Origin of the sequence: Sphingobacterium sp. E70 (assembly GCF_019285695.1) — a bacterium.
In the GTDB taxonomy this organism is placed as follows: Bacteria; Bacteroidota; Bacteroidia; order Sphingobacteriales; family Sphingobacteriaceae; genus Sphingobacterium; species Sphingobacterium detergens.
In genome coordinates this window covers 6,172,162-6,228,039 of the sequence record NZ_CP079104.1, presented here as the reverse complement: position 1 = coordinate 6,228,039, position 55,878 = coordinate 6,172,162, and the positions used below count along the sequence as shown (strand labels likewise).

Genomic DNA, 55,878 nt, shown 5'->3' with positions numbered 1-55,878 from the left:
GCGCCGATAAAGGTCGCTATGGGGGAACATGTCCCTAATCGGATTTTATTCAAAAACTACCTCCAGTTGGGAGCCGCAGGTTTTGTACAGGTAGATGCAGTCCGTGTCGGCGGGGTGAGCGAATTTATTACGGTCAGTTTACTCTGTCGCAAATATGGCATCCCTGTGGTACCGCATGTAGGCGATATGGGACAACTGCACCAGCACCTGGTGTTGTTTAATCACATTAGTCTTGGGCATGAAGCCCTGTTTCTTGAACATATTCCACATCTCAAATCTCGCTTCGTACATCCCGTAGTCATCGAAAATGGTGTTTATCGGACGCCGATGGAAGCTGGAAGTAGTTGTGACTTAATCTAAAATTAACTTATGTTAGGAAATATAGATTTGGGTATCGCAGTAGCCTATATTGCATTGATTCTGATTGTCGGTATCCGCGCCGGTATCGGCAGTAAGAGAAATACAGGGACGGCCGAAGGTTATTTTCTCGCCGGCAAAAGCTTGCGGTGGCCAGCAATCGGATTAGCACTCTTTGCGACAAATATATCCACTGTACACTTGGTAAGTCTTGCGCAAAGTGGATTTGATACGGGTTTGCTTAATGGAAACTTTGAATGGATGGCCGCATTTACTTTGGTCCTATTGGCTTTGTTTTTGTACCGTTCTACCTCAAGTCCGGTGTGGCAACGCTCCCGGATTTCCTGGAAAGAAGGTATGACCGTTCCAGTAGAGATTGGCTGACATTTATTTCCATAATATCTGCCATAGTGATCCATATCGCCTTTTCGATGTTGGCAGGAGGTATCGTGCTGAAGACACTTTTTGGGATTAATATGTATTTGAGTATTACAGTAATTTGTGTTATTACCGGAATCTATACTATCCTTGGTGGGCTGCGTGCGGTAGTTGTCACGGAATCCATTCAGACCATTGTATTATTAGCCGGCGCATTTATCATCAGTTTTGCAGCATTCGATCGCATGGGTGGGTGGATACCGATGAAAGATGTACTGATCGCTGAAGGTGGACTCGACCGGTTGTCCATGCTCCGTGGCGCTGATGACAGCAGTGGCATGCCCTGGTATGCAGTGTTCTTTGGTTATCCCATTCTGGGGATCTGGTATTGGTGCGCAGATCAGACGATTGTCCAACGTGTACTGGGGGCGAAGGATGAGAATCATGGTCGTGTGGGCGCGCTGTTCTGTGGTATTCTGAAAATTTTGCCCGTATTTATTTTTGTATTGCCCGGATTATTCGCCTACACCCTCTTTAAGAGTGGGCATCTTGATCTAAGTAGCCTGGGCTTGGACGCGGCAGGCCATGTGAATTCCAAAGGAATATACACGCTGATGATCACGCAGCTGTTGCCTTCTGGCCTGATCGGGATCCTTGTGGCGGCTTTGTTGTCCGGGTTGATGAGTCAGATTTCTGGCGCCCTTAATTCGATTTCCACGATGGTTAGTTACGACATTTTTAAGCAACGGAAGCCACAGGCCACGGATAAGCAGCTTATCCGTATCGGGAAAATATCCGCTGTGATCGCGATGGCTTTTTCGCTGGCTCTACTGCCATTACTGGACAGATATGAGAGTATTTTTAATGGGATCAACGACGTGATCGCCCATATTGCGCCTCCCATAACCTGTGTATTCCTCTTAGGCGTCTTCTGGCGGAAAGCTTCGGCGGTATCGGCTAAATTGACCCTCTGGATTGGATCTTTTTTGGGTATGGGGGTCTTTATTCTGAATAAGGTTCTGCCAGATTCCTGGATCGGACAAACTCCATTTATGATGATGGCATTCTACCTTTTCTTGACCTGTATGATCATTCAGATTATCTTATCATATTGGTATCCGGTACAACACAACGCGGAAAGCGAACAGCTCTATTGGAAGAGTCCATTGAGCCACTTCGTGGGGCCGCATGGAAAGGAATCGGGAATTACCGCGTTTTATCGGGACTATTGTTGGCTATTGTCACAATTTTATACATAATTTTCAGGTAAGAAGTTACTTGTCGTATTTTAGATCTTAGAATTAATTGAATAAGCTTTTATAGATTTATCGTGAATAGATTGAAGGATAAAGTGATATTAATCAGTGGTGGTACTGCTGGAATCGGTCTGGCATGTGCGCAGGCCTATGCAAAGGCTGGGGCCCAAGTTGTTTTTATCGGCCTTGATCAGGCCTCCGTTGCTGCTACAGGCGAATTATTGGGTGCTCCACATCTGGGTATCTGTGCTGATTTTTCCCAGGAGGAGGATGTGAAGGCAGCGATAGACCAAACCGTTGCAACCTTTGGGCGATTAGATGCCATTCACAATAACGCTGGTCTTGCGAGTCCATCAAAGCCATTGCATGACACCACGGAGCAGGAATGGACCAGATTGTTCGATGTCAATGTAAAAAGTATTTTGTTGACAACACGATATGGTTTTCCTCACTTGAAAGCCTCAAGAGGATGTATATTAAATACAAGTAGCCTAGTGGCGGAAATTGGCCAGGAAAACCATGCTGCTTATGCCGCAACAAAAGGGGCTGTCAATGCCCTGACCAAATCAATGGCAATAGATTACGCAGCATTGGGGATCAGGGTGAATTCTGTCATGCCCGCAGCGGTGATGACGCCTATGCTTCAGCAATGGGCTTCGGAGCAGGCGGAGCCGGAACAGGTATTTGGTTTTCTAAAAGATATCCACCTCTTGGGTTATTGCCCGGAAGGGGATGTAATCGCAGATACCTGCCTGTTTTTATTGTCAGACAGTGCCCGGTTTATTACCGGGGTAAACCTGCCTGTGAGTGGTGGTGCCGAGCTTGGCTACCGTCGGAATAGCTAGGAGATTATTGATAAATAGCGAACTAATTTCAAATTATATAGTATATTTGGCGCGCAGATAAATCACTGCCAATATTTAATACATCAATCATGAGCCAAAAGTTTACATACAATACCCGATTTCCTGCTGTTGAAGACTTGAGAAAACAGGCAAAGAAAAGAATTCCAAAATTTGCGTTTGACTATTTAATAGGCGGTTGCAATGAAGAGCTGAATCTTGCCAGAAATGAAAATGATTTTGACAATATCTTATTAAAGCCGCAATATCTTCAGACGAGTGGGGAAATTGATATGTCTGTAGAACTTTTTGGTCGCCATTACAGTGCGCCATTTGGTGTTTCGCCAATTGGTTTACAGGGCTTAATGTGGCCCAATGCTCCAGAAATTCTAGCAAAAGCCGCTGCAGAAAATGATATCCCTTATATATTGAGTACCGTATCGACAAGTAGTATTGAACGTATTGCTGAGGTATCACAAGGTAAAGCTTGGTTTCAGCTTTATCATCCTACAGAAAATAAGCTGCGTGATGATATCCTGCGACGTCTGAAAGAGGTAGAATGTCCTGTGCTTGTTGTTCTGGTCGATGTTCCTGCTTTTGGACTTCGGTACAAAGAGATTAAAAGTGGATTGTCTATGCCACCAAAGATGAACATCGCTAATATCTTACAGACGTTTGCTTGTCCTACCTGGGGAATTGAAACACTTAGACATGGTATTCCATCTTTTGCAACCTTAAAGCCTTATATGGAGAAAGGACTGGATCTAGCGCAGCTGGGACAATTTATGAACAGAACGTTTACCGGTAAAGTAGATGTTGAAAAGATCAAAGCCATTCGGGATTTATGGAAGGGACCTTTGGTGTTAAAAGGAATTGCGACAGATGAGGATATGCAGGCTGCTATTGCATTGGGCGTGGATGGTGTTATCGTCTCTAATCATGGTGGAAGACAGCTTGACGCCAGTGAATCATCCATTAATTCATTGACTCATCTGGCAGCCAACCCAGATTATAAAAGCAAAATCAAGATTATGTTGGATGGTGGTATTCGTTCTGGAGTAGACCTTGCCCGTGCACATGCTGTGGGATCTGAATTTAACTTCATGGGGCGACCATTTATGTACGGCGTAGGTGCCCTAGGAAATGCAGGCGGTGAACATACCATCAATATGTTCAAAGCACATTTATTTCAGGTGATGAAACAGCTGAGCATTTCGAAGATAGACGAGTTTCCAAAACGTTTACAGAAGATATTATCTTAATATATTCCTATAGGAGTAATAAAGCCGTATTAAACAGTATTTTTGCGTTGTTTAATACGGCTTTATACATATTGATTCTATGGGTTTGTTACCAATCTATTGTTCGGTTGTCAGTGTCGCTAACCTCCCATTGTTCACTGACTTGTCCTTTGGAGTTTTCGGGTCTAGCGGTTGCTGAAGCGGCCGCGATACCTTGCTCGAGTTCGATCAGGAGCGTCTTAACTTTGGGTGCGATATAGGCCAATTTCTTTTTCATAGTCTTTTATTTATTGTATTCTATTCGATTTTTGCTAAATTTATTCTTGTTCCGTCCCTAGCTACAAGATATTTTCTTCTTTCCTGCACCCACACCTTTAATGATCGTACGACCATCAACAAGCTGAGTTACTTTAACTGTGTTGCTCTGTGTACTTCCCCAAGGAAAAGTATTGAAGGAGTTACCATTGTACAATACAAGTTCATATAAAGGTCCACCATTGACCTTGCTACCAAACATGGTTACTTTACCGGTTCTGCTGATCACAACTTTGATCAACGGATTGGCTGCAGTTCCTTGCATATTATAGATTTGAGCAATTCTACCATTTGTTTCTACATTAGTTCCTGCATATTTACTTCCGTCAAGAAACTGGATATTTTGTGCTGAGGAAGCACCAACTTCAAACTGGATTTCATTTTTGCCAGTTTTACACCATTAATTTCCATATTGAAAGCATTGTCCAGTTCGGTGATATCAAACACAAATCCGTAATCAGCAGCTGGCGCAGTGAAATTTCTGGAGATAGTGGTTCCACTTGGATAAAATACACCATCAATACGGATTCCAGTTTTACCATTAACGACAACAGCGGGGTAGCTCCAGTTTAGACCATCACTGGTCACATCTTGGGTACAAGTTTTAAAATTAAGTTTCAGATCATACTTTTGTCCTGGATTGATCTTTACATTTGGAATGTTAAGATTTGATTTGGTTTCACCATCGATCATCAATGTTCCTAAGTTAAGTGCTCCTATACTAGTCCCTGGGTGGATTAATAGGGAAGGGGTGCTGACAACTGTACGTAGTCCAATGCCCAATGCAGGAAATTGTGCTTGCACACCTGCATCATTCAATCCATTGTATGTAAGCGCTCCATCCGAAAGTTTCAGATTGGCTGATGTATGACTTGGTTTAAACACAGAGTTTTCAAGCTTAGTGATTGACCCGGTCATATTGGCATCCATTGTCAAGGTTGTGGTAATTTGACTGAAACGGTGTTTCAATACAACGTTTAGGTTATTAACACCCGGGGTTAATTTCAGCGTGTTTGTAAAATACATTAAGTCACCATTGATATTATTGAGACTTGCTGAGGACAACGTACTTTGATTGTTAATATTAGGTACTGTACTTGTGCTATTTGTTGAATAAGCTACAAACGTATAGGATTTTCCGGCATCAAGTACAATTCCGGCCGCTACAGCTTCTCCACCATAGCTATAGGTCTTTTCTGTAACGTAATTCCCTTGACTATTGTAAACAACTACTTTATATTTAACATCTTTCTCCAGCTGTTTCTCCGTTACCTGAGGAGTAGTTGCTGCTTTGCTGCCCGATGAGGCCATCAATCCTTTATTGGAAGTTGTAGCTGAGCTATTTGTCAATACAACGTCAATGGAAGAACTACTGCCAAAAGGAACAGTCATCTCTTGTACTTCAGAAGCATTGTTTACGGAAGTAGCGGCTTTTGTGGATCCCTGCTTTTGACCAACGGCGTTGCTTTCCTCCTCGCTATAAGCCTCAACTCCCTGAAGATTGATTTTGACCACAGTTTCCCCTGCTAGGGCTGTGGTTTCACCACTCTTTTACAAGAGAAGATACTTGAAGCAACCAGTATAATGCATCCCAACATTAGTACGTTTTTAAGGTTGCGATAATTTTTCGTTTTCATGTAAGTAGACATTTAATTTTACTTCGTTTCTTAGTGTTTTTGATTGATTTGTACTTGTGTGATTTTTTACTTTTTATTTATAGGCTTAATAGCTAAGCCTATTTTCATGTTTGTTTTTTTGATAGATGTCGAAATTTATTGATGCAATTATAGATATAGCTTTCTGTTTAATCATTATGATTTTCAATAAGTAATTTTTCCTGTAGCGAGAGTTCTACAAACGACCATTGATGTTTAGACGTTGATTTTAAGTGTTTTGGAAAGTGTTGCTTGTTGTTTTATTTATAGTTCTAATGGATTAATATTTTCGTGTAGATTAATTTTAGGTTTTTAGGAGATAATCCGACGGAATGGACTATAATGATAGAAAGTCTGCTATTATGGCACAGTTTTCGTGTAGACTATTTATATGACTGAGTAAATACAGTATTTTAAGGAACGCGGCCTGTGTAAGTCAATTTGGGCAAAGCTTAGAGCTTCTCGCTAAGGAGATAGCATAGTTTGAAATTGAAAAGTTTTAAGTTGTGAATAATAAGTACCTATACAGGAAATTGTTTGTGATTGGCCGTGGGAGATAGGAATTGGAGGTTGCTGCAATCACAACTAATTTAGCGCGTTAACTAGGCGATGTTATTATAAAAGAATAAATTTTTGAAATATTTTTCTAAATTTGTATAATAATGAGAGTAATTGTTTTCATATTGATCACCTATATCTTGGGGCTTTCCTTTGTCCCATGCAGCGATGCGAACATTCGCAGCGAGGTGGCAGCCGTGGAAACACAATTCAATGAACCTCATAATCATAGTGAAGATTCCACCGATGCCTGTTCTATTTTCTGTTATTGCAACTGTTGTAGCGGAAATATTACAGTCTTCGAATATCAGTTACCAAAAATTGAAGGTATTCCGATTTCAATTTATTTTGATAATCGTATGCCGGTTCTAGACACACCTATTCTATCTAACTACTTCGGAACTATCTGGCAGCCGCCTAAGGTAGATGCTTAATTATCACTTTTTATAGCCGTACGCAAACATTATTGAGGAATTTTGCTTTTCTAATGAATGTTGGCCATCGGTGTGTAGCTGTAACTTTCGAGGTTACAGGGAAATAAGATATTCTATATATCTATTATTTAAGCATTAATCAAGCATATTGTGTTAGATAGTATAATTAAATTTAGCATCAAGAATAAGATCATTATTGGTTTAATGACCTTGTTACTTATTATTTGGGGCGGTTGGAGTGCCACAAAGCTGCCCATAGACGCCGTTCCCGATATTACCAATAATCAAGTACAGATTTTTACGTCCTGTCCGACCCTGGCGGGGCAGGAAGTGGAGCAACTGGTTACTTTCCCGATCGAACAGAGTATCGCTACGGTACCGAAGATCGAAGAAATCAGAAGTATTTCCCGTTTTGGACTCTCGGTGATTACCGTCGTTTTTGACGATGATGTCGATATCTACTTTGCGCGTCAGCTCATCAGCGAGCGTCTAAAAGAAGCTGTGGACCAAATTCCACAAGGTATCGGTAAACCCGAACTAGCTCCCGTTAGTACGGGTTTGGGAGAGGTCTATCAATATATCATTCACCCCAAAAAGGCAGCGAAAGCAAGTATAACGCGAAGGATCTACGGACCATGCAGGACTGGATCGTTGCGCGCCAGCTTTACGGTACACCCGGTATTGCTGAGGTCAATAGCTTTGGTGGTGAATTGAAACAATATGAGGTCGCTGTTGACCCTAATCGCCTTAAGGCGATGAATATTACTATTCCGGAAATTTTCACCGCACTGGAGAAAATAATCAGAATACGGGTGGTGCTTATATTGACAAAAAACCGAACGCGTACTTCATTCGTGGCATTGGACTGGCTACGTCGCTGGAGGATGTGAAAAATATTGCGATTAAAAAAACTGGTGCTGTACCTATTTACGTCAAAGATGTGGCCGATGTGCGTTTTGGACATGCGGTCAGGTACGGTGCCCTGACATATAATGGGAAGTGGATGCCGTGGGCGGTGTAGTGATGATGCTGAAGGGTGAGAATAGCAATGAAGTGGTCAAGCGTGTAAAGAGAAGCTGCCTACGATCCAAAAATCTCTGCCCAATGATGTGGTGATCGAGCCCTATCTGGACCGTACGGATCTTGTTGGTCGTGCAATAGGCACTGTTGAGAAGAACTTAATCGAGGGTGCACTGATTGTTATATTTGTTTTGGTGCTGTTTTTGGGAAATCTTCGTGCTGGTCTTATCGTTGCTTCAGCCATCCCATTATCCCTGCTCTTTGCTTTGGGATTGATGAATGTTTTTGGTGTGAGCGCAAATTTAATGAGTCTAGGTGCCATAGACTTTGGTCTTATTGTCGATGGTGCGGTAATTATTGTGGAAGCAACACTCCACCATCTTGGCCTGCGCAAGTCTACTGAAAAGCTGTCACAATCGGAAATGGATCATGAGGTATTCGAATCTGCTTCAAAAATCCGGACCAGTGCGGCATTTGGAGAGATCATCATTCTGATTGTCTATATTCCTATTTTGACATTGGTCGGGGTGGAAGGCAAGATGTTCCGCCCGATGGCACAGACCGTAGGTTTTGCGATCTTTGGCGCATTGATCCTTTCGCTGACATACATTCCAATGATGTGTGCCCTGTTTTTACCTAAAAACATCATGACAAGAAAACCTTCAGTGACCGTTTTATCGAAAAACTTCAGCGTATCTATGCGCCTTTATTGCAGAAAGCTATCCGTTTCAAATATATTATCGTCAGCTTGACAGTGGCTTTCTTTGCCATAGCTGTTTTCTTCTTTAAAAGTATGGGTGGTGAGTTTATCCCGCAGTTGCAGGAAGGGGATTATGCCTTTCACTGTATATTACCACAAGGAAGCTCTCTCGCAAAGTATAGAAACTTCTATGCAGGCTTCCCGTATCATTAAAGAGTTTGAGGAGGTAAAAATGGTTGTTGGGAAAACCGGAGCGGCGGAAGTACCGACGGATCCTATGCCACCCGAAGCGACCGATTTGATGGTTGTACTGAAACCCCAGAAGGAATGGAAGTCCGGCCGAAGTTATAATGAACTCGGCGCAGCCATCCTTGAAAAACTAGAAGTTATCCCAGGCGTTTTCTTTGAAAAGAACCAGCCAATACAGATGCGATTCAATGAGTTAATGACAGGAATTCGTCAGGATGTTGCCGTGAAGATTTTTGGCGAAAATATCGACTCTCTGGCATCTTATGCGAATATCGTGGCGGCACAGATTCAGTCCGTTAAAGGTGCTACTTCCCGCAGGTGGAGCGAGTATCGGGGCTGCCACAGATCAATATTGTATATGATCGTACACGCATTGCCAATTACGGTCTTACGATTCAAGATGTCAATGATGTTGTAAGTACGGCTTTCGCTGGTCGCAGTACGGGACAGATCTATGAAAATGAACGTCGTTTTGATTTAGTTGTTCGTTTGGATACGACACACCGTAATAGTATAGACGATGTGCGCAATCTGATGATTCCAACTGATACAGGTATTCAGATTCCACTGTCGCAGGTAGCGGCCATTGATTATAAACTTGGCCCCGCACAGATCAGTAGAGAAGCCGGAAAGCGTCGGATCGTCATTGGCTTCAACGTCTCGGGAAGAGATGTGGAGAGTGTGGTCAAGGATATCCAACAACAGCTGTCGGCAAAAGTAAAATTGCCTGCTGGTTATTATTTCACGTATGGAGGGCAGTTTGAAAACTTACAGAAAGCAAGTGCTCGTCTGATGATTGCAGTGCCTGTTTCCCTCTTGCTGATCTTTATGCTATTGTATTTCACATTCCATTCCTTTAAGCAAGCAGCCCTGATCTTTACGGCCATTCCAATGAGTGCAATTGGGGTGTTTTTGCCCTGATGCTCCGCGGTATGCCTTTCAGCATCAGTGCCGGAATCGGTTTTATTGCTTTGTTTGGTGTTGCTGTACTAAATGGTATTGTACTGATCGGAACTTTCAACCAACTGAAGAAGGAAGGTATGGATGATATTTTTCAGCGCGTGAAGGAGGGAACATTGACAAGGTTGCGCCCTGTATTGATGACCGCTACCGTAGCTTCGCTGGGCTTTTTGCCTATGGCAATTAGTACGAGTGCTGGAGCGGAAGTTCAGAAACCGCTGGCGACTGTTGTTATCGGCGGATTGGTGACAGCAACCTTCTTAACGTTGTTTGTACTGCCTTTGCTGTATATTATTTTTAACTCAAAACTGAATATGAAAAAGGAAATGCGGGTAAGACCATTGCGACGGTATTGGTTTTCCTATTTTCTACCATTGGATTTAAGGCTTTTTCACAGGAACGGATCGGGATTGACAACGCAATCGGTATGGCATTGAAGAGCAATCGCCAATTTCAGGTCAATGAGGCCGAAATAACCGGAGCAACTTATAATGTCAAAACCGCCAATGAAATTCCAAAGACGGGTGTTTTTGTGGAGAATGAAGATTACCGACCCAGCGATAAGACAGGGATCATGAAAATCGGTATCACGCAAAGCATTGCTTGGCCGGGACTCTACGCGGCACGAAAGGAATATTTTAAGCAACAGCTAAAATATGCCAATCTGAATACCGAAGTACTCAATGCTAATATTAAGAAAGATGTGCGCACAGCATATTATCAGCTCTGGTATCTTCAAGATAGACAGAAGCTCTATGTGGAGTTGGACAGTATCTACTCGGCGATGTTTAAGGCGACTGAATTACGTTTCAAAACCGGAGATGTCGCAGCATTGGATAAAATTGCCGCGGAGGCGAAATTAAGGGAATTGCAGGCTCAATTGGTTCAAAATAAGCAGAATATGTTGGTTCAGCAGCAGCAATTGATGATGCTTCTCAACCGCAATGAATGGATATTACCTGTAGAGCAATCGCTGGAAAAGATAAAAATGGACGTGGATGTCCAAAACCCGTCAGTTGATGCCTCACATCCTGTTTTAGCTTTGCAGCAACAGAATGTCAATATTGCATCCTCCAATATTGCGGTACAGAAAAATACAAATAAGCCTGAATTTTCGGGCAGATTCTTTTCGCAGCGCCTTTGGGGGCAAAAGATCCGTTTACGGATTCTCGGTATCAGCATCATTTCCTGTATTTGGCCTTGGCGCTTATAAAAGCAAGGTGAAAGCTGCAAACGCAGAAATGGAGGCACAACAAAGACAACTGGAATATGATACACAAGTTTTTCAGACGAAGAAGGTGAATGCATTGGCTGATATTGAGAAAAATGCTGCGCTGTTGCAGTTCTATGAATCCGCAGGCCTCAAGCAAGCTGACGCCATCATCAAAGCCGCGAGCCTCGGTTACAGAACCGGTGAAATAAGTTTTGCGGAGATGAGCCAGTTCTTAAGTCAGGCGATAGGGATCAGACAGAACTATTTAGACGTGCTCAATCAATATAATCAATCAGCAATCCAATACAATTACTTCAATAATAAATAAGTCAACAATGAGAGTTATCATAAAAATATTTTTTGCACTAGCGATTACAACAGTTTTATATAGCTGCGGATCAGATTCAAAAGGTGCTGGCGATGCCAAGAAGGAGGAAGGAAAGGTGCTGCCGAAGAAAGCCATGAGGAAGGGCCTGTGACGGTAGCGGCATTGAGTGAACAACAGATAAAGGCTGTAGGTATTGCTTTTGGAACTATAGAGGAAAAGGAGCTGACAGCGACAATCAAAGCCAATGGTCTTCTCAGTGTTCCCAATAACAACAAAGCCAATGCGACAACCTTGTATGGTGGCGTAATTAAGACTTTAAATGTGCAACTAGGTGACATCGTGCGCAAAGGCCAGGTAATTGCAACCATTACGAATCCGCAATTTATTCAGCTTCAGGAAGAATATGTTGCTCTGGCGAGCAAAATTACGCTTGCAGAACAGGAGATGGCAAGGCAGCAAGAGCTCAATGAGGGCAACGCAGGAGCAAGAAAAAATCTGCAGTCTGCGACGGCAGATTTCAATAGCCTTCGCGCCAGAAAGGCGTCGCTGCAGCAGCAGATTCAACTCATGGGCATCAATCCCAACACTGTGAGCCTTTCCAATTTGCGGGCGTCGCTCGTGGTGACAAGTCCGATTAACGGTACTGTGAGTAATGTCTTTGCCAAGATAGGTAGTTATGTGGATGTTTCATCACCGGTTATTGAGATTATAGATAATAGTCTATTGCACCTTGATCTTCAGGTTTTTGAAAAGACCTTCCTATGATCAAAATTGGGCAGATTATTAATTTTCAGTTGACAAACAACCCTGATAAAACGTATTCGGCTAAAGTATTTACGATAGGATCGTCTTTTGAAAATGATAGTAAAACAATTGCTGTTCATAGTACTGTGATCGGTAGCAAGGTTGGTCTGATAGACGGGATGAATATTACAGGGATGATCGGCGTCAATAATGTGACCACTCCGGCGGTTCCGAATGATGCGATTGTGGAAGCGGATGGTAAGTTCTACATTTTCGTAGAAACAAGCAAGCAGGCCGAGGAGCATGAAGAGGGACACGATGATCATGGACATGCGCATGATGAGGGTGAGGCTAAGCACGAACATAAAAATGAATCAGAAGCTGCTAAACATGCAACTGAACAGGGTAAGAATGTGAATTTTGAAAATTGAAATTCAAAAAGGTGTCTCAGCATTGGGATATACAGCAATTACACCAGTACAGGAAATTCCTGCGCAAACAAGAATCGTTGTGAAAGGAGCATTTTTTATCAATGCTAAGATGAGCAATACAGGTGGGCATGAACATTAAGTAGTAGCATTTGTTAACGAAGTAATCATGATAAGGTATGGAACACAAACATATTTATGATGCACAAGGTAAACAACTTTGTTGTACACAGACGGAAAAAATATATAATCAGGCAGGCGCCCAACGTTTAATACAGGGCGCGCCTGCCCAGGATCAGGGACATAGTCACAGTGATGATGACGGTCATGATCATTCGGTGGCGGAAGGCAGTACATTGAAGCTCTTTCTGCCAGCAATAATTTCATTTGTCCTGCTGATTGTGGCCATTGCAATGGACAATTGGGTACCACAGGAATGGTTCAAGGGCTGGATCCGGATCATTTGGTATGTACTGGCTTACATTCCGGTTGGATTTCCAGTGATTAAAGATGCATTGAAGAGTATCGGAAAAGGAGAGATTTTCTCTGAATTCTTACTGATGAGCATCGCCACCATTGGTGCTTTTGCAATCAAAGAATATCCAGAGGGTGTTGCTGTCATGCTTTTTTATGCGGTAGGGGAAGTGTTTCAGACATTGGCTGTCAGCCGTGCTAAGAGCAATATTAAGGCGCTTCTGGATCAGCGCCCGGATGAGGTGACCATTGTTGAAGCAAACAGTAGCCGGGTGATCAAAGCTGAGGCTGCAGCAATAGGTGATTTGATCCAACTGAAGCCCGGGGAGAAGTTGGGCTTGGACGGGGAACTTATCTCCGATACGGCCTCCTTCAATACGGCGGCGTTGACGGGAGAAAGTAAACCTGACACAAAGACAAAAGGTGAAGTAGTGCTGGCCGGAATGATCAACATGAATACCGTGAGTCTGGTAAAGGTTACAACAGCATATCAAGACAGTAAATTAAGCAAAATCCTTGAGCTTGTACAAAATGCGACCTCGCAGAAGGCACCTACGGAGCTCTTTATCCGGAAATTTGCGAAAATCTATACGCCGATTGTGGTGCTATTGGCGATAGCGATCTGTCTGCTGCCTTACTTTTTTGTCGGACAATACGTATTTAGCGATTGGCTTTATCGAGCGCTCGTATTTCTCGTGATTTCCTGCCCATGTGCCTTGGTGATCTCGATTCCATTGGGCTATTTTGGTGGTATCGGTGCTGCTAGTAGAAACGGTATCCTGTTCAAGGAAGTAACTTTTTGGATGCGATGGCAGCGATACAGAATGTTGTTATGGATAAAACCGGTACGATGACTGAAGGCGTTTTCAAAGTGCAGGAAGTTCGTTTAGAACCAGATTTTGATGAAGCGACAATTCTCAAATTGGTCAATAAAATTGAAAGTCATAGCAGTCATCCGGTAGCGACAGCAATCAGGGAATATGCGGGTGAAGTCGATGAATCTGTAAATTTGAGTGATGTCGAAGAAATACCGGGGCATGGACTGAAGGGTAGTGTGGATGATAAGGTGTTTTTGGTTGGTAACTTTAAGCTTTTGGACAAGTTTAATATCCGCTATACCATCGATCCCAATACGATCGTTTATACCACAATAGCCATTGCATTGGATAATCGCTTCGTTGGATATATTACCATTGCAGATAGTATCAAAGAAGATTCCGCACAGACCATACAACTTTTGCACAAACTTGGAGTGAAAGCGACCATGCTAAGTGGCGATAAGAGTACGGTCGTCACTTATGTAGCGAAGGAATTGGGGATTGATAAAGCCTATGGAGATCTTCTTCCGGAAGATAAGGTAAATAAAGTCAAGGAGATAAAGGCTATTGGTGAAAGTGTGGCTTTCGTTGGTGATGGCGTCAATGATGCCCCCGTAGTGGCCTTGAGTGATGTTGGTATAGCTATGGGGGACTGGGCAGTGATGCAACCATTGAAACGGCCGATGTAGTCATACAAGATGACAAACCATCTAAGATACCAATGGCAATTAATATTGGTAAACAGACCAAAAAAGTGGTTTACCAAAATATAGGATTGGCATTTGTGGTCAAGGGGTGGTTTTGATCCTTGGCGCTGGCGGATTGGCAACGATGTGGGAAGCGGTCTTTGCGGATGTGGGTGTATCTCTAATCGCTATACTGAACGCCATCCGTATCCAGAAGATGAAGTTCTAAATCAATTTTCATTTATGATGTGCTTACCCTTCAAGTTGAAATATTGGAAGGGTAGGTCTTCTATTGTGCAATTTTTAATTCTCCATTACATGAATATAGTCCAATTTATATCGACCCTATTTGTCCTATGGTTTGTATTTCTAATGTTCCCTATATTGTTGAGCGCTCAGGATAGTCTTACACTTAAAACAAGTAGGGGAATGCAATTTTCCGCTGTTGATAACCACGATTTCCAGTTGCGGAAGTTTGTCGTTCCAACAGCGCTTATAGCCTATGGTGCGAGTAGCTTTGCCATCCCGAAAATGAAGAAATGGGACTTACAGACCCGGAATGAAGTGCTGCATAAGAATCCGGCAAGGACAACAATAGACAATTATACCCAATATTTCCCTGCGGTGATGGTGTACGGTCTCAATGCATTTAATGTTGAAGGACTTCACGATTTTAAGCACCGCACGCTTATTTATCTTACTTCGCAGCTGATTTCAGGGGCGATTGTGTTTCCTGCCAAACAGTTTATAGCTGAAGAGCGTCCCGATGGAACCAATAAGAAATCCTTTCCTTCAGGCCATGCGGCGACCGCATTTGCGACAGCCCATTTTATGTATAAAGAATATCGTGATAAAAATATATGGCTCGGTCTTGCAGGATATCCTTTTGCGGTATTTACTGGTATATATCGAGTGATCAATAATAGACACTGGGTGAGCGATATCGTTGCAGGCGCGGGAATAGGTATCGCCTCCACTGAGCTCGCCTATTGGTTGTACCCAAAGATGACAGGTTTATTTAAAGGGGAGAACAGCGACCAGGGCAATCAGCATTTATACCCTATATAGGACATAATAGGTTTGGAATAAATGCTGTAAGATCGTTTTAATAAACTTTTTAAACACTAATTTCTTGTAAAATAGCAAGCCCTTATAGGATTTTTGGTCGAACCTGCGTATAGCTTTCGTCTTACCTGCTTCGTATTGCGTCCACTATGCATCCGACATGAGTCCATGGTGAGTCCGAGTTAAACACGGTATAACAGTGGTATGAAGATGTACTCATTATGGTCTTATGTCGATTGAGGGGCGAAGAAGGGCATATTCTGTCCCAAATCAGGTCCGAACTTAAATCGAATAAAGGATAAGACACGGATATCGTTCCGGAAAGCTAAACGTATAGTGTGTTAATCAAGTAAAATGTGTAATGTATAAATACAATCGTATAAATATTAAATACGTTAAAATTGAAATATTTAAATTTATCCATATATAAGTATAGATTTTATATATTTTTCAAAGGTTGCTGAATTGAAAGAGCTGACATTTATTTTGCCACGAGTTTTTCATAGAGTGGCCAAAGTTCCGCAAGGTCATCATCTGATTGTGCTTCTGGATAGTGTTCATCATGGAGATTGCGGATTTCGACACCCTGTCCCTGGTCATTTACCACAACAGCGGCCCGAAGTTCGTCGGTTCCATCATAATAAATGCCCACACCAACAAGCTCGCCATTGAGAATAATTTCACTGACAATATACTTTCTTGCAGCCTTACCTTTGTGGGTGCTATGACCACTAGAAATTGTGTTTCCTTTGTTATAATGTCTTTCCATAAGCATAGAACACTGGAAATATCAATTTGTTGTTTTTTTAGCTATTTTCTGCCTTCATGCGATCGAAAATAATTTAAAATAGTTCGGAATATTCCATAGAAAAGGGGGCTTACCTTATATTTGTAATACAATGGAAAAGAAAACATATCTTATTTTTGGCATTAGTAAAGGATTGGGAAGGGCAATCACACTGCATCTTCCAGATCCGTCTGATGTTGTATTTGGAGTGTCCAGAAGTAAACCCGATTATTTGGAGGACAACGCTAATGTGTGTTGGGTGCCGGCTGATCTATCCAACCCTGTGGAGGCTGTTAACGCAATCAAAGACAGGATAAAAAATACGAAAATTGACTATTTTATCTATAATGTCGGTATTTGGGAGAATAACGCTTTTAGTGACGACTATGATTTTGCGTCTTCTCCGGTAGCGGAGATTAGCGGCCTGATCAATACCAATGTCACTTCATGTATTTTAAATATTCAATCAGCATTGGAAAATTTGAAGCAGGCCGAAAATGCCAAAATTATTTTGATCGGTTCTACATGGGGCTTGACAACCACAATGGAAGGGAGGTTGCGTTTTCAGCAACAAAATTTGCGCTTCGGGGTGTGGTTCATGCATTGAGAGAACAACTCCGACCTGATCAGATTGCAGTATCTATATTGAACCTTGGTTATCTCGCAACAGCGCCTGATGAGGAGAATAATCTGGAAACCACCACTCAAGAAACAAATGGCGATCTTATTCCATTATCGGATGTCATTCAGGCGTTAAGATTTATTAGCTCGACATCAAAAGCAAGTTGTGTAAAAGAGATTCATATGCCGGCAATGAATGACAGGAATGTATAATGATCCGAATGCAGGAGATGTAGATCCCTATTGTTCTAATGGCCAGTTACAAACTTTAATCCAAGAATAGAGGCGATTAGCGTACCGATAAAGAATAGACGCCAGAAGCTTACGGGATCTTTAAATACAAGAATTCCTATAATGACTGTGCCGACAGCTCCGATACCCGTCCATATTGCATAAGCGGTTCCTAAGGGAAGTCCTTGTACGGATTTGATCAATAACACCATACTGACGATGAGACATAATACGAAGATACCGTACCAGGTATAGATGGCATTGCCTGATACCTCTTTTGTTTTTCCCAAACTGTAAGTGTATCCAACCTCAAAGAGTCCGGCGATGATTAAAATTACCCAATTCATATTGTATTATTTTATACAAAGATCAGTAATGATATCTTTTTAACATTTTACAAATGTTAAAAAACAAGGGGCTAATCATCGCGGAATTTTTTGGGGACAGGCCTGCGTTTCGCTTAAAATAGCGACAAAATAAACTAGTATTGCCGAGCATGCACCACAAAAAAATATTATTTCATTGCAGATTTGTTGTATTTGTTGCGATAGGCCAAAGGAGAGAGGCCGGTAACTTTACGAAATATTTCCCTAAAGGCTTTTGAATCGGAATAGCCTACTTCATACATGACTTCGTTCACTGTTTTTCCAGAGATTTCCAGTTCTTTTTTGCAGATTCGATTTTGACACGTTGTAGATATTCAATGGGGTATTACCGGTCGCTTTTATAAATCGCCGGTCGAAATTCCGTCGGCCTACAGTAAAGCGTTCTGAAAGTTGTTGAATGGAAATCTTCTCAGCGAAGTTATGCTCAATATACTCCTGCGCTTTGATGATCATTTCATCTCCATGCCTTTTTGCCCATTAAAGATGACGAAATCAGATTGTTGTTGTCGGTCAAGATCAATCTGGAATATCTTGGAACAATAGATTGCTGTCGGCCGATCATAATACTTTTCAACCAGATAAATGAGCAAGTGTAAAAATGAATATCCACCACCATTGGTACAAATGCCTTCTTCATCTGTTATAATGCTGTCAGTCTTCATGATGATATTGGGAAATAACTGCTTAAAATTTGTTTCAGCACTCCAATGGATCGAACAGTTTTCTTTTCCAACAGACCTGTAGAGGCGAGTATATAGGCTCCGGTACACATGCTGGCCACATTGGCACCATGGGTATATTGATTGCGTATCCAGTCAAGAAACGGGGTGTTTTGAGCATCCAATGCTGTAAAGTTCGGGGCGACGGCAGGAATTACGATTAGATCGGTCTTGATGATGTCGGTAATTTCTTTCTGCGGCATCACCGCAAGTAAGCCGTTCAAGAAAACGGACTGCTTTGAAAGACCGACCAGTTCAATTTTAAACATCGTCTTATCATGATTCTGATGGTAGTACCTATTGGCTTCGGTAAAGATATGATAGGTACCCACAATGCATGACAGTGTATTGGGGCCAGTCTGAACTTCGGGACCAAAATTGTTAGGTGTTTCATCTTTCTTGGTTTAACATTGCTTAATCTAATTGCTGATCTATTACTCAAATATAAGAAAATGTGTTGTCCAAATCAACCGTTCACAATGTCTATTTGGCACCCTGTTTTAGATTTAAAATGTCGATATCTTTGATTTATATATGGTAGAGTTGATGATTAAGTGATTGAAAAATAAATACTAACAAAAAAAAATAGATGATGAAAAAACTGGATTTTACAACCGATATAATCGTTGAAGCGAAACCGCAGCAGGTATTTGATGCGATTATCAATGTTCGTGGCTGGTGGTCGGAGAACATTGAGGGAGCTACAGAGGCACTAGATGATGTATTTTCTTATCACTACCAGGATATACACCAGTGTAAGGTAAAGGTCGTTGAAATACAGCACGACGTCAAAGTTGTATGGCAGGTGTTGGAGAACGATTTCAAATTTACGACCGATAAACAGGAATGGGTGGAGAGCTATGTAATCTTTGATATTATTGATCTTGGCGGTAAGACGCAATTAAAATTTACGCATCAGGGGCTGGTACCTGATATGGAATGTTATGATGTCTGTCAGGCTGCCTGGACATATTATATCCATGAAAGTCTGAAACAATTGATTCTAACAGGGCAGGGACTTGCTACGCCCAAAGAGAGCGTGCTGTCCCTGGCGGAAGTTAAAGAACAATTATTAGCGAAACAAAAGGGTAAAAGTATCTATCATAGATTGCTGATTAAAACCCCAGTTGAAAAAGTATATTGGGCAATCACGACTCAGGAAGGGTTGGCAGGCTGGTGGACACCCGATACTATTGCTGCACCTGCGGTAGGAAGCATCTTGCGGTTTGGCTTTGGCCCTGATTATTTTAAAAGATGGAAGTCCTTGCGTTATATCCCTATGCACTTGTCGCTTGGCAATGTAAGGAAGGCTTTGAGGAATGGATAGGCACAACACTGACATTTGAATTGATACCACATCAGCAAGGCTGTACACTTTTATTCCATCACGATGGTTGGGACAATTATAGTGGGGAATTTGCCTCCTGTAGCTATGATTGGGCATTGTTCTTCAGGAGCCTCAAATTTTTGTGAAACAGGAAAAGGTTTTCCTTACCCCGAATTCAATCAGTAAAGCAGACCGCTTCAACTGGATTCAGATTGGGGGCAGTTTTCGCTCACCGTATGAGCATTGACTTCTTTAAGAAAGCGCTGGAAATATTTAATTAGGCGCAGATGCAAGAGCAGTCCCAATTATATCGTAATAATTGGGACTGTCATATCTAGTGGGAGACGGATTGTCCACGACGAGGTTTTGCGCTGACAGACTTGTGCAAATAGAACCAGAACTGGACAACAGAACTGGTAAATACCGGAATCGCTCGACAGGGTGTCGGTATTTCGACCAAAGTTCATACTTGGAAATCGATTAGTGCATCGCCTATTTGACCTTCCTGTCTATGATCTGGAGGCTGTCTTTTGGAAAACGGTTTTTTAGCCAAAGACGTAATTTTAATTGTTGTCCTTCAGCTAAAGGATTTTTTGACGAATAAATAAAAGCAACAACATTCGCTAAACTATCTTTTTTGCATAATACTGCTGTTGTCCTATGCTATAGGATTGTAGTTCTGGAAAAAGTACTGTTAGATCTTTATCTAATTGTGGACTTGCTACCTGATATTTCGCAAGTTCATTGTTGAGCGCCCGTATGGTTAGATCTTTATCATTTACAGCAGCGCTTCGTTTGTCGATTTCACTAAGAATAGTTGTTTTTAAATCGAGGCTATCCTGTCGAATGATCAGATCAGTCTGCGCGATACCAAATGATTCCATGGATTTTTTTAAAGCAGCGATTTCTTGGTCACTAAATTTCTTCGCTAAAAGGCTAGTTCTAAACGTTTAGGTTTAGTAAGCAATTTTTCGTAGACGACCGTGTAACCTTTATCACTAAATTGTTGTTGAACAAATTGTTTAACCTTATTCGTGTATTTCTTCTCTTGTAGCAGATTATAGGCGAAGTATAAGCTTGGTATTACCAAGGCAAGAATAATCAGTGTAATACTCTGACCTATTCTTTTTCCCTCTTTGGATCGACATAATGTTTCTTGGGATATCTGAGGTATTTTACGATCGTAAATGTCGCTATACATATAAATACACAATTGATGATGTAGAGAAATAAAGCCCCAGCAAAATAACTTAGGTTTCCAATGGCCAATCCATAACCTGCTGTACAAAGTGGAGGCATCAGCGCCGTCGCAATGGCCACGCCTGGTATTGATTCCCTTTGTCTACCCTGGTTATGGCGATAACCCCCACCAATCCGCCAAAAAGTGCAATAAGTACATCATAGATGTTGGGCGAGGTACGGGCGAGCAACTCGGATTGCGCCTCTTTGAATGGGCTCAGGAGAAAATAGCAGTATGATACAATCAGACTGATCAACGTTGCAATCAATAAATTCTTGATTGATTTCTTTAAGAGTTGAAAATCAAATGTACCCAGTGCAAAACCAGCACCCACAATCGGCCCCATCAGTGGGGAAATAAGCATAGCGCCAATGATTACTGCGGTTGAATTCACATTGAGGCCGACAGAGGCAATCACTATGGCACAGGCTAAAATCCATGCATTGGCACCGCGGAATGAAATATTGTTGATTACATTATCAAGAACGGCTTCTTTTCGTTCTTCCCTGGATGTAAATCGAAAAATTGGAGTATCTTATTCATAACAGATTGTTTTTCTCTATGCGAATATACATAAGAGAACTGATTGTTCTTAAATGAAAGAAGTTTACTAACTTAGAAAAGCCGAATAGGTAGCGTTACCATTACAGGATGAGTTTAGCAAGGATTCAACAGATCATTAGGTACATTGAAGAACATTACAATGAAAACCTTTCCATTGAAAGACTGGAGCAACTGTCTAATTATTCCTACCGAAATACACAACGCATATTTAAAGGGATTTTCAATGAATCGATTGGGGCCTTTCAAAAACGATTAAAACTTGAAAACACGTATAAGAAACTGATTTATACAGATGAATCCATTAGCTCGATTGCTTATTCGGTTGGTTTTGATAGTCTACAATCTTTTTCCAAATCCTTCAAAAAACAATTTGCACATTCGCCCAGTGATGCACGGGATGAGAAGACAAGCATTTTTCAGGAATTTATTGCTGGACTAGCAGTAGAACATCAATCTCCCCATCATGATATTGTCTTTTTGAGGGCACAACAGGTTTTTAGTATTGGAATACATACGGACCACTACCGAAATAGAGAAATTGATCAGTTATGGGCGGATATTGATACCTTGGTTGCCGCAGATTTTAGTGCGCATTATTACGGCATTATCGTGGATCAGCCTTTGATTACCGACCGGCTGAAATGTAGATACGAAGCCTGTGTGGATCAAGATCCTGCAAGTCCGTTGTTTTCCCACGGGATATTATGGGGGACGATACCTCCGATATATTCACAAAGGGGACTATCACGGGATAATGGATACGTATAGACGGATTTATAAAGAGAGTCTTTTGCAAGGTGCTTACGCATTTGACAATGATCCTATTCTGGAGCACTATGTGAAGAATGAGACCAATACAGCTCATGTTAACGATTATGTCACCGAAATTCTAATTCCGCTACAGAAAAAATAGTTGTCAATTTTGGACAACACATGATTGGGATTTATCCCGTTTTTTGTCGGAAATAAGAATTTTTAAAATGATAAAAAACATGCAAATCGTAATGATCACGTTATTAAGCATTCTTTCTTCCTGTAAGCAAGAAGAAAATTATCGTCCTTCAACGGATACTACAATCCAATATCGCATGCCTGAAGAATCGTCGTTGCATGAGGGGACCTGGCTTCAATGGCCACATCAATATCAGTATGGTATTACCTACCGTAGTCAGCTGGAGGCCACTTGGGTCAAGATGACTGAGGCGTTGGTTAGAGGGGAAAAAGTCCATATCATCGCCTATGATGATACCGAAAAAAATAGGATTGCCGCCTTGCTGCGTGATGCAGGAATTTCGCTAAACCGTATTGATTTTAAAGTTTATCCGACAGATGATGTCTGGGTGCGGGATAACGGTCCTATCTATGTGCATGACCAAGCGGGTGAATTGGTGATTCAAGATTGGGGTTTTAATGGATGGGGTGAAAAAGCAGAATTTGAAAACTGTGATCAGGTTCCAGCTAAAATAGCAAAAGACCAAGGGCTTAAGCGCGTTGATCTAAACAAGTTGATGATTAACGAGGGTGGAGCCGTAGAAATAGATGGTAAAGGCACACTGCTCGCGACCAAAAGTGCGATATTGAACAGTAATCGAAACCCTGGCATGACACAGACACAGGCGGAAGCGATCTTTACCAGATATCTGGGGCAACCAATTTTATCTGGTTGGAAGGTAGGGCAGGTCTGGAAATTACGGACATGCATATTGATGGCTTTGCGAGATTTGCCAGTCCGAATATTTTAGTGACGATGGATGCCGAGGATTTGCTCGAATGGGAAGTTCCACAACAGGATATTAACAAACTATATGCAGCAAAAAATAGTGCGGATATCGCTTATCCGATTGTTAAACTTCCGCTAACGCAAAATAATGTGGAAACAACGTATGGTAAAAAATTAGATTATAAAGGCTCATATGTAAACTATTATATCGGAAATACCTGTGTATTGGTGCCTAATTATAATGACCCCAATGATCTTATCGCCAATAAGATTATCCAAAGCCTCTATCCGGGACGAGTCGTCATCGGTATTGATGTCCGAAATCTATACGCGAACGGCGGAATGATTCACTGTGTTACTCAGCAACAACCTCAATAATCTGCTTCGGAGATCTAAATTTAAATTGGAGAATCTGTTGAGACAAATACGAAAGTCCAGATTGGAGATAACACATTTGGGTTGAAGGAATTCTGGTATACAGAAGATGATTTCTTTTCCTTTAAACAGGAGAATATTGATGGGATTATCGGCAATGTCTTCTTTATGGATAAAACCATTGTTATTGATTTTAAAAATAAAAGATTTGGTATTCGAAAGTAGACTGTTGTATTTTAATTCGTTAAATGTATCAGATTGATATCTTATAAAAGCAAAGGCCAGCCCACCAAAAGATGGGCTGGCCTTTATTGGATGGTATAGTCTTCGAAATTTAATTATCAAACTGTTCTTTGCGCTTTCGTTTAAAGGCTGAATATACGATAATGACGCTGATTGTCATTAGAATAAATGCGAGAAAAAAAGGGTGCTCCAGAGAATTTGAATGGGGCATTATCATGTGTAAAAAGTAAAACAGATTGGTCATCATTGGAGGACCTATAATCGATGTCGCACTCATTAAACTGGTTAACGCCCCTGGAGTTCTCCTGTTCATTTGATGGCACATTTTTGGTAATGACAGATTGCAGTGCAGGACCACATATTCCTCCCAGGCAATAAGGGATAAGAAAGACAAACATCATCCAACCCTGATTGGCAAATGCAAACAACAATAATCCAACCGCATAAAATATCAGACCATAATAAATGCTTTTTGCTCACCGAGTTTTGGTGTGGTCCAACGTATTAAGACACCTTGTACCAGACCAATCAAGAGACCGATAACCCCAAGGGAGATACCAACCATCCTTTCTGTCCAATCAAACTTGTACATGGTAAAGAAATTCCAGTTACTCTGTACAGCATGGCCTGCAATATAGATCAGGATTAATGCGACGATCAAGCCAGAAATCTCGGGGTGTTTTCCCAGAAAGCGAAAGGATCCAATGGGGTTAGCGCGCTTCCAGTCAAAAGCCCGTCGCTTATCTTTGTCCAAGCTTTCGGGGAGAATAAAATACCCATACAGAAAATTCAATAGGCATAAGCCTGCCGCAGCATAAAAAGGAACCCGTGCGCCGTAATGTCCAAGTAATCCTCCGATTACGGGGCCAATAATAAAACCCAATCCGAAGGCAGCGCCAATTAATCCAAAATTTTTGGCCCGATCCTCATCGGTAGAAATATCCGCGATATAAGCACTGGCGGTTGTGAAACTTGCTCCGGTCAATCCAGCAATAACCCGTCCCAAGAATAACCAACCTATCGAAGGAGCGAGGGCTAGAAAAATGTAGTCTACTGCAAAACCGAACAAAGAAATCAAAATAATCGGTCTTCGTCCATATTTGTCACTCAGATTACCTACTACAGGTGAGAATATAAACTGTGTGAAAGCATAAGCGAAACCCAGCCAACCACCGTACTTTGCAGCCTCACTGATGTCACTATGGATCAGTTCTTCAATTAATTTGGGAACCACTGGAATGATAATACCCCATCCTGTGATATCAATGAGTAAAGTGATAAATATAAAGCCTATGGCGGCCTTTTTCTTGGAGTTGTCAATCATGGCCTAAAAATAGAAAATTCCTGAAAAAATTCACCTAAATTTTAAAAGGTTAATTTCTGGTAAACTATTGGGCTAATTGGGAAAGTTGGTCGATAAGGCACTGTGCATGTTGTAGTGTCAAATCTACTGGAAAAAATAAGTTGTCTTCCACCTGTTTGCCGCACTTAAATAGTGCGGCAAACAGCATGATGTCGTACGGGAAAGTTACAGGAATTGGCAATAAAACAAAGTTGATTTGCTTCTTGATGTAGTGATGTCGCCAATGCTATTTTATCAGGATCTGAAATAACGACTTCTGGAAACAGGTCAACCTGCACAAATCTGCCACTTGCATCAGGGCTAGTTTCTAATATCGCCTCTGCATTGTCCGTGTACGAAATCACTTCGATGTTATTTTTGGAACAGACATATAGATAAGACATCATATGGCAGGAAACAAGGCTACTCAGTAAAAGATCTTCGGGGTTATATAATGTCGGGTCCCCTTTGAAGGCTTTTGCCGCAGAGACCTGTAAATCTGCTTTACCCTGGATGGAAATCCGATGGCTCTTGTTATATACCTTTGGTAAGGATGTAGATTGTTCTGCTGAAACCAGGTTAAACTGGCCTTAAAATAATGATTGAAACTCATTCTATGAAATAGCGTTTTTTATTAATTTCTACTTGTGTTATCACCTTTATGTCCGAACAAATGAAATATAATCCGTGTTGATCGGATCAAGGCCATTTCTTCTCATTTCTGAGGCGATTTGTGCTCTGTGATAAGTACCATGATTAAATACATGTAAGAGAATGTCTCCAAACGAATTTTGGAACTGTTCATTCTTCGTATTGGTATAGGATATGATTGTTGCAATCTCAGTCGCATCAGCGTAGACCTTTTCCTTAAATCCCGAAGAAGCCAGTTGATGGTAGTGTTCACATGTTAATAAACTATGCTCGTCCCAAACACCTACTGGAGGTTTTTCTCCATTCAGTCGATATAACCATATCAGCTGTGCATTCATTATATGACTGAATAATCGTAAACACACGGAAGGCGTTTTTTCGGCTTCCTGTTTCATTTTCTCGATGAGCATGTTATTCGCCCAATCGTTATATAACCATAATTGTACTAGCGGAGTTGACATCTCGAATGACTTAGTTGTGGTATTAAATATACGTAAGTTAAGTATTTAAAGGTAGGTTGAAGCATAAATTTTATTGCTGTCCGGTAGGTGAAGGCTGTCCGCAAACGAACAATAATCGTCCGAAAGCGGACATGTAACATGATTATTAAATTTCGTAATTCGCTGTATATTAGTTTTTTACTTAAATTGGTAGGCGGATTGATTATGGATTTAATTATGATGAGCAATTATGTCAAGATAGCCTTCCGCAGTCTGATGAGGAGGAAGGGATTTACAGCGATCAACATTATCGGTCTAGCGATCGGTCTGGCTGCGGCGATGTTGATCATGTTATGGGTAGATTCTCAGCTTCATTTTGACAGGGGATATCCAAAAACGGACCGTCTTCATATTATCGGATCTATCGGTAAAACTAATGACGAACGATCCGTTTATTTTGTGAGTCCTGAGCCTTTGGCTGCTGCGGTTAAAGCAGCTGTTCCCGAGGTTAAGCAGACTTGCAGATTAAATAAAACCAGAGGTTTTCTATTTACAGTCAACGAAAAGAAGATGATTGCCGGGAGTGGCGGATTTGTGGATTCGACCTTTATGGATATGTTTCAACTGCCAGTACTGGCAGGGAATATAGAAAAAGCACTAAATGATCCATCAAACATTGTTTTAACCAAAGATCTCGCGCTTTCGCTATTTGGCTCAACAGACAATATTATTGGCAGAAATATTCAGATTGATAGTATTGAACTTGTGCAGGTTGCTGCTATTTTGGATGAAATACCCAGCAATAGTCGATTTGCGGAGTTTCAATATTTTTTTCCTTGGGTATTTTTGGAAAAAATGGGTTTTGCAGATAATAATTGGTATAACAGTTCGGTGTATTCCTTTGTTGAGCTGTTTCCAAATACGAACACGACAGCTGTCCAGCAGAAACTGCAACATATTTCGAAAGCACATGCGGATGTTAAGAACGATAATTTTCTCAAACCTATCGGCGAAAGTTACCTTTACAACAACTACAAAAATGGGGTTGTTGTCGGTGGAAGAATAGACATGGTAAGAATATTTATCTGTATAGCGGTATTTATTCTTTTGATTGCTTGTATCAACTTTGTGAATCTAAGTACTGCGCAGAGCGAAAAAAGAGCTAAAGAGGTTGGGGTCCGAAAAGTTGTCGGTGCACAAAGGAGATCGCTGATCGGACAGTTTTTAACAGAATCTATTGCACTGGCATTGGTGTCAACACTTATTGCTATCATTATCGTAATTCTGCTATTGCCGGAGTTTAGTGATTTAATAGGGCGTAAATTGGCGCTTCCGATTGATCGAGCTTATTTCTTTATAACTATCCTTGCTTTTATTCTTTTAACCGGCTTATTGGCGGGTAGCTATCCTGCATTTTTTCTGTCTTCTTTTCATCCAGTTCGGGTACTGAAAGGAAGGTTTGTTTATATCCGGCAAAAAATAAATCCACGTAAGCTTCTTGTCGTCACTCAATTTGTCATTGCTGTTGTTATGATCGTTAGTACGCTTGTTATCCGAAAACAGATTCAGCATGCTCAGCAGCGTGATGTAGGTTTTGAAAAAGAGAATTTGGTCTATGTCGCTGAGGTGGGAACCATAACACAAAATATCGCATTGATCCGGCAAGCATTACTCGATCAGGAATAGCGACTGCTGTCACCCGGACGATGTCACCAATGACTGAAAGGTGGAGTGGATGGAGTGGGGCATCCTGGGAGGGGAAAGATCCAAATAGCATTATCCCGTTTAATCGGCAGTCGGCAGATGATAGATTGATCGAGACCACTGGGCTAAAACTACTTAAAGGACGTGATTTTGATTTAAAACGTTTTCCCACGGATTCGATGGCTGCGATTATCAATGAAACAGCAGCCAAGGTCATGAAACTTGATCAGCCTATTGGCAGCTATATCATGGATGGTGATGAAAAATTTATTATTATCGGTGTTGTCAAAGACTTTATTCAGGAATCTCCATTTAATCCAGTTACACCAACAGTAATAGAAGGTGCTGCTGCACCTTTAGGCGTTGTTCATATTAAATTCAATCCAAAATTAGCAACTGCAGAAGCATTGAATAGGACGGAGAAAATATTCAAAGAATATAATCCCAATTATCCCTTTGAATATCATTTTTTAGATACTGAATATGCCCGGAAATTTCAGGAGGTACAGCGAACAGGAAATTAGCCAGTATCTTTGCAGCGCTTACCATTTTCATTTCTTGTCTTGGTCTGTTTGGATTGGCGGCTTATATGGCTGAAAGTAGAACAAAAGAAATTAGTATCCGCAAAATTCATGGTGCCTCTATCTTTTCTGTTGTCCGGATGCTATCGAGTGAATTCGTGCTATTGGTTAGTGTCGCCTGTTTGATTGCATTTCCAATTGCGTATTGGGCGATGGATAGTTACATTCAGGAATATGCTTATCGAATTAACATGGGCTGGGAGCTTTTTGCAGCAACAGGAATTTTGGCGATCGGAATTACAATATTAACGGTGGGTTATCAATCCATACGTGCTTCAATGGCTAATCCTGTGGATTGTTTAAGGGATGAATGATAGTTGGAATGATTATCTTTACAGATAATTGATAAATAGGGAATGGATAGTAAAAAGTTTATAGGATCATAGGTTACAATGTACTGTACGTAGTAACCAGTCTTTTGTTATATTATCCATTCGATATGAAGGCGACAGGATTGAGCTTTTGTGCCGTTGGCCTGGCACTGATCAATTTATATTATTTTCTGGAATGGAAGAAAGATGCAAAAAGGGCAGTTTGTACGAAAGTACAAAGCTTTTCATCAACGCTCGTTGAGTAAAGCCACAATAAATTATAAAGAGACATATACTGTAAGTACAAGCGTATTAGCGATGATGATCTTTGGATCAATTATTTGCTTTTCGGCAATTGGTATGTTTTACGAGAAATCAATTTTGGTGTTCTCGTCTTATTTCTTGGTGGGAATTTTCTCCTCGCTCCATTTAACCAGAAAGGAATCATTAAGTTAGCTCCCAACGGATATACATGAGTGATTATCAGTTTGTCTTTATCAATGATATTCAGGAAATTAATTTTAAACGCCATCTTGGAAAGAGTACATGCAAAATGTTGCTGAAGATAAAAGATCCGGCATTGTATGGCTTAAAAGATTCGTATATAGCTGTTCCAATTGGGGGATATGAGACAGGTTGAGCAATTGATTGCCGTCGTGAAAAAGTTATTTTCCAATACACGCATATCCCAGGATATTTAAATGTTCGTTTGATCGAAAAAATTTGTTATTTTTAGTAATTAATTGATTAATAGATCTAAAGGCAAGCTTGATGAGAACTTTTTTATTGTGTTTATCGATATTTTTGCTATTTCCTATTTTGACCTTTGCCCAGAATAATTACGTCATTACAGGTAAAGTAGATCAGTTGAAAGATGGCAGTAGGCTTTTTCTGGTTTATAACAGTGATGGTGTCTCGTTTGTGGATTCCACAGAAACGAAAGGGGGCGCTTTACCTTTAAGGGGCAGCTCACGTATCCGGTTTATTCCGCGCTTTATCTCCATAAAAACCCCTATGTGAACAAGCTACAGCCGAATGAAAAGCTGGATTACTTCCGCTTTTATTTGGAAGCTGCTCAGATGGGGATGAATGCGAAGGATTCACTCAAAAATATTGTATTGAATGGTTCCAAGCTCAATGCGGAAAATGCGGAACTCCTAGAGATGAAAAAAACTGTTGACAATAAATTTGACGCATTAAATAAGGAATTTGCCAAACTTCCACCAGAACAACAGAAAGATTCTGTGATATTTGCTCAGTTTGTCGCTCGGGAAATGAATCTTATGGATGAAAATTACAGTGCCTATCTGGATTTCGCTAAGAGCCATCCCGATTCATACCTCAGCGTAATTGGTTTAAGTTTTGTTGCAGGTCAGGAGAAATTTTATACATCGGCCAAGTCAGCGTTTGATGGTCTTTCGGGTAGACTAAAAGAAAGTCCATTAGGCAAGGTAATTCCGTTGCAGTTGGAAGCCCAGTCCAAGACGAAAGTCGGCCAGCAGGCACCGGATCTAACGCTTAAAAACCCGGAGGGGAAAGCCATCAGGATTTCGGATTTTTCGGGAAAGTATTTACTCTTAGATTTTTGGGCGAGCTGGTGTGGTCCTTGTCGTGCGGAAAATCCCAACCTCGTAAAAGCATATCAAAAATATCATGATAAAGGATTTGAAATATTGGGAATCTCCTGGACGATGCGGCACGGAAAGATGCCTGGGTCGATGCCATAAAAGGAGATAGCCTATTATGGACTCAGGTTTCTGATCTAAAAGGCTGGGACAGCTATGCCGCAAAAATTTATGGAATCAATGGTATTCCTGCCAATTTTCTGCTCGATCCGGAAGGTAAAATAATCGCTCGTAACCTAAGGGCTGAGGATTTACAAAATATGTTGAAAAGGATCTTTGCAGACCTGCCGACTCCGTAAGATAGCTATCTTCCTATCCAAAACATCCCTGTGAATTTGACTTTTATAAAACATGACATTTTGTTCCAAAAATAAGTATGAAAAATTGCCTACAATTGCAAGCGATTTTCTATCTTGCGCCTTTAATTAGAGATCACATGGCTATAAGATATTCGGGCTGTAAGCAGGTTTAACTGAGGGCTGGATGCTTTAAAAATTTATTTTTCAATTGTATCTTATTTTGATACAGCTGGTAGAATAAGCGCGTCAGGTCGTCGGTGAAAGAGCGGACGATTATTTTTGTTTTAGATATTATTCGACTTATTTGATGGATGTTTTTTTGAATTTCTAAATAACCTCACCAATCCAGACTGGATCGTGTCTCATGGAGGTTTATATCTGCTGTTGTTTATTATTTTTTTGCTGAGACAGGTATACTCATTGGCTTTTTCCTTCCCGGAGATCCTATTCTATTCATTGCTGGAATGATTGTTTCCAACATGAGTATTTCACCTTCCGAGCAGGTTCCTACCTTACTTTATTGGATCGTGCTTGTATCGTTGGCTGCAATTTTGGGTAATTTTGTTGGATATTGGTGTGGGAAGGTCTTTGGGAAAAAAATCATGAGCATGGATGACAGTTGGTTTTTCAAAAGAGCTATATCTTCAAAGCACAAGAGTTTTACGAAAAAGGGGCGGAGCTGCTATTGTGCTTGCAAGGTTTCTTCCTATTGTTCGGACTTTTGCACCAATTGTTGCTGGTATTGTTGGGATGGAGTTCAGAAAATTTGTATTGTACAATGTGATTGGTGCAGTTGTCTGGGCGGGGAGCTTGGTTACCCTTGGTTATTTGTTAGGTGAAAACATATGGGTGAAGGAGAATCTGGAGCTTGTTATTATTGTAATCGTTTTGATTGCAACGGCACCAGTCATTATAAAAGCATTTACTTCGAAAGATAAAGCAAAGATTGTCCAATAAAACATTGATCATCTACTGAAATCAATAGGAAGACTAAATGATGTGACAACAATTAAGATGTTGGTCCACTTTGTGGGGTTTGATCCACTATTTGTTTGATTTCATTGCCTTCACTTTTTTATGGTGGTGTCATTGATAAAATTGCGGTACTCTTTAGTTTCCATCCCATAGCCTGCTATTTTGCTCTCGTGATTACTATGGATGCCAAAACCATAGGTTTTTGTCAGCGGGGATGCACGTAGACAGGCATGTCCTTTGAAAAGAATATATTCCTGACCTCTTTATAATCCGATTCATTAAGCGCGTTACGGTCTGCATAGATCTGAAAAAGCAATTCATCGGAAGTATATCGGTATGGAAATTGTGTGATTAGCTCATATTGCATTTCGGCTATTGTCTTTTTATTTCTTATAGGCGGAACTGTTCCTTTGGACACTTGTGTATCCTCAGCGACTTCAATAAATGTGTCAATATAGTTGGTGGAATGAAATTTCATGTGTTATTTTTTTTAGGCGTATTGTCACAATAATTCAAGAAATAAGATGGGAGCAAAATAGGTATTCCTATGGATTTGTCAAAAGTTTTTAAGGAAATTATTATCTGTATTATTACTAATTTCATCTGTGTTTTAAACATTTTTTTTACGAAAAAGAAATGTTTTGCAGTATTTTTCTTAGCTTTACAGAAATTATTACGCAGCACCCTACAGTATACCTATCATAAGTGGCTACTAATCAACAGATTATTAGCCATTTTTCTTTAGTGTGGTATAGGGCACCTATGATTATTCCATTTGCTTATTCCTGAGCTAATATAGCATAAAGTAACATTTGGTTATTTTAACTCCTTTTGCTGTTCAAATTTATAACAATAATTTATAATATTCCTTGTTTTGAGAAAATTTATTGTTCAGTATATGCTCGCTGTGTTATTTTCTTATGGGAATGAAAAAAATAGTAGCTATAGTTACAAAGGTCAAACCCGTTATTTTTTTTTGTATGAAAATTGGCTTAGAAGGACTATAATAGGTGTTTTTATTATTTTTTTAATTTTGACATACAAGGAAAATTTATTTGTTTATATTTGTACATCATTGAGACTTTCTTACTTGTTCAGCTTTAATGCTTGATCCGAGTAAAGTTTTGTATGGGCATATTTCCATATAGAAATGTAATTATGATATGTATACTGTAGGTAGGTGTATAATTTAACAGTGGTAGCTGTAGGGGCTACCCCTGTTGTTTTCTATAGCAGTCTCGTAGGGATAATGTTATAAACTGTTTTATATCTTCATGGAGTGTCTCAGCTATTCTTCATGCTGTTACTTACGCTGCAAGCCGGTTTTTATAGATCGGTCTTTTTGGGGCGTTTTAAATATTTCATCAAAAATTTCTTGCAAATGGTTTACTGTTCAGATGAGCGGTCTGTTTTTTACTTTATATTTATGGTATTATTATGAATACCTAAAAAAATATCTATGGAAATTAACGAACACATTGATTTTGCGACAGCAAGTTTCAAAGAATTTGAGAATATTGCTGGTTTTGATATGATGGATACTGCAAAGTATTTCCATTCCTATATCAATTACATGAAAGAAAATCAACATCTTAACTTTAGATTTGTAACACAGGGATGTGGGCCTACTGCTATCGTAAGTTCACCATTTTTAGAGCAACCAACCGAATGCATAAGTCTTGTGTCAAATGATTATCTTAATTTTTCCCAACATCCAAAAGTAAAAGCAGCGGCCATAGCTGGAATAGAGAAATATGGCACAGGGGCTGGAGCCTCACCTTTAATAGGGGGCACCATGAATATCATGTTGCGTTGGAGGAGAAGATTTGTAAATTTTTCAACCGACCAGAGGGATCGAGTATCGTTTTTACCACCGGATATACAGCAAACAGTTCTACTTTATTAAGTTTGTTGAAACAGGAGGATTGTGCTATTGTCGATATGGAAGTACATGCAAGTGTTTATGAGGGCTTATTAAATACCAATGTGAAACGCTTTCCACATAACAGTATGATTCACCTTGAAAGGGCATTGGCAGACGCAGAAAATAAGTTCAGAACCAAGTTGGTTATCATTGATGGAGTATATTCCCAAAATGGAGATTTAGCGACAATGGATGAAATTTATACGTTAACCAGGAAGTATGGTGCCTATTTAATGGTGGATGATGCGCATGGAATAGGTGTAATGGGCGAGAATGGAAGGGGGCCATTGAAGCCTATAATCTTCTGGATAAAGTAGATATTATAGCTGGTACTTTGAGCAAAGCGTTTGGTCATATTGGAGGTTTTATAGTTTCGTCGCCAGAAATCATTAATTACCTTCGTTATCAATCGAGGCAGCAGGTATTTTCCTCTACATCGACCCCCGCAAGTTTCGGTTTATTGAAAGCTATTGATTTAATTGATGAAGAGCCTTATTGGCGAACAAGGCTCAGTGATAATGTGACTTATTTTAAGGCGGGATTGCTATCTCTGGGTGTTGATATTGGCACATCCTCGTCCCCAATTATTCCGATAAAGATCGGTGATCCAATTCGAACCGCTCAGATCTCGCGCATGTTATTGCAAAACGGTGTTTATGCAAATTGCATTGTCTATCCCGGAGTGGCGAAAAAAGATGCCCGTATCCGCACAAGCCTGATGGCCACACATACAAAGGAACATTTGGATAAGGTCTTAAATACATTGGAAGATATCAGTAAGGTTGTAAGTTTGAAAAAATCAAGATAAATTAATCTTATAATATTTAATTATTTATTATATTGATCTGAATCCTTATTTTTAGGCATTCAGATCAATAGCATATCAATAACACATGCGTAAAACTTATAAGGGAGAAAAGAATGATAAAGAACGCACCATGAACAAACTTGTTTTGTCTGTTGGTAAGGTTCTTCGCGATAAAGGGTATACGGGCTTAACAATTGCCAATATTTCTAAAACGGCAGGTGTTGACAGGAAGCTCATTTCACTTTATTTTGGCTCCGTTGACAATTTAGTTGAAACATACATCAGGAGTAAGGACTACTGGGTGTCTGCTACGCTGGGTGCTGTTGAATATTTTGGTACTGCTCCAACCGAGGGGTCAAAGGGCTTTCTTGAATCGTTGTTACTGAATCAAATGGATAGCTTTCTGGAGAATACCGAAATGCAAAAAGCAGTTCTTTGGCAGATCAGTGAAAAGTCTGAGATTATGTCGCAAATCACGAGGGAGCGGGAGAAGATGAGTGCTTTGTTTTTTGCCTTTGCCGATAAGGAAATGGAAGGTAAAGATGTTGATTTGCGGGCTATAAGTAGTATTTTGACTGCGGGGATCTATTACTTGGTGTTACACTCAATAAATACGGAAAGTACTTTTTGTGAAATTGAGCTTAACGCGGATGGTTTAGACAGAATCCGCAATGCGGTCAGAACAATACTCTCCTGGGCTTATGGAGAGAACGAAAAAAACCGGTCGAAGTTTGACGAAAGGATTGATGGCGCACTATGCCAATCTGTCAATTATAACAAAGGAAATCAGCTGATTAACACTGATATTGTCATACAGGTATCAATATTCTATTTAAAGGATCGTCCAATTGGTCATCACCATTTTTTGGCATATCATTCGCCTGTTTAGATTTAAACGATTCGAAACATGGCGAAGAGATTATTGCTCATATTAATGTTGTTTGTGATTGCTGATGCTTATTTCTTTCAAGCATTTACGACCATTATCCATACTCCATTTTTACATAAGATTTATTGGTATTTAGATGTATTGTTGCTTATTGGGGTGTTTACCCTGATTTTCTCCGGCAACAGGGTAAAGATATTCAGCGACTGGCGGCAGGTCTGGTCACTTCTTTTTAATTGTATTTATCCCAAAATTGCCGGCCTTTCCAATCTTATTGGCTGAGGATTTGGTACGGCTATTACAGGGATTTCCCCCACGAAGTATTTATATAAGTGAATTTGTGCTTGCACTGGCTTTACTGATTGTTTTAATTATTGTTTTTGGCCTCACCAGAGGGCGGCATTTATATCGGGTAAGGGAGGAAGTCCTAAGCTTTCCGGATCTGCCAGATGCATTTGATGGATTTAAGATTACACAGATTTCGGATATTCATTCCGGAAGCTTATCTGATGTTTATGGAGTCCGAAAGGGTATCGCACTGGCGAATGCGCAGGATAGTGATCTTCTGCTGTTTACCGGAGACCTTGTCAATAACAAAGCGGCTGAGATGGAATCCTGGATTTCAGATTTCACTTCGCTAAAGGCCCCGTTTGGTAAATTTTCTGTACTCGGAAATCACGATTATGGAGATTATACGCACTGGGATAGTGCTGAATTAAAGGCATCTAATCTTATTAGGTTGAAGGAGATTCATCGGGAAATGGGATTTAAGCTGTTGATGAATGAATCTATTGCCATTCAAAAGAATGGGGCTAGCATCGCATTGATCGGGGTGGAAAACTGGGGAAAGGGTGGTTTTCATCAATATGGAGACCTGAGCAAAGCGACGTCGGATCTGGCGACGGACTCTTTTAACATATTGATGTCGCACGATCCTTCTCATTGGGATCATGTCACTTTAGATCATGAAAAACATGTACATCTTACATTGGCCGGGCATACGCACGGGATGCAATTTGGTATAGAGCTGTTCGGATTTAAATGGAGCCCGATAAAATATTTCTATGAACAGTGGGCTGGATTATATCAAAAAAAAGGGAAATACTTGTATGTCAACCGTGGCTTTGGCTATCATGGACTCAAGGGTAGGATAGGTATATGGCCGGAGATTACCGTCATCACGTTGAAAAAATCTATTTCATAATCTTTGGATGGCGCCAGGATGATACCGTTCGGATGTCAGGCTTATTTTTCATATCTATTTTTAACGATATAAATAGATCAGGTTGGGCAATATTTTTTTGTTTCGAAGATTAATTTTATTATATTTAGTTAGCGTAGCTTGGTCTAAAAAAGATGGTAAGCTAGTGCTATTAGTATTAACCAATTGCATCAAATTAAACAAAAGAAGAATATCCATTGCTTGACATACTATAGGTAAAAATGAACAAGCGGATTGTCATATAGATCCAGGGATGGATGCGTTCGATAGTTAATTAGATTTATAAACCAATTATTTAATTTGAGGTATGGCACACAAAGTAGTTTCCCTTATTTTGGGAGGGGTAGAGGGTCTCGACTTTATCCATTGACACAACAGCGCTCTAAGCCGGCTGTTCCTATTGCTGGGAAATATCGATTGGTCGATATTCCTATTTCGAATTGTTTAAATTCTGGATATAATAAGATATTCGTTTTAACACAGTTCAATTCAGCTTCTTTGAATACGCACATCAAAAACGCTTATAATTTCAGCATTTTCAGTAAAGGTTTTGTTGACATTTTGGCTGCTGAACAAACGAACGAGGGAGATCGATGGTTTCAGGGAACAGCTGATGCCGTGAGACGTACACATAAGCACCTATTGAATGTTGACTACGATTATGTATTGGTTTTATCGGGCGACCAGCTCTATCAAATGGACTATTCTGCTTTGGTAGACTTTCATGTGCAGAACGGCGGGCACATCACAATTGCAACCATTCCTGTCAATGTAGCCGATGCGACTGGGTTTGGCATTCTCAAAGCCAATGAGGCAAATGTAATTACAGCGTTCACCGAAAAACCCAATAAAGAGGAGGTCTTGAATTGGTCTTCAGAAGTCTCCAGTGAGATGGCCAAATGTGGGCGGAATTATCTGGCATCGATGGGGATTTATGTTTTTTCAAAAGGTGTTTTGCTCAATTTACTGCTTGCCAATCCAGGTATGGACTTTGGGAAGGAAATACTACCAGATGCGATCAACAAGTACAAAGTACTGAGTTACCAGTTCGATGGCTATTGGACAGATATTGGAACGATAAAATCATTTTTCGATGCCAATATTGGATTGACTGCAGATGTTCCTGATTTTAATTTGTTCGATGAAACTGTATTTACGAGAGCGCGTATGTTACCTCCGTCTAAGGTTTCGGGAACAACACTCAATAATACGGTTATTGCTGATGGCTGTATCCTCAATGCAGATAAGCTCGAACGTTCTGTGATCGGTATACGTTCCCGTATTGGTGAGGGACAGTAATTAAATCAACCTACATGATGGGATCAGATCATTACGAACAACTTGAGGAAGTCATTGAATTGGGGAATACCCAAAACCGCCACCTGTTGGTGTGGGGAGCGTTGTTATATTGAAAATGCTATTTTGGATAAAAATTGCAGGATAGGAAATGATGTCAGAATAAAAGGAGGACCACATCTGGAGGATGGCGATTTTCAGACACATGCAATCTGCGATGGCATCGTTGTTGTAAAGAAAAATGCCGTAATCTCGAATGGTGTAAGTATAGGCTGCTAGCTATTTTCAGACATAAAGTAGTAAAGGACTAGGACTGTATGCGCCTGGTCTTTTATTGAATTGTTTGCCTGATCCGAATTTGCACTAACATTTATACAATTCTAGCGCAAGTTGTCATCAATACGATCACACATAGTATCAATAAAACGATGACTGTTGTAGTATAAGGGGTTCTTCTCATGATTTTTTTATTTATTACTTATAAATTTAATTTCGCAAAAGTCATGCCCATTATAGTAACCTCAATCCTGCTCGTTGAAACTGTAGTTTTAAATCTACAACCGATTGGTTTTATTGGTTTTGTGCGAAATATTTAAAATCTATTTAGGCTAGACGGTAGCTTTCAAAAATACGCATTTTACTCCCTTATTATTTCTTAATAATCAATATAGTTGTAAAATCTCTATAAGCATCACTGCGGAAAATGCTATTGTCAAAGTATCCTGTGACGATAATTCTAAAATTTCAGTCATGCGATAAGATAAGATAAGATAAGATAAGATAAGATAAGATGGTCCGAATTAAAAAGGAATTCGCTCGGACAAGAGTTGAGATTCATAAGTTATTTATACTAATTGGATTGTATAAAATGTTGTTCAAATAATTGCCAAAGACTATTTACAAGGCATGAATTGGTGCGTTTTTTGTTCGGTCTGACATTTAAAATATTTATATCAATATGAAATCTTTTTATTTAGGGATGGCAACATTAAGTGTCGGATTAGCGCTTATGGCGCGTCATAATACTGCTTCTGGCAATCAACAAGCTGTTCATTCTTTTGGAAACGTGCGGGTTAATTCTGATTCGACAAAAGTCGAGAATCTGGTGAAGGAATTGAAGAAGCTTAAACCTATTCCTAAGGCCGATTTCGAAGCAAAGTTTAAAAAAGAGATCAACGGTTTTAAACTGACCGAAGCTCAGGCATTTGAAGACCAAGAAACGGGCTCCTTTGCCTCGGCCAACTATGCAAAGGATGGGGGAATATTTATCTCATGATAACAGATGGTGCGGACCTGGATCGGAGCAGGTGAAAGCTAATTTATTGAATTATTTAGAACTGAAAGACATTTATACACCGGAAGACAAGTCAGCAGTTAAAAATTATAAGGGCTGGTTAGTCTCATTTGACTGGAGTATGTTCGAAAATGATGGCTTGACGAGTATACAATACTTAGAGGGCAATCGTTATGCTGTTGTTGCTTCGGCAAACCAGGTTCCGATAGAAGAACTTGAAAATTTTTTGAACAGTTTTAGTTTATAAAAATAAAACAAAGAGCGCCCTAGCTTATTCCGTAATCCAAGGAATAGGTTGGGGCTCTTTGTTTTTCTGTGAATCATGAAACTTGAAATAGATTAATAGCAGGAAAAATTATCCGTTTTTTATTTTATTATTTCTTATTTTCGGCACGATATTAATCAGCAGAATAGTTGACGGAAATTGGATGTTTTTCTTGCTTTTTCGTTGGCTGGCATAGTTATTTCACTTTATAAAACTACAATGTTTAAGCTAAAAAATTATCTAAAGATAACTCAATTCGTGTTATTGATGAGTGTTCTTAATTTTTTATTTTCCATCTCCCTTTCTTTTCCTTTGTTTTTAAAAATATTGATTATAAAAGCCTGAATGGCATTGTTCTGGTCCTAAGCTTAGTGATCTTAATGTTGGTCTTAAACGCCTTTGTACTCTATTTAATATTTTTTCTATCACGTCTAGTTGGCAAAATCTTGCTGATCTTCTTTTTCATCGGCAGTTCTATCGCGGTTTACTTTATCAATACCTATAGTGTCATCATAGATGAAACGATGGTGGGGAATATCCTCAATACCAATTACTCGGAGTCGAGTAGTTTTTTCTCGATTAAACTAATTTTATATGTCGTTTTATTGGGTATCCTGCCTAGTATATATATTGCGAAAGTGAAAATAGAGAATGTGAAATTAAAGCGTTTTCTTATTACTTCTGCGCTCAGCCTATTGTTTATAATCATACTGATTTTTGCGAATGCGAGTAATTGGTTATGGATCGATAAAAATTCAAAGACTTTAGGCGGGCTAGCGATGCCTTGGTCTTATACGGTAAACTTCACACGTTTTTATATTCATCAGCAGCAGGAAAATAAAAAGGAAATCTTACTTCCTGATGCCAAAATAATGGATAACAAAAAGGCCGTTGTTGTTTTGGTAATAGGTGAATCTGCAAGAAGTCAGAATTTTTCGTTATACGGTTATAAGAAAAATACAAATCCCTTACTATCCAAGATCCCGAATCTACATCATTTTGAAGCGACCTCCTGTTCCACTTATACAACCGCGGGTGTGAAATGTATTTTGGAACATAAAAATAGCGGGATTTATATGAAATATTACCAAATTATCTGTTCAGGAATGATGTTGATGTTGTCTGGAGAACTTCCAACTGGGGCGAACCTCCGGTCCACATCAAGGATTACAAAAAAACAGAACAGCTAACATCGAATTGCCAAGGGGAGGGCTGTAGCTATGATGAGGCTCTTCTGGCGGGATTAAAAGAGCAGATACTAGCCAGTAAAAAGGATAAAATATTTATTGTGTTACACACAAGTACTAGCCATGGACCGACTTATAGCAAAAAATATCCGGCGCAATTTGAAATGTTTAAGCCTGTTTGTAATAGTGTAGAGCTGGGGAAATGTTCTAAGGAGGAACTTGTCAACGCTTATGACAATACAATTGTGTATACAGATTATATTTTAAACCGCTTGATAGAAGATTTAAAAGAATTGAAGCAATACCAAAGTGCGATGCTTTTTGTATCTGATCATGGTGAATCTTTAGGTGAAAACAATTTATATATGCATGGACTACCAATGAGTATCGCACCTAAAGAGCAATATGATATTCCTTTTATCGTTTGGGTTTCTGATCCAGCGAAAGAGCTAAAACCCAATAAAATATTGACCCAGAACCATGTATTTCACAGTGTTCTGAACTTCTTAAATATACAGAGTCCTATTTATGATGAAAGTATGGACATCTTTAAATAGTATACAGAAACCAATGGGAATCGTTTACGAGAGGAGCTGTATACGGTTGTTTATTGGTGAGCGGGTTTGTAATATAGAATTGTAGCACCGCCAGCAAAGGTTTTTGTCTTTAGGTATGTCAGCTGTATTTTTCTGTTTATGTTGTTGAACAATGGTAAGCCATTTCCAGCAATAACGGATGAATACAAATTTGATACTCGTCTATAAGGTCGCTGTTTGTTAATGCGACAATTAGACTAGGACTACCTATCAAAATATCTTTGCCCGGTAACTGTTTAAGTGCCTGAAGTTCGTCAACGATAGTTCGGTTTGCCAGCCTTGCACTGTCCCAATCCAGATTTTTTAGTGTTTGCGAAAAGACGACTTTTGGTATCGTGTTCATGACATGCGCAAATTCGTCTGAGGATTTATTACCACTGGAGGTTGTCAAGAAGGCCCGCCAATATTCCATAAGCTGATAAGTTATTCTACCATATAATATTGTATCAGACTCACGCAATAAGTCTGTATAATGCTGATGAATTTCATCATCTGGAAGCATTAAAGTATGATCACAAAAGCCGTCTAGGCTCATATTAATCGCTGCAATTACTTTTCTCATAGCGCGCATAATATTTCTATGCATTGAATTTACGAAAAAGTAAGGGACGGTTGACCTTAGAGAGAAAATAATAGGAGCTACTAAACTCATTACTGAAGATTGAGATAGACAGGCTCTTTATGAGAAATTGGGGGCTATTCGTCTATAATAGTTAAGTTACTGATTACTTCGAAAGTTGACACATGGTAATCATCTCCAAAAAATAATCCATTGATATAATGTTGGATTGGGTAAAAAGGTCTATCGGAATGCCTTTATAGAAGGTTTTGAAATCGTTTGGAATAGAGTAAGCATGACTATATTTTCCTTTGCCAAGACTGATACCGCCTATTTTTTTAGGTAGCCAGTTATTTTGTGTTTAGAGGAATTTGAAAACTCTTCACTTGTTTCCAGGAAATAATCCTGAATATAAAAATTTCTTATATTTTTCAATTTGATCGGGGAGCTTTTATCCAGCTTGATTCTCCGGGAATAGGATATATCGGTTAAAATGCAGGTTGCCTTCTGAACCGTTGAGACATCAATAAAATAATCTCCATCGACCAATAGATGTTTACTATCTTTATAGATACCTAGGATCATCTCGTTGATTTCTCTATCGGAATAATCCATTATATTTGAAGATCTACCAAACTTTTCGAATTGCAGTCCGCTATCTTTGACATTTTCCTGATTTTATTTAGCTCATATTGCTGAAAAGTCCTTATTTTTTCCATATCCGTTGCTCGTTATATTTAGCACTTTAAAGATAATTTTAAAACTTTGCTTTCAACCGCTTTACAGGCATCTAATTGCAATTTGAATCGAATCTAATTTAACAGTACGCTAACGCTTAGGTAACAAGTTAAGTCTTCAAAGGAGAAATGTATCGTTTTTTGGAATGCAGAACCTGAGATCGAACAGTAGCCAAACGCAGGTTCTGCTATTAAAAATCAAATTTTCTGGAGGTCATACGACCCTGACCTTTCAGGTTTATTCGGTTGGGGAATAGTTCCAAAACCCCATAAGCATTTTCATTGCTGGTTTCGATCATCCCCTCAAGTGTAATCATGGGAATCCCTTTATAGTTAGCGAAGTTACCGGGATGATGATGCCCTGAGATAACAGCTTTCACACGAGGATATTTTTCGATTGCTGCCAATATATCCCTATTGTTGAGTGTTTCAAGTCCGTTTTCTGGAAATAAGGGATGATGAGAAAAGATGATCACATTCTTAGCCTCTTTTTCTGCTTTTTTAGCTGTTTTTCCATCCATGCAAGTTGTTGTCTGCTGATGCCACCATTCCATGGCTGTGTATTTTTCCGTGCCTCGAATTTTAGCTGGTTATTTAATGCTTGCCAAGCAGCGCGCTCCGCTGATGTTGCTGATGTTGCGTATTCGCTGAGTTCATTGGTGTTGAGGAGAATAAATAACCAATGACCTTTTTCTACGGTATAGTAGGGGCGGACATGCGATAGGCCTTGTAGAGTGTGGCACCGTTTTTCACATCGACATAATCATGGTTACCCAGTAAATTGTAAACTGGTGCCTTGAGTTTGTCCAGATGCTGCAAGGCTGGAGTCAAATCTTTTGCACCTACATCGACTAAATCTCCTACCATCACCGTAAAATCCACGCCAGCTGCATTTATTGCTGTCGTTGCTGAATCTAATTTGGAAAGTGAATTGCGGTAAAATCGACTTCCTTTGGTGTCCTGATCAGCATATTGTGGGTCTGCAATTAAACCTATTTTCAATGGAGTGTTCTTTTGTTGGCTAATGCTCTTACCATGTAAGAGGACAAATAAAAGGGAGAAAACTATAATTTTAATTTTCATTCTGGGTAATTTTAGATTTTGAATGCCACCGGGCTCGAAAACAAACCGACGAGGCTACCGATTTTAATTTTGGTTCTATTAGCTCAATCGCTGGTCCATACAAACATACATGATTTTTTGACGTTTAAAAGCTGAAATTAATAGCAATCGATTGCATAAAATTCAGAAAACCAAAATGCTACACCGGATATATGTTATTTAGATGCTGGTATTTGTTCGTCATAATTTCGCATGATATAATAGAAATACGCAATCATTTTCATATAGTTTTCGATACTGATATATTCATTGGTACTGTGCATGCTCTGCTGTTCGGAATGATTGATTTTGATTGGCATAAATCGGTAGATATTCTTGCTGAGTTCTTGGTATTTGACGGCATCTGTACCGCCAACGGTCAGGTATGGTGTGACAATAAGATCTGGGTATAACTTTCGGATGGAGGCTTCCATCATCTGATAGGCTTTTGTATCACTAGGAGATACATTGGAGGCCTCCCGGGCATTATCAACCTGTTCTATTTCGACATCAAAACCCGCTGTTGCTTTCTTAACGTGTGCTTGGACTTCCTGAATTGTATTTTCAGGCAATAGTCTAAAATTGACAACAAATTCGACTTCTGGAGACAGCACGTTGGGGGCATCGCTACCTTTCATCATCGTCAGTGCTGTCGTGCTGCGTACCAAGGCGTTGGTCGAATGATTTTTGGTCAACTGGGCAAGTAGCATAGGTTCCATCAACCATCTATTTGCTATTGCAAAGAGCTAAACAAAAGGCATTGAACCGCCTATCTGTTGGAAAAAACGCTGAATAAGTGGACTGATCATCGGTTTCATCTGCTGCTCTTCGAGCCGCTGCATGATCACCGCAGCTTTGCCCATGGCCGTTTCAGACGGTGGCATTGAAGAATGTCCTCCTAAGCCTTTAACTTTGACCTTTAAAGACAGAAACCCCTTTTCGGCACAGCCAATTAATGCGACATCCGAATGTATTCCTTTAACAGATCCTTTCTCGAGAATGAGTCCACCTTCATCGTAGACAGCTTCAAATCGAAGTCCCTTACGCTTGAAATCTGCAGCAATTTTGCTTGCCCCAAGTTCGCCACCTACTTCCTCATCAAAGCCAAATGCCAGGTAGATATCACGTTCAGGTCTTTCCTTATCAAGCAGTATTTTCTGCATGGCTTCGAGTAATGAAAAGAGCATTCCTTTCATATCCAATGTTCCGCGCCCGTAAATCCGTCCATCGGCTACTGCACCCGAAAAAGGGGCATAATTCCAATCTTCTGCTATTGTGGAAACTGGAGGGAGTGGTTTGTCTGAAGGACGGAAAACATGTTCGGATTTGTTTTTAATTTCAGCTGAACCCGGAGGAACAACATCATAATGGGACAAAAATAGGAGTGGCAATAAATTGCTATTGCTACCTTTAAGTTTAAAAACTAAACCATAGGAATGCACGGTATAGATCTCCAGTTGTTGGTGAATAAGCGGATAACTTGCTGCGATATACTGTTTAAAAGTATCAAAAGGGGCGTATACAAATAAATTAGGATCCCCATTGGAAACGGATGGTATCTTAATTCCCCCGCTAATCGGGATAAGATGCTATCATTGCTTATGGGCTGAAATGCTTGTGCATCGGATTTTTTTATCTTGGCAAAAGGGAAGAGCAATGTGTTGATCACTAAACCAATAAAAATCACAATCAGCAATAGCAATAGTACCAAAAGTAGCTTCTTCATAACAGCGTTGTTTGTGGTGGAACGTTTATATCAATACCATCTCAAATAGAGACCTACGGATAAAAACATCATACTGCCCACTTTGTTTTAGCTTGAGACTTGGAGCCAGAATCAAGCGTCGCAAATGTTATTTAAAAATTATCAAATCAAGTCAAATTCCATTTCCGATGTTTCCCTGCCATTGACAATAATGGAAATTTTATGTTTACCGATATAGAATTTTCTGGTGGTGATTACTTTAAATGATTGCCTGCGTTCAATCCGGTTTTTTCAGCGGATAGATAGATCTTCTCGCTAATTTTAAAGACTTTACGGGACATTAAACCATTTGATTTTTGATAATATAATCCATACTCCAATCGGAGTGGTTTGGATTGCGCATGTGTATTTTCGATCTGGAATGAAAAAAGACATATTCACCAACTTTTACATACGGTGTCGCAATGTGTAGATCGGAAACCTCAAAATCTGTTCCATCCAAACCATAGTAGTGTAAAATCTCTGGATGCCCCTGTTTAAGTAGTGTGCGGCAGCCATGTTTAATGATTCCATCCGTATTTTTACTGATCCCTTTCCAATTTTTCGCAATGGCCAGCAAAATATCGGGGTGATCTTTGGAGATATCGTTTAAATTGTTGGCGACACTTCTTCTTACAGTTTCCGACACATCATTTTTTAGTAAATCCAAAATAGGCAAAATAGGGCTCGGATCTTTCTTCAGAAAGGGGATAGCCATAGCCCATGGTAGCCGTGGACGAATACCTTCGCTTGCCAAACGGCGAACTTGTGCATTCGGGCTTCGTGCCCATTGTTCCATTATGCTGATCATCTGCCCTTTATATTTGATAATAAAAGGGCGAACAGCAAATTCACAAGTGATGAACTGTGTAATTATTTCAAGGGATTGCACGGCGGTTTCAAAATGCTCAACACCATAAGTTTCGATGTAGTCGGGGAATATAACATATTCAAGTCCACCGGGATACCCTGCCGCAATTAAATTCTCAACAACTTGGGTGATTAAGGCGATTGCTTCGGGAAAATTGGATGGCATAAATTCGTGCAAGGTTTGTGTGGTATGTTTGATCCTTTGCTTCCATTCCATAGTGTTGAAATCAGGGCTAAAGATTCTCGTAATAAATTGCTCTTTATTGAAATCGGGATTTACCTGACTAAACTGATCTGCAATGTGTTGATAGAAATTGAGCGAATAGATATCTTTGATAAGACTCATAAATATTGTATATAGTTCAAATATATATTTAAAACAAGATGTGGCCACAAATTGACCAAAATTCTATCGTGCCAAGTTGTTCGTTAGAGACAAAACTAGATGATGGAACTGACAACTGTTTGTCACTAGCCAAATATGTTGAATCACAAATAAACAGTATTAATCTTTTACCTGTTGCATAAGCTTATGAAGAAGTACAGTAAGTGTCTTTAATTCATCCTTTGTCAAGGAGCGTGAGGCTTTTTTTGCAATACTTTCCTAAAGTTTTCCGAGTTATCAATGATATATCGACCTTCATCAGTCAGGGACAGATCAAAAAATCTACGATCTCTTGTCGATTGCTGTTGCTTGATAAGCCTGTTTTCGGTCAAAAATTTAAGCTGCTTGGAAATAGCCGCCTGGCTGATCTGGAAGGCTTCAGCAATCTGTTTACCGGTAACCTGATGACCTCTATAAATATATTCCATGATATTGTAATGTGTAGCCGTCACCCCATGTATATTTCCTCGGTTCATATTGGCTAGTATAAAACACTGTAGGTCGGTAAAGACCTGATAAAAATCAGTTTCGCTCTTATTCATAAAACAATAGTTTAGTTAACTTTGTTAAGTATTATGGTTAACTAAGTTAATCATATCAAAGATAAAGAAATGAATTATATCGTCATAGTAAATGCAAGGCAAAACAATCTGAAGAATATTTCGCTCCGTATTCCCAAAAAGAGATCACTGTTTTCACGGGCGTTTCCGGTTCTGGAAAATCGTCTTTGGTATTTGAAACGATCGGAGCGGAAGCACAGCGGCAGTTTAATGAGACCCAGACGAGTTTTATCAGAAATCGTTTGCAGCACATCGGGGTTCCAGAAGTAGATAAGATTGAACACTTAAATGTACCTATTATTATCAATCAAAAAGACTAGGTGGGAATGCCCGTTCCACGGTAGGTACAGCTACAGATATCTATAGTTCATTGCGATTGCTTTTTTCTAGAATGGGTACTCCGTTTGTGGGATATTCAATGTATTTTCATTTAACAATCCACTGGGCATGTGCCCGGAATGCGAGGACTTGGTTTTGTGCAGACCCTTGACATTACACGACTTTTGGATATGGAAAAATCTTTGAATGAAGGTGCAATCGCATTTCCGACATTTCAGCCCGGAGGATGGCGGTTAACGCGATATACTTTATCTGGATATTTTGACAATGATAAGAAATTAAAAAATTATAGCAAATCGGAATGGGAGATGCTTTTGAACGCTGCAGAACATAAGCCCAGACACCCTGACAAACAATGGGGAAAGACTGTGAAATACGAAGGCTTAATTCCTCGTATCGAAAAGGCATTCTTAAAAAAGATTCGAAGGAGAATATAACCCGAAAAGAGGCTCTCAAAACTATCATAATCACAAAAAAATGCCCTGTATGTAATGGCACAAGGCTAAATAGAAAGGTTCTATCGTGTAAAATATTGGGAAAAAGCATAGCGGATTGTGCATCACTCTCCGTGGATGAGTTACTCGAATTCATAGGCGCTATAAATACTAAGACCTATCAGGTATTGTTAAATGAACTGAGCAAGAAATTACATGATATAGTCACTATTGGCCTTCAATACCTGACGTTGGACAGGCGCACAGATACCTTATCTGGCGGAGAATCCCAACGTATCAAGATGGTACGTAATCTCGGTAATAGTCTAACTGACTTGCTCTATATTTTTGATGAACCGAGTATCGGTCTCCATCCTAAAGATTTGCAAAATATCGCAACGATTATTCAACAGATCAAGGAGAAGGGTAATACGGTGATTATTGTAGAACACGATCCAGATTTAATTAGGATTGCGGATTGGGTTGTCGATATGGGGCCGGGATCAGGAAAATTAGGCGGTGAAATTGTCTACGAAGGCAAATTTGAAGGACTGCAATATGCCAAGGGAAAAACAGGATCTTACTTTGGACGACGCTTCGATTTCAATCACACTCCACGACAGGCGGAAGGTTATCTGGAGATAAAGAATGCGAGCTTACATAATTTGAAAAATATCCATGTAAGAATACCCAAACAGGTGCTTTCTGTTGTTACAGGTGTTGCCGGTTCAGGTAAGAGTACGCTGATCAACAAAATATTGCCCATGTTTTATCCAGAGATCAAAGTTGTTGATCAGGCGCTATTTGCGGCCAGTGTACGTTCCAATCTGCTCACTTATCTTAATTTATCAGATATGATCAGGAAGCTTTTTCAAAAGCAAATAAGGTCTCTGATAAACTATTCAGTAGAAATAGTTTAGGGGCCTGTGAAAATTGCAACGGATTGGGGGTTGAGAAAATTGATCTGGCTTTTATGGATGATATTGAGCAACCTTGTGAGCGATGTGATGGCTCAGGATTCACAGCACAGGTACTAGATTATCATTACAAGAATAAAAATATCGTTGATGTCATGAATATGACTGTCACAGAGGCAGCTGTATTCTTTCCCGATGATCCCTTTCATAGTGTTTTTAACATGTTATCTAACCTTGGCCTAGGTTATCTCAGTTTAGGACAGCGGCTGGATAGCTTTTCAGGTGGCGAACGACAACGCCTGAAGCTTACGAGGGAACTCAACCAAAGTAATGGTATTATAGTCCTCGATGAGCCAAGTACGGGATTACATCCATCAGATACACAAAAACTACTGAACTTTATAGATGAACTTGTGAAAAATAGGAATACTGTTATTGTGATTGAACATAATCTTGACATCATTGCTCAGGCGGACTGGGTAATAGATATTGGTCCCGGAGCTGGCAAATATGGTGGTGAGCTGCTCTTTGAAGGAACAGTGGCTGATCTTTTAGAAGATAAGATATCACTCACTGCTGTATATTTAAGAGGGCACTTAAAAATGACTTAGTATATCATAAACAGGATGTATTCTTAGATCAGACTAAAAATTTGATCTTACATTTAGGAATCCTAGGATAGAAAACAAGCCATAATATTACAAATCAATTCCGTAATTCTGTAAGGATTTACTCCCCGTTTGTGGCCAAATTTGTAATGTAAGATTAATACATACAGATATGGCTACAAATAATTATAACGAAACAATTTATATTCCTTTAGAGGATGTGGAAAGCGAACATTGCGCATTAATTGTTGAAAAGAGTTGGCCTTGGTAAAGGGATAGAGAGCCAAAAAGTTGAACTGAACAATCGTAGGGCGGCTATTACGGTCAAAAATAATGAGGTTGTAGCCAATGCTGTGAAAGCTGTTAAGGATCTTGGCTATGGCGTGTCGACCGTAGTCAAAACATTTCCTGTACTGGGAATGACTTGTGCTTCCTGTGCAGGGAGTGCAGAAAGTATGGTAAAATACGAATCTGGTGTAGTGAATGCTTCCGTAAATTTTGCTACCGGAAACTTGACCGTTGAATATCTTCCGAATATCACTGATGCCGTTAAAATCCAAAAAGCTGTACAAGCCGGCGGTTATGATCTATTAGTGGAAGACGAATCAACCCAACAAGAAACGTTGGAATCAATCCATGCCGAAAAGTTCCGGACACTCAAAAGCAAAACGATATGGGCAATTATCCTATCACTTCCTGTCGTGGCGATCGGTATGTTTTTTATGGATATCCCATATGCAGATCCAATCATGTGGTTCTTTGCAACACCTGTTGTACTCTGGTTGGGTAAGGACTTTTTATTAATGCATGGAAGCAAGCAAAACATCGTTCAGCAAATATGGATACACTGGTTGCATTAAGCACGGGGATCGCCTATATATTTAGTGTTTTCAATATGTTATTTGCCGATTTCTGGCATCAGCGGGGACTGCATGCGCATGTGTATTTCGAAGCTGCAGCGGTTGTTATTGCTTTTATCCTGCTTGGGAAATTATTGGAAGAAAAAGCGAAAGGTAATACCTCTTCGGCTATAAAAAAATTAATGGGGCTACAGCCCAAAACGGTCACGGTCATACAACCTGATGGATCTGAAATACAAGTTGCAATAGAAGCCGTAAAAGCAGGTGATATTATCCTGGTAAAACCAGGGAGAAGATTGCTGTGGATGGTATGGTTATTTTGGGCGATTCCTATGTTGATGAAAGCATGTTGAGTGGTGAACCGGTTCCAGTGTTAAAAAAGAAAACGAAAAGGTCTTTGCGGGTACGATTAACCAGAAAGGCAGCTTTCAATTCAAAGCGGTCAAAGTAGGCAAGGAGACGATGTTGGCGCAGATCATTAAAATGGTGCAAGACGCCCAGGGTAGCAAGGCTCCAGTGCAAAAGATGGTCGATAAGATTGCCGGAATATTTGTTCCGGTGGTGATTGGTATCGCCCTATTTACCTTCGTATTGTGGTTTATTCTAGGCGGTGAAAATGGTGTGGTGCAAGGTCTGCTGGCTGCTGTAACTGTATTAGTTATAGCCTGTCCCTGCGCGCTTGGCTTAGCGACACCCACAGCAATTATGGTGGGTGTTGGAAAAGGGGCTGAGCAAGGCATCCTGATCAAAGATGCGGAAAGCTTGGAACTTGCCAAACGTGTCAATGCAATTGTCTTGGATAAGACTGGAACAATTACCGAGGGAGACCGCAGGTAACAGGTATCCAATGGTTGGACAGCGATGATACGACAAATGCCATATTATTAAGTATAGAAAAGCAATCTGAACATCCGCTTGCGGAAGCTGTAGTCAATTACCTTGAAGGTGTAGCAGTGACGACAATATCGGCATTTGACAGTATTACGGGAAAAGGAGCGAAAGCCAATCATGGTCTGGAGACTTACTACGTTGGTAACAGGAAACTATTGATTGAAAATAGCATCGCTATCGCAGAGCAATTGCAGGATCGGGCAGAACAATGGAGTGAGGAGTCAAAAACTGTCATTTGGTTTGCCAACAGTAGTCAGGCATTAGCAGTGATCGCTATTGCCGACAAGATTAAGGAAACCTCTGTATTGGCCATTCAAGAAATGCAGGCCATGGGTATTGAGCTTTATATGCTTACCGGTGATAATGAATCGACTGCCAAAGCTATTGCAGAACAGACAGGCATTAAACATTATAAAGCAGAAGTGATGCCGCAACATAAAGCTGACTTCGTAAAAGCACTTCAACAACGCGGAAAGGTGGTGGCGATGGTCGGTGATGGTATCAACGACAGTACCGCCTTGGCAACTGCAGATGTCAGTATAGCGATGGGTAAAGGGAGTGATATTGCTATGGATGTAGCAAAAATGACCATTATTTCCTCGGACTTGACTAAAATACCACAAGCAATCCGCTTGTCGAAACAGACGGTGGCCACCATCAAGCAAAATCTGTTTTGGGCTTTTATTTACAATGTGATCGGTATTCCTGTCGCTGCAGGTATACTCTTCCCAATCAATGGTTTTCTTTTGAATCCCATGCTTGCTGGAGCGGCAATGGCCTTGAGTAGTGTTAGTGTCGTGAGCAATAGCTTGCGTTTAAAATGGAAAAAATAGATCGTAATAGTAAACAATAACTTTAAAATTAAATAACATGGAAAGCAAAAATATTCAATTCAAAACAAACCTTAACTGTGGTGGCTGTGTATCCAAAGTAAGTGCTGATTTAGACAATGCTGCAGGCATCTGTGAATGGAGCGTCGATACATCAAATAGCGACAAAATTCTTACAGTGAAATCGAACGGTATCTCTGAGGAAGAAGTCATTGAAATTATCAAAAGAAAAGGCTTCATTGCTACATCACATTCTGCATAAATTGAATGCGGAAACCAAGAAAAAGTCGTCCTTTATCCGGGACGACTTTTATTTTTTTGCATAAGTTGTTACAAGGCCATAGGATCCTATGAACACTTGAAAACCACTATTATCTTGCCTATATTGACCGACTGATATGAGTAACAACAAGCGTAGCGGAATTGGTTTTTTTAATTACAAGGCCAATCTTTCTATGAAGAAGTCTCGTTTTATAGGCTATCTGTTGAAGAAGAGCAATAGCCTCTAAAAATAAATAAAAATAGCCCAAGCGATTTGTGTGCTTGGGCAAATAAGCTTATTTTAGCCATTAATGGGCAGCATTAAATCTAATATTCTCAGAAGCTATGGACAATACATTACTATTTTGGTAATGTTTATTCTTGTATTGCTCACATCCTGTCCAATAAAAATGGAATCAAAAGTCTCATAGGGACACCAATGAATACGGAACAGGGGAGAATAGCGGATCGGGCCATACCCCTTGTTAACGGATTTGAGCGCTGTAGTGAGTTGGTAGAGAGCGAAAATGCCCGATTAAGCTTTGTAAAAGAAACTCTTCTTTTGCCAGATGCTGTGCTAATCCTGAGGTCGTCTTACCCTTTTAGCATATGGGAGCCTCTGCAACTGTCGGCTAGCCGAAACCGGCGTCAGAAGATTGCACATACTTTACCTATTTTTCTGCAATATCGAACATTACGCATTTAGAATTCTTTTTGACTAGCCCACCTTCGTTATAGAACAGCCCTGATATTCATCTGTTTTTATACGATGGGGAGCTATTAAGATAAAACAAAAGCAAACTGTAGGTGGGTTTTAGTGATAGTTTATAAATAATTAAAATACAGCAATTTACATATATAATAATGAATATAAAATTTAATAGGATTATAACAGGTTTTGGACTTTTTATTATTACAGCAAGTGTTTTGACAGCCTGTGGAAACTCGGCAGATGGTAACAAACTCAAAGCAGAAAAAGAGCAAGCTCAAGCTGTTAAAGAAGTTGAAGAGCCAAAAGTGGCCGATGTTTCCTTCAAAGATAAAGCCGGTAATGTTGTTAAACTAAGTGATTTAAAAGGAAGGTTGTCTTTATCAATTTCTGGGCTACTTGGTGTCCGCCGTGTATACATGAAATGCCGTCCATTAATACCTTAAGACAGGGATTCAAAGACAACAAAAATATAGTATTTCTAATGGTTGATGTCGACAATGATATTGAGCAATCGGCGGCGTTTATGGAGGAGAACAAATATGATTTGCCACTATATACTGCAACGGGAGAAATTCCACCAGAATTTTTGGGTGGATCCATTCCTACCACAGTGATTTTGGACAAAAATGGACAAATTGTAGAACGTTTGGAGGGGAGCAGAGACTATGCAGCTCCTGAGATTGCAAAGGCCTTAGAGGAACTGACAAAGGCAAATTAGCATCACTCTAGAGCATAGCGAAAGTCGCGCGGACTAAAAAGAGCTAAATAGGTGTTAACCTATTTAGCTCTTTTATACTTTTAACCTAAGATACTGCTTCAACCGCCTCTTTGATCAATGCTGTAATTTCGTTTGGATGGGTTGCTAGTGAAGCATGGCTGGCTTCCAAATGAATAATTTTACGAGCATTAATTCGTTCCGCCATTTCTTGTTGAGTCACTGGCGGTATCATATGATCATTGTCTGATACTTGATACCAGCTGGGTTTTGTTTTCCAAGCTGGCTCTCCCGCCTCTGCCGCAAAAATACTTCCATGTGTTGGTTTCTGCGCCAAGGACATTGCGATCGCATCTTTTTCATCTAAATCTTGAGCGAAGCTTTCGTGGAATTTATCGTATTTGATCCATAGAAACCCTTTTTCATCAGGAACAAGGTTGGCAGCACCGGATGGTGGTTCTCTACGGCCGAAGATACCGCCCAAACTTTCACCCTTGTCCGGGGCAAAGGCAGCGATATATACTAAGCCTGCAACTTTTTCATGATGTCCAGCGGCGGATATTACTGCTCCACCATAAGAGTGACCAACCAAAATAACCTTACCAGCTTGTAGGTCGATCAAATCTTTGGTCTTTTGGATATCGTCTTCAGCAGATGTCAATGGATTTTGTACGCTTCGTACTGTATATCCTTCTGCATGAAGATTCGTGATAACATGTCTCCAATGAGACCCGTCTCCCCAGGCTCCATGGACTAAAATAATTGTTACATTTTGATTTCCCATATTCGTTGAAGTTTATAGATCAAATATATGTTTAAGTTGCTATTAAACATATTAACTTAAGTTAACGTTTTAAAATTCGTCGACGGATTCTACTTAGCGAAGGTGGTTTAACGCCGAGGTAGCTGGCGATATGTTTTGGGCTACGAGCTGAAAAATTTGTGCATTCTCGGCGAGTAGATTATTATACCGTATTTCCGGCGAGTAATATAACAACTCTTCGATTCTCTTTTTTAGCTCCGAGATAAATGACCTCGGTCATCTTTCGCCCAAATTCTTGCCAGTAAACATCCTTTTGATAGAGTTTTTGAAGGTCATCTTTGTGTAGAAGTAATACCTCGGCATCGGATACCGCTTTAATATTCATACGCGACTTCGTGTTACAAAGGATACTTTCGTAATCGGTAAAAAGTAATTGTCAAAATGGAAATTGAAAGTTACATCTTCACCGTTATCATTGATATAATACGTTCGCATAAAACCGGTTTTTAGAAAACCAAGGTATTGACATTTCTCGCCCTCTTTCAAAAAGAAATCGGACTTTTTATAGGTTGCCGATTTGAGATAACTACAAAATTCAGGATAGTGTTCTTCATCGACCAAAAACAGAGGGCCAAACTTAGTGTATTCGTTTACAATCTCAGACATAGCTGGTAAAAATATTAAGCCAAAATAATTTTGTATTAAAATTATTGAAAACTTTTGATAGTATGTCACAACATTGAATCATATACTTTCTTTACAGTTGACTATAAAAATATTACCTTCGTAATACATCACAGCAATAATGATATGTCCCAAATTAAAGAGCAAACAGCGATAAAAACCACCTATTTCAGTATTATAGGAAATACAATGTTGGCTTTGCTGAAGTGGCTGGCGGGTTTTTTTGGGAATTCATACGCACTTATAGCAGATGCGATTGAGTCCACCGCTGATATTTTTTCTTCCTTTTTAGTTCTTCTTGGCTTAAAATATGCCCAGCGGCCTGCCGATGAAAATCATCCCTATGGTCATGGAAGGGTAGAGCCACTTATTACGTTTATCGTTGTTGGCTTTCTCATCGTATCAGCTACGATCATTGCCTATGAAAGTATAGAAAATATTGGGACACCCCATGAACTGCCGAAGTCCTGGACATTATTCGTTCTCGGAGGAATCATTATCTGGAAAGAAAGTTCTTACAGAATTGTCATGAAAAAGAGTCGAGAGACCAATAGCTCTTCACTGAAAG

General features: G+C 40.0%; 73 protein-coding genes and 8 pseudogenes (2 of these 81 cut by a window edge). 53 read left to right on the top strand and 28 right to left on the bottom strand.

Going from position 1 to position 55,878, the window contains the following annotated elements:
* From KUH03_RS44550 to KUH03_RS44530, 4 genes and pseudogenes are all read left to right on the top strand, one after another.
* Positions 1–360, top strand: partial view of an enolase C-terminal domain-like protein gene (locus KUH03_RS44550; RefSeq protein WP_257090932.1) — the 3' end only. Its footprint begins 861 nt before the window's first position; the window shows 360 of its 1,221 coding nt (coding positions 862–1,221); its start codon lies beyond the left edge, outside the window; its stop codon occupies positions 358–360.
* Between the two features lie 9 nt (positions 361–369).
* Positions 370–1,994, top strand: a pseudogene (locus KUH03_RS44540) (sodium:solute symporter).
* A 71-nt stretch (positions 1,995–2,065) separates the two neighbouring features.
* Positions 2,066–2,836: an SDR family NAD(P)-dependent oxidoreductase gene (locus tag KUH03_RS44535; protein WP_257090929.1), complete on the top strand. Its 771-nt coding sequence runs from the start codon at positions 2,066–2,068 to the stop codon at positions 2,834–2,836.
* 89 nt (positions 2,837–2,925) lie between these two features.
* Positions 2,926–4,095, top strand: coding sequence for an alpha-hydroxy acid oxidase (locus KUH03_RS44530; protein WP_257090928.1), 1,170 nt, complete (start codon positions 2,926–2,928; stop codon positions 4,093–4,095).
* Positions 4,096–4,183: 88 nt separating this feature from the next.
* Here KUH03_RS44530 and KUH03_RS44525 read toward each other — a convergent pair whose 3' ends face one another.
* The 3 genes from KUH03_RS44525 to KUH03_RS44515 are packed head-to-tail and all read right to left on the bottom strand — an operon-like array spanning position 4,184 to position 5,904.
* A complete protein-coding gene (locus tag KUH03_RS44525; protein ID WP_257090927.1) occupies positions 4,184–4,351 on the bottom strand; it encodes a hypothetical protein in 168 nt (55 codons plus the stop codon).
* A 57-nt stretch (positions 4,352–4,408) separates the two neighbouring features.
* Entirely contained in the window at positions 4,409–4,654 is a 246-nt protein-coding gene (locus tag KUH03_RS44520; protein WP_257090926.1) for a hypothetical protein, read from the bottom strand.
* 32 nt (positions 4,655–4,686) lie between these two features.
* Complete coding sequence (locus tag KUH03_RS44515; protein ID WP_257090925.1) at positions 4,687–5,904, bottom strand: fimbrillin family protein; 1,218 nt, start codon at positions 5,902–5,904, stop codon at positions 4,687–4,689.
* An 802-nt stretch (positions 5,905–6,706) separates the two neighbouring features.
* Between KUH03_RS44515 and KUH03_RS44510 the strand changes: the two genes are divergently transcribed.
* The 14 genes and pseudogenes from KUH03_RS44510 to KUH03_RS44475 all read left to right on the top strand — a co-directional run bounded on the left by KUH03_RS44510 (position 6,707) and on the right by KUH03_RS44475 (position 15,724).
* Complete coding sequence (locus KUH03_RS44510) at positions 6,707–7,036, top strand: DUF6660 family protein (RefSeq protein ID WP_306429380.1); 330 nt, start codon at positions 6,707–6,709, stop codon at positions 7,034–7,036.
* 150 nt (positions 7,037–7,186) lie between these two features.
* Complete coding sequence (locus tag KUH03_RS47765; protein ID WP_306429379.1) at positions 7,187–7,750, top strand: efflux RND transporter permease subunit; 564 nt, start codon at positions 7,187–7,189, stop codon at positions 7,748–7,750.
* Positions 7,672–8,057: pseudogene (locus tag KUH03_RS47760) on the top strand (efflux RND transporter permease subunit). Before KUH03_RS47765 ends, KUH03_RS47760 begins: the two are co-directional and overlap by 79 nt.
* A gap of 88 nt (positions 8,058–8,145) precedes the next feature.
* Positions 8,146–9,423, top strand: a pseudogene (locus KUH03_RS50120) (efflux RND transporter permease subunit).
* A pseudogene (locus KUH03_RS50115) lies at positions 9,324–10,402 on the top strand (efflux RND transporter permease subunit). The pseudogenes KUH03_RS50120 and KUH03_RS50115 overlap by 100 nt, the downstream one beginning before the upstream one ends.
* Positions 10,318–11,178, top strand: a complete 861-nt coding sequence (locus tag KUH03_RS47725) for a TolC family protein (protein ID WP_306429372.1) — start codon at positions 10,318–10,320, stop codon at positions 11,176–11,178. The pseudogene KUH03_RS50115 and the gene KUH03_RS47725 overlap by 85 nt, the downstream one beginning before the upstream one ends.
* The gene (locus KUH03_RS47720; protein WP_306429904.1) at positions 11,060–11,506 is read left to right on the top strand and encodes a TolC family protein; all 447 of its coding nucleotides are present in this window, start codon (positions 11,060–11,062) and stop codon (positions 11,504–11,506) included. Before KUH03_RS47725 ends, KUH03_RS47720 begins: the two co-directional genes overlap by 119 nt.
* Positions 11,507–11,513: 7 nt before the next feature.
* Positions 11,514–11,657 carry a hypothetical protein gene (locus tag KUH03_RS44500; protein ID WP_257090923.1) on the top strand — a complete coding sequence of 48 codons (144 nt, stop codon included), beginning with the start codon at positions 11,514–11,516 and terminating at the stop codon, positions 11,655–11,657.
* Entirely contained in the window at positions 11,654–12,271 is a 618-nt protein-coding gene (locus KUH03_RS44495) for an efflux RND transporter periplasmic adaptor subunit (protein ID WP_257090922.1), read from the top strand. The genes KUH03_RS44500 and KUH03_RS44495 overlap by 4 nt, the downstream gene beginning before the upstream one ends.
* Positions 12,268–12,681: a hypothetical protein gene (locus KUH03_RS44490; protein WP_257090921.1), complete on the top strand. Its 414-nt coding sequence runs from the start codon at positions 12,268–12,270 to the stop codon at positions 12,679–12,681. Before KUH03_RS44495 ends, KUH03_RS44490 begins: the two co-directional genes overlap by 4 nt.
* Positions 12,671–12,820, top strand: a complete 150-nt coding sequence (locus tag KUH03_RS44485; RefSeq protein ID WP_257090920.1) for a hypothetical protein — start codon at positions 12,671–12,673, stop codon at positions 12,818–12,820. Before KUH03_RS44490 ends, KUH03_RS44485 begins: the two co-directional genes overlap by 11 nt.
* A gap of 37 nt (positions 12,821–12,857) precedes the next feature.
* Entirely contained in the window at positions 12,858–14,006 is a 1,149-nt protein-coding gene (locus KUH03_RS47715; RefSeq protein WP_306429371.1) for an HAD-IC family P-type ATPase, read from the top strand.
* Positions 13,985–14,659: an HAD-IC family P-type ATPase gene (locus KUH03_RS47710; RefSeq protein ID WP_306429370.1), complete on the top strand. Its 675-nt coding sequence runs from the start codon at positions 13,985–13,987 to the stop codon at positions 14,657–14,659. The genes KUH03_RS47715 and KUH03_RS47710 overlap by 22 nt, the downstream gene beginning before the upstream one ends.
* Before the next feature lie 315 nt (positions 14,660–14,974).
* Positions 14,975–15,724, top strand: a complete 750-nt coding sequence (locus KUH03_RS44475) for a phosphatase PAP2 family protein (protein WP_257090919.1) — start codon at positions 14,975–14,977, stop codon at positions 15,722–15,724.
* Positions 15,725–16,202: 478 nt separating this feature from the next.
* Here the strand turns inward: KUH03_RS44475 and KUH03_RS44470 are convergent, their stop codons facing one another.
* On the bottom strand, positions 16,203–16,490 hold the full coding sequence (locus tag KUH03_RS44470) for a hypothetical protein (RefSeq protein ID WP_147430503.1): 288 nt from the start codon (positions 16,488–16,490) through the stop codon (positions 16,203–16,205).
* 130 nt (positions 16,491–16,620) lie between these two features.
* Here KUH03_RS44470 and KUH03_RS44465 point away from each other — a divergent pair, with 130 nt between their 5' ends.
* Together KUH03_RS44465 and KUH03_RS44460 are read left to right on the top strand one after the other, a co-directional pair.
* The gene (locus tag KUH03_RS44465) at positions 16,621–17,115 is read left to right on the top strand and encodes an SDR family NAD(P)-dependent oxidoreductase (RefSeq protein WP_257090918.1); all 495 of its coding nucleotides are present in this window, start codon (positions 16,621–16,623) and stop codon (positions 17,113–17,115) included.
* The gene (locus tag KUH03_RS44460) at positions 17,100–17,342 is read left to right on the top strand and encodes a hypothetical protein (protein ID WP_257090917.1); all 243 of its coding nucleotides are present in this window, start codon (positions 17,100–17,102) and stop codon (positions 17,340–17,342) included. Before KUH03_RS44465 ends, KUH03_RS44460 begins: the two co-directional genes overlap by 16 nt.
* Positions 17,343–17,377: 35 nt before the next feature.
* Here KUH03_RS44460 and KUH03_RS44455 read toward each other — a convergent pair whose 3' ends face one another.
* From KUH03_RS44455 to KUH03_RS44435, 5 genes are all read right to left on the bottom strand, one after another.
* Positions 17,378–17,707 (bottom strand): multidrug efflux SMR transporter, encoded by a 330-nt coding sequence (locus KUH03_RS44455; protein WP_120257434.1) that lies wholly within the window; start codon positions 17,705–17,707, stop codon positions 17,378–17,380.
* A 167-nt stretch (positions 17,708–17,874) separates the two neighbouring features.
* Positions 17,875–17,988: a helix-turn-helix domain-containing protein gene (locus tag KUH03_RS44450; RefSeq protein WP_257097917.1), complete on the bottom strand. Its 114-nt coding sequence runs from the start codon at positions 17,986–17,988 to the stop codon at positions 17,875–17,877.
* A complete protein-coding gene (locus KUH03_RS44445; RefSeq protein ID WP_257090916.1) occupies positions 17,981–18,199 on the bottom strand; it encodes a hypothetical protein in 219 nt (72 codons plus the stop codon). Before KUH03_RS44445 ends, KUH03_RS44450 begins: the two co-directional genes overlap by 8 nt.
* Entirely contained in the window at positions 18,196–18,408 is a 213-nt protein-coding gene (locus tag KUH03_RS44440; RefSeq protein WP_257090915.1) for a hypothetical protein, read from the bottom strand. Before KUH03_RS44440 ends, KUH03_RS44445 begins: the two co-directional genes overlap by 4 nt.
* Positions 18,405–18,797, bottom strand: coding sequence for a DJ-1/PfpI family protein (locus KUH03_RS44435; RefSeq protein ID WP_257090914.1), 393 nt, complete (start codon positions 18,795–18,797; stop codon positions 18,405–18,407). The genes KUH03_RS44440 and KUH03_RS44435 overlap by 4 nt, the downstream gene beginning before the upstream one ends.
* Positions 18,798–19,054: 257 nt before the next feature.
* Between KUH03_RS44435 and KUH03_RS44430 the strand changes: the two genes are divergently transcribed.
* Positions 19,055–19,792, top strand: a complete 738-nt coding sequence (locus KUH03_RS44430) for an SRPBCC domain-containing protein (protein WP_257090913.1) — start codon at positions 19,055–19,057, stop codon at positions 19,790–19,792.
* Positions 19,793–20,415: 623 nt separating this feature from the next.
* Here KUH03_RS44430 and KUH03_RS44425 read toward each other — a convergent pair.
* From KUH03_RS44425 to KUH03_RS50110, 3 genes and pseudogenes are all read right to left on the bottom strand, one after another.
* Entirely contained in the window at positions 20,416–20,676 is a 261-nt protein-coding gene (locus KUH03_RS44425) for a hypothetical protein (RefSeq protein WP_257090912.1), read from the bottom strand.
* Between the two features lie 44 nt (positions 20,677–20,720).
* Positions 20,721–20,993 (bottom strand): hypothetical protein, encoded by a 273-nt coding sequence (locus KUH03_RS44420; protein ID WP_257090911.1) that lies wholly within the window; start codon positions 20,991–20,993, stop codon positions 20,721–20,723.
* A pseudogene (locus KUH03_RS50110) lies at positions 20,912–21,378 on the bottom strand (DUF389 domain-containing protein). The gene KUH03_RS44420 and the pseudogene KUH03_RS50110 overlap by 82 nt, the downstream one beginning before the upstream one ends.
* Before the next feature lie 305 nt (positions 21,379–21,683).
* On the opposite strand from KUH03_RS50110, the gene KUH03_RS44410 reads away from it, so the two are divergent.
* The 4 genes and pseudogenes from KUH03_RS44410 to KUH03_RS44390 all read left to right on the top strand — a co-directional run bounded on the left by KUH03_RS44410 (position 21,684) and on the right by KUH03_RS44390 (position 23,916).
* Positions 21,684–22,364, top strand: a complete 681-nt coding sequence (locus tag KUH03_RS44410; protein WP_257090909.1) for an AraC family transcriptional regulator — start codon at positions 21,684–21,686, stop codon at positions 22,362–22,364.
* On the top strand, positions 22,351–22,509 hold the full coding sequence (locus KUH03_RS44405) for a hypothetical protein (RefSeq protein ID WP_257090908.1): 159 nt from the start codon (positions 22,351–22,353) through the stop codon (positions 22,507–22,509). The genes KUH03_RS44410 and KUH03_RS44405 overlap by 14 nt, the downstream gene beginning before the upstream one ends.
* A gap of 67 nt (positions 22,510–22,576) precedes the next feature.
* Positions 22,577–23,694: pseudogene (locus KUH03_RS50105) on the top strand (agmatine/peptidylarginine deiminase).
* 81 nt (positions 23,695–23,775) lie between these two features.
* Positions 23,776–23,916: a hypothetical protein gene (locus KUH03_RS44390; RefSeq protein ID WP_257090905.1), complete on the top strand. Its 141-nt coding sequence runs from the start codon at positions 23,776–23,778 to the stop codon at positions 23,914–23,916.
* A gap of 140 nt (positions 23,917–24,056) precedes the next feature.
* Here the strand turns inward: KUH03_RS44390 and KUH03_RS44385 are convergent, their stop codons facing one another.
* From KUH03_RS44385 to KUH03_RS44370, 4 genes are all read right to left on the bottom strand, one after another.
* Positions 24,057–24,365 (bottom strand): hypothetical protein, encoded by a 309-nt coding sequence (locus KUH03_RS44385; protein WP_257090904.1) that lies wholly within the window; start codon positions 24,363–24,365, stop codon positions 24,057–24,059.
* Positions 24,366–24,385: 20 nt separating this feature from the next.
* Positions 24,386–25,258, bottom strand: coding sequence for a TCR/Tet family MFS transporter (locus tag KUH03_RS44380; RefSeq protein ID WP_257090903.1), 873 nt, complete (start codon positions 25,256–25,258; stop codon positions 24,386–24,388).
* Between the two features lie 164 nt (positions 25,259–25,422).
* A complete protein-coding gene (locus KUH03_RS44375) occupies positions 25,423–25,791 on the bottom strand; it encodes an OsmC family protein (protein WP_257097915.1) in 369 nt (122 codons plus the stop codon).
* 144 nt (positions 25,792–25,935) lie between these two features.
* A complete protein-coding gene (locus tag KUH03_RS44370) occupies positions 25,936–26,388 on the bottom strand; it encodes a DinB family protein (protein ID WP_257090902.1) in 453 nt (150 codons plus the stop codon).
* A gap of 204 nt (positions 26,389–26,592) precedes the next feature.
* Here KUH03_RS44370 and KUH03_RS44365 point away from each other — a divergent pair, with 204 nt between their 5' ends.
* From KUH03_RS44365 to KUH03_RS44335, 6 genes are all read left to right on the top strand, one after another.
* A complete protein-coding gene (locus tag KUH03_RS44365; RefSeq protein ID WP_257090901.1) occupies positions 26,593–28,053 on the top strand; it encodes an ABC transporter permease in 1,461 nt (486 codons plus the stop codon).
* A 20-nt stretch (positions 28,054–28,073) separates the two neighbouring features.
* A complete protein-coding gene (locus tag KUH03_RS44360; RefSeq protein ID WP_257090900.1) occupies positions 28,074–28,595 on the top strand; it encodes a hypothetical protein in 522 nt (173 codons plus the stop codon).
* A gap of 65 nt (positions 28,596–28,660) precedes the next feature.
* Positions 28,661–28,966 carry an ABC transporter permease gene (locus tag KUH03_RS44355; protein ID WP_257090899.1) on the top strand — a complete coding sequence of 102 codons (306 nt, stop codon included), beginning with the start codon at positions 28,661–28,663 and terminating at the stop codon, positions 28,964–28,966.
* A gap of 768 nt (positions 28,967–29,734) precedes the next feature.
* Complete coding sequence (locus KUH03_RS44350) at positions 29,735–29,983, top strand: DUF4369 domain-containing protein (RefSeq protein ID WP_257090898.1); 249 nt, start codon at positions 29,735–29,737, stop codon at positions 29,981–29,983.
* Positions 29,980–30,690, top strand: coding sequence for a redoxin domain-containing protein (locus KUH03_RS44340; RefSeq protein ID WP_373564594.1), 711 nt, complete (start codon positions 29,980–29,982; stop codon positions 30,688–30,690). The genes KUH03_RS44350 and KUH03_RS44340 overlap by 4 nt, the downstream gene beginning before the upstream one ends.
* A gap of 809 nt (positions 30,691–31,499) precedes the next feature.
* Entirely contained in the window at positions 31,500–31,844 is a 345-nt protein-coding gene (locus KUH03_RS44335) for a DedA family protein (RefSeq protein WP_257090897.1), read from the top strand.
* 110 nt (positions 31,845–31,954) lie between these two features.
* Here KUH03_RS44335 and KUH03_RS44330 read toward each other — a convergent pair.
* Positions 31,955–32,340, bottom strand: a pseudogene (locus KUH03_RS44330) (DUF6157 family protein).
* A gap of 981 nt (positions 32,341–33,321) precedes the next feature.
* Between KUH03_RS44330 and KUH03_RS44325 the strand changes: the two are divergent.
* The 12 genes from KUH03_RS44325 (at position 33,322) to KUH03_RS44275 (ending at position 41,301) form a co-directional block, all read left to right on the top strand.
* A complete protein-coding gene (locus KUH03_RS44325; protein WP_257098104.1) occupies positions 33,322–33,768 on the top strand; it encodes a hypothetical protein in 447 nt (148 codons plus the stop codon).
* Entirely contained in the window at positions 33,675–34,103 is a 429-nt protein-coding gene (locus KUH03_RS44320; protein WP_257090896.1) for an aminotransferase class I/II-fold pyridoxal phosphate-dependent enzyme, read from the top strand. The genes KUH03_RS44325 and KUH03_RS44320 overlap by 94 nt, the downstream gene beginning before the upstream one ends.
* 17 nt (positions 34,104–34,120) lie before the next feature.
* Positions 34,121–34,594, top strand: a complete 474-nt coding sequence (locus KUH03_RS44315) for an aminotransferase class I/II-fold pyridoxal phosphate-dependent enzyme (protein ID WP_257090895.1) — start codon at positions 34,121–34,123, stop codon at positions 34,592–34,594.
* 85 nt (positions 34,595–34,679) lie between these two features.
* A complete protein-coding gene (locus KUH03_RS44310; RefSeq protein WP_257090894.1) occupies positions 34,680–35,483 on the top strand; it encodes a TetR/AcrR family transcriptional regulator in 804 nt (267 codons plus the stop codon).
* Positions 35,484–35,501: 18 nt separating this feature from the next.
* On the top strand, positions 35,502–35,762 hold the full coding sequence (locus KUH03_RS44305) for a hypothetical protein (RefSeq protein ID WP_257090893.1): 261 nt from the start codon (positions 35,502–35,504) through the stop codon (positions 35,760–35,762).
* A 58-nt stretch (positions 35,763–35,820) separates the two neighbouring features.
* The gene (locus KUH03_RS44300) at positions 35,821–36,684 is read left to right on the top strand and encodes a metallophosphoesterase (RefSeq protein ID WP_257090892.1); all 864 of its coding nucleotides are present in this window, start codon (positions 35,821–35,823) and stop codon (positions 36,682–36,684) included.
* Positions 36,685–37,002: 318 nt separating this feature from the next.
* Entirely contained in the window at positions 37,003–38,001 is a 999-nt protein-coding gene (locus tag KUH03_RS44295; RefSeq protein ID WP_306429369.1) for a sugar phosphate nucleotidyltransferase, read from the top strand.
* A 42-nt stretch (positions 38,002–38,043) separates the two neighbouring features.
* Complete coding sequence (locus KUH03_RS47705) at positions 38,044–38,277, top strand: hypothetical protein (RefSeq protein WP_306429368.1); 234 nt, start codon at positions 38,044–38,046, stop codon at positions 38,275–38,277.
* Between the two features lie 679 nt (positions 38,278–38,956).
* Complete coding sequence (locus KUH03_RS44290) at positions 38,957–39,274, top strand: hypothetical protein (RefSeq protein ID WP_257090891.1); 318 nt, start codon at positions 38,957–38,959, stop codon at positions 39,272–39,274.
* 31 nt (positions 39,275–39,305) lie between these two features.
* Positions 39,306–39,539: a hypothetical protein gene (locus KUH03_RS44285; RefSeq protein WP_257090890.1), complete on the top strand. Its 234-nt coding sequence runs from the start codon at positions 39,306–39,308 to the stop codon at positions 39,537–39,539.
* 464 nt (positions 39,540–40,003) lie between these two features.
* Positions 40,004–40,747: a phosphoethanolamine transferase domain-containing protein gene (locus tag KUH03_RS44280; RefSeq protein WP_257090889.1), complete on the top strand. Its 744-nt coding sequence runs from the start codon at positions 40,004–40,006 to the stop codon at positions 40,745–40,747.
* Positions 40,639–41,301: a sulfatase-like hydrolase/transferase gene (locus KUH03_RS44275; protein ID WP_306429902.1), complete on the top strand. Its 663-nt coding sequence runs from the start codon at positions 40,639–40,641 to the stop codon at positions 41,299–41,301. The genes KUH03_RS44280 and KUH03_RS44275 overlap by 109 nt, the downstream gene beginning before the upstream one ends.
* 136 nt (positions 41,302–41,437) lie before the next feature.
* Here the strand turns inward: KUH03_RS44275 and KUH03_RS44270 are convergent, their stop codons facing one another.
* From KUH03_RS44270 to KUH03_RS44235, 8 genes are all read right to left on the bottom strand, one after another.
* Positions 41,438–41,875 carry a dihydrofolate reductase family protein gene (locus KUH03_RS44270; protein WP_257090888.1) on the bottom strand — a complete coding sequence of 146 codons (438 nt, stop codon included), beginning with the start codon at positions 41,873–41,875 and terminating at the stop codon, positions 41,438–41,440.
* Positions 41,876–42,229: 354 nt separating this feature from the next.
* Positions 42,230–42,514: a hypothetical protein gene (locus tag KUH03_RS44265; protein WP_257090887.1), complete on the bottom strand. Its 285-nt coding sequence runs from the start codon at positions 42,512–42,514 to the stop codon at positions 42,230–42,232.
* Positions 42,515–42,827: 313 nt separating this feature from the next.
* Positions 42,828–43,190: a metallophosphoesterase gene (locus KUH03_RS44260; protein ID WP_257090886.1), complete on the bottom strand. Its 363-nt coding sequence runs from the start codon at positions 43,188–43,190 to the stop codon at positions 42,828–42,830.
* Between the two features lie 139 nt (positions 43,191–43,329).
* Positions 43,330–43,719 (bottom strand): metallophosphoesterase, encoded by a 390-nt coding sequence (locus tag KUH03_RS44255; protein ID WP_257090885.1) that lies wholly within the window; start codon positions 43,717–43,719, stop codon positions 43,330–43,332.
* 194 nt (positions 43,720–43,913) lie between these two features.
* On the bottom strand, positions 43,914–44,456 hold the full coding sequence (locus tag KUH03_RS44250) for a M20/M25/M40 family metallo-hydrolase (protein WP_257097910.1): 543 nt from the start codon (positions 44,454–44,456) through the stop codon (positions 43,914–43,916).
* Between the two features lie 27 nt (positions 44,457–44,483).
* On the bottom strand, positions 44,484–45,179 hold the full coding sequence (locus KUH03_RS44245) for a M20/M25/M40 family metallo-hydrolase (RefSeq protein WP_257090884.1): 696 nt from the start codon (positions 45,177–45,179) through the stop codon (positions 44,484–44,486).
* Positions 45,180–45,782: 603 nt separating this feature from the next.
* Positions 45,783–46,697 (bottom strand): DNA alkylation repair protein, encoded by a 915-nt coding sequence (locus KUH03_RS44240; RefSeq protein WP_257090883.1) that lies wholly within the window; start codon positions 46,695–46,697, stop codon positions 45,783–45,785.
* A gap of 224 nt (positions 46,698–46,921) precedes the next feature.
* Positions 46,922–47,278: a MarR family winged helix-turn-helix transcriptional regulator gene (locus KUH03_RS44235; RefSeq protein ID WP_257090882.1), complete on the bottom strand. Its 357-nt coding sequence runs from the start codon at positions 47,276–47,278 to the stop codon at positions 46,922–46,924.
* 185 nt (positions 47,279–47,463) lie between these two features.
* On the opposite strand from KUH03_RS44235, the gene KUH03_RS44230 reads away from it, so the two are divergent.
* The 9 genes and pseudogenes from KUH03_RS44230 (at position 47,464) to KUH03_RS44190 (ending at position 53,866) form a co-directional block, all read left to right on the top strand.
* Positions 47,464–47,616, top strand: coding sequence for a hypothetical protein (locus KUH03_RS44230; RefSeq protein ID WP_257090881.1), 153 nt, complete (start codon positions 47,464–47,466; stop codon positions 47,614–47,616).
* A gap of 129 nt (positions 47,617–47,745) precedes the next feature.
* The gene (locus KUH03_RS44225) at positions 47,746–48,072 is read left to right on the top strand and encodes a hypothetical protein (protein WP_257090880.1); all 327 of its coding nucleotides are present in this window, start codon (positions 47,746–47,748) and stop codon (positions 48,070–48,072) included.
* Positions 48,073–48,203: 131 nt separating this feature from the next.
* Positions 48,204–48,989 carry a hypothetical protein gene (locus tag KUH03_RS44220; RefSeq protein WP_257090879.1) on the top strand — a complete coding sequence of 262 codons (786 nt, stop codon included), beginning with the start codon at positions 48,204–48,206 and terminating at the stop codon, positions 48,987–48,989.
* 23 nt (positions 48,990–49,012) lie between these two features.
* Entirely contained in the window at positions 49,013–49,597 is a 585-nt protein-coding gene (locus KUH03_RS44215; RefSeq protein ID WP_257090878.1) for an ATP-binding cassette domain-containing protein, read from the top strand.
* 169 nt (positions 49,598–49,766) lie between these two features.
* Positions 49,767–52,178, top strand: a pseudogene (locus tag KUH03_RS44210) (heavy metal translocating P-type ATPase).
* A gap of 37 nt (positions 52,179–52,215) precedes the next feature.
* A complete protein-coding gene (locus tag KUH03_RS44205) occupies positions 52,216–52,437 on the top strand; it encodes a hypothetical protein (protein ID WP_120257465.1) in 222 nt (73 codons plus the stop codon).
* A gap of 438 nt (positions 52,438–52,875) precedes the next feature.
* On the top strand, positions 52,876–53,142 hold the full coding sequence (locus KUH03_RS44200; RefSeq protein ID WP_257090877.1) for a hypothetical protein: 267 nt from the start codon (positions 52,876–52,878) through the stop codon (positions 53,140–53,142).
* Positions 53,143–53,300: 158 nt separating this feature from the next.
* Positions 53,301–53,591, top strand: a complete 291-nt coding sequence (locus KUH03_RS44195; protein WP_257090876.1) for a hypothetical protein — start codon at positions 53,301–53,303, stop codon at positions 53,589–53,591.
* Complete coding sequence (locus tag KUH03_RS44190; RefSeq protein WP_306429901.1) at positions 53,528–53,866, top strand: TlpA disulfide reductase family protein; 339 nt, start codon at positions 53,528–53,530, stop codon at positions 53,864–53,866. Before KUH03_RS44195 ends, KUH03_RS44190 begins: the two co-directional genes overlap by 64 nt.
* An 85-nt stretch (positions 53,867–53,951) precedes the next feature.
* Here KUH03_RS44190 and KUH03_RS44185 read toward each other — a convergent pair whose 3' ends face one another.
* The 3 genes from KUH03_RS44185 to KUH03_RS44175 form a co-directional block, all read right to left on the bottom strand.
* Positions 53,952–54,647 carry an alpha/beta fold hydrolase gene (locus KUH03_RS44185; protein ID WP_223583343.1) on the bottom strand — a complete coding sequence of 232 codons (696 nt, stop codon included), beginning with the start codon at positions 54,645–54,647 and terminating at the stop codon, positions 53,952–53,954.
* Between the two features lie 181 nt (positions 54,648–54,828).
* Positions 54,829–55,011, bottom strand: a complete 183-nt coding sequence (locus tag KUH03_RS44180) for a hypothetical protein (protein ID WP_257090874.1) — start codon at positions 55,009–55,011, stop codon at positions 54,829–54,831.
* Positions 55,008–55,292 carry a hypothetical protein gene (locus tag KUH03_RS44175; RefSeq protein ID WP_257090873.1) on the bottom strand — a complete coding sequence of 95 codons (285 nt, stop codon included), beginning with the start codon at positions 55,290–55,292 and terminating at the stop codon, positions 55,008–55,010. The genes KUH03_RS44180 and KUH03_RS44175 overlap by 4 nt, the downstream gene beginning before the upstream one ends.
* Positions 55,293–55,436: 144 nt before the next feature.
* On the opposite strand from KUH03_RS44175, the gene KUH03_RS44170 reads away from it, so the two are divergent.
* On the top strand, positions 55,437–55,878 hold the 5' portion of the coding sequence (locus KUH03_RS44170) for a cation diffusion facilitator family transporter (protein WP_257090872.1). The gene runs 443 nt beyond the window's last position; the window shows 442 of its 885 coding nt (coding positions 1–442); the start codon lies at positions 55,437–55,439; its stop codon lies off the right edge, out of view.

Excerpts from the sequence above, each read along its gene's own strand:
- KUH03_RS44270 (WP_257090888.1), bottom strand. The coding sequence starts at position 41,875 with ATGAGCCTAGACGGCTTTTGTGATCATACTTTAATGCTTCCAGATGAT.
- KUH03_RS44450 (WP_257097917.1), bottom strand. The coding sequence starts at position 17,988 with ATGTATGAAGTAGGCTATTCCGATTCAAAAGCCTTTAGGGAAATATTT.
- KUH03_RS44525 (WP_257090927.1), bottom strand. The coding sequence starts at position 4,351 with ATGAAAAAGAAATTGGCCTATATCGCACCCAAAGTTAAGACGCTCCTG.
- KUH03_RS44470 (WP_147430503.1), bottom strand. The coding sequence starts at position 16,490 with ATGGAAAGACATTATAACAAAGGAAACACAATTTCTAGTGGTCATAGC.
- KUH03_RS44235 (WP_257090882.1), bottom strand. The coding sequence starts at position 47,278 with ATGAATAAGAGCGAAACTGATTTTTATCAGGTCTTTACCGACCTACAG.
- KUH03_RS44410 (WP_257090909.1), top strand. The coding sequence starts at position 21,684 with ATGAGTTTAGCAAGGATTCAACAGATCATTAGGTACATTGAAGAACAT.
- KUH03_RS44520 (WP_257090926.1), bottom strand. The coding sequence starts at position 4,654 with ATGCAAGGAACTGCAGCCAATCCGTTGATCAAAGTTGTGATCAGCAGA.
- KUH03_RS44350 (WP_257090898.1), top strand. The coding sequence starts at position 29,735 with ATGAGAACTTTTTTATTGTGTTTATCGATATTTTTGCTATTTCCTATT.
- KUH03_RS44475 (WP_257090919.1), top strand. The coding sequence starts at position 14,975 with ATGAATATAGTCCAATTTATATCGACCCTATTTGTCCTATGGTTTGTA.
- KUH03_RS44305 (WP_257090893.1), top strand. The coding sequence starts at position 35,502 with ATGGCGAAGAGATTATTGCTCATATTAATGTTGTTTGTGATTGCTGAT.
- KUH03_RS44530 (WP_257090928.1), top strand. The coding sequence starts at position 2,926 with ATGAGCCAAAAGTTTACATACAATACCCGATTTCCTGCTGTTGAAGAC.
- KUH03_RS44335 (WP_257090897.1), top strand. The coding sequence starts at position 31,500 with ATGACAGTTGGTTTTTCAAAAGAGCTATATCTTCAAAGCACAAGAGTT.
- KUH03_RS44360 (WP_257090900.1), top strand. The coding sequence starts at position 28,074 with ATGTCACCAATGACTGAAAGGTGGAGTGGATGGAGTGGGGCATCCTGG.
- KUH03_RS44455 (WP_120257434.1), bottom strand. The coding sequence starts at position 17,707 with ATGAATTGGGTAATTTTAATCATCGCCGGACTCTTTGAGGTTGGATAC.
- KUH03_RS44240 (WP_257090883.1), bottom strand. The coding sequence starts at position 46,697 with ATGAGTCTTATCAAAGATATCTATTCGCTCAATTTCTATCAACACATT.
- KUH03_RS44185 (WP_223583343.1), bottom strand. The coding sequence starts at position 54,647 with ATGGGAAATCAAAATGTAACAATTATTTTAGTCCATGGAGCCTGGGGA.
- KUH03_RS44510 (WP_306429380.1), top strand. The coding sequence starts at position 6,707 with ATGAGAGTAATTGTTTTCATATTGATCACCTATATCTTGGGGCTTTCC.
- KUH03_RS44205 (WP_120257465.1), top strand. The coding sequence starts at position 52,216 with ATGGAAAGCAAAAATATTCAATTCAAAACAAACCTTAACTGTGGTGGC.
- KUH03_RS44365 (WP_257090901.1), top strand. The coding sequence starts at position 26,593 with ATGGATTTAATTATGATGAGCAATTATGTCAAGATAGCCTTCCGCAGT.
- KUH03_RS44260 (WP_257090886.1), bottom strand. The coding sequence starts at position 43,190 with ATGGAATGGTGGCATCAGCAGACAACAACTTGCATGGATGGAAAAACA.
- KUH03_RS44370 (WP_257090902.1), bottom strand. The coding sequence starts at position 26,388 with ATGTCAACTCCGCTAGTACAATTATGGTTATATAACGATTGGGCGAAT.
- KUH03_RS44200 (WP_257090877.1), top strand. The coding sequence starts at position 52,876 with ATGAATACGGAACAGGGGAGAATAGCGGATCGGGCCATACCCCTTGTT.
- KUH03_RS44310 (WP_257090894.1), top strand. The coding sequence starts at position 34,680 with ATGCGTAAAACTTATAAGGGAGAAAAGAATGATAAAGAACGCACCATG.
- KUH03_RS44250 (WP_257097910.1), bottom strand. The coding sequence starts at position 44,456 with ATGGAACCTATGCTACTTGCCCAGTTGACCAAAAATCATTCGACCAAC.
- KUH03_RS44255 (WP_257090885.1), bottom strand. The coding sequence starts at position 43,719 with ATGAAAATTAAAATTATAGTTTTCTCCCTTTTATTTGTCCTCTTACAT.
- KUH03_RS44465 (WP_257090918.1), top strand. The coding sequence starts at position 16,621 with ATGGAAAAGAAAACATATCTTATTTTTGGCATTAGTAAAGGATTGGGA.
- KUH03_RS44500 (WP_257090923.1), top strand. The coding sequence starts at position 11,514 with ATGAGAGTTATCATAAAAATATTTTTTGCACTAGCGATTACAACAGTT.
- KUH03_RS44180 (WP_257090874.1), bottom strand. The coding sequence starts at position 55,011 with ATGAATATTAAAGCGGTATCCGATGCCGAGGTATTACTTCTACACAAA.
- KUH03_RS44290 (WP_257090891.1), top strand. The coding sequence starts at position 38,957 with ATGAAATCTTTTTATTTAGGGATGGCAACATTAAGTGTCGGATTAGCG.
- KUH03_RS44265 (WP_257090887.1), bottom strand. The coding sequence starts at position 42,514 with ATGGATTATTCCGATAGAGAAATCAACGAGATGATCCTAGGTATCTAT.
- KUH03_RS44195 (WP_257090876.1), top strand. The coding sequence starts at position 53,301 with ATGAATATAAAATTTAATAGGATTATAACAGGTTTTGGACTTTTTATT.
- KUH03_RS47715 (WP_306429371.1), top strand. The coding sequence starts at position 12,858 with ATGGAACACAAACATATTTATGATGCACAAGGTAAACAACTTTGTTGT.
- KUH03_RS47710 (WP_306429370.1), top strand. The coding sequence starts at position 13,985 with ATGGATAAAACCGGTACGATGACTGAAGGCGTTTTCAAAGTGCAGGAA.
- KUH03_RS44430 (WP_257090913.1), top strand. The coding sequence starts at position 19,055 with ATGATGAAAAAACTGGATTTTACAACCGATATAATCGTTGAAGCGAAA.
- KUH03_RS44175 (WP_257090873.1), bottom strand. The coding sequence starts at position 55,292 with ATGTCTGAGATTGTAAACGAATACACTAAGTTTGGCCCTCTGTTTTTG.
- KUH03_RS44420 (WP_257090911.1), bottom strand. The coding sequence starts at position 20,993 with ATGTATAGCGACATTTACGATCGTAAAATACCTCAGATATCCCAAGAA.
- KUH03_RS44445 (WP_257090916.1), bottom strand. The coding sequence starts at position 18,199 with ATGATCATCAAAGCGCAGGAGTATATTGAGCATAACTTCGCTGAGAAG.
- KUH03_RS44325 (WP_257098104.1), top strand. The coding sequence starts at position 33,322 with ATGGAAATTAACGAACACATTGATTTTGCGACAGCAAGTTTCAAAGAA.
- KUH03_RS44425 (WP_257090912.1), bottom strand. The coding sequence starts at position 20,676 with ATGGAATCATTTGGTATCGCGCAGACTGATCTGATCATTCGACAGGAT.
- KUH03_RS44490 (WP_257090921.1), top strand. The coding sequence starts at position 12,268 with ATGATCAAAATTGGGCAGATTATTAATTTTCAGTTGACAAACAACCCT.
- KUH03_RS44380 (WP_257090903.1), bottom strand. The coding sequence starts at position 25,258 with ATGATTGACAACTCCAAGAAAAAGGCCGCCATAGGCTTTATATTTATC.
- KUH03_RS44405 (WP_257090908.1), top strand. The coding sequence starts at position 22,351 with ATGGATACGTATAGACGGATTTATAAAGAGAGTCTTTTGCAAGGTGCT.
- KUH03_RS44440 (WP_257090915.1), bottom strand. The coding sequence starts at position 18,408 with ATGAAGACTGACAGCATTATAACAGATGAAGAAGGCATTTGTACCAAT.
- KUH03_RS44355 (WP_257090899.1), top strand. The coding sequence starts at position 28,661 with ATGGCTGAAAGTAGAACAAAAGAAATTAGTATCCGCAAAATTCATGGT.